Origin of the sequence: Novosphingobium meiothermophilum (genome assembly GCF_003171715.1) — a bacterium.
Taxonomy (GTDB): Bacteria; Pseudomonadota; Alphaproteobacteria; order Sphingomonadales; family Sphingomonadaceae; genus Novosphingobium; species Novosphingobium meiothermophilum.
This window is the reverse complement of record NZ_QGHL01000008.1, coordinates 339,311-394,636: the sequence shown is the minus strand read 5'-3', so window position 1 is coordinate 394,636 and position 55,326 is coordinate 339,311. Positions and strand designations below refer to the sequence as shown.

Genomic DNA, 55,326 nt, shown 5'->3' with positions numbered 1-55,326 from the left:
CGCCTGCGCAGGTTGCTCACCGCGTGCAGCCTCGGCTTCAAGCTCGGCAAGGATCGCCCGCCGGTTGAGCGATCCGGTCAGGGAATCGATCGTGGCCTGACGCAGGTTGCTTTGCGCCAGTTCCGCCGCCTCGCGCTCGCGCCGGGCCAGTTCCTGCCGGGACAGTTCAAGCCTCACGAAATCCCGATGATGCCCGTTCGTGACGAGCAGCAGCAGAACCGTGACCACGGCCTGTATCAGGATCACCGGAACGGCATTGGGATGGCCGCTGAACAGGATCTGGCCCGTTGTGGGAATGGTGATCGCAATAGCGATCCTCAGCGCGGTCAGGGGCGCATGGCCAAGGCCAAGGATGCCCGAAAACAGCGTGATCGCCATGATGTAGTGAATGAACGACTGTTCTGCCTGCGTGCCGTAGGGATAGAGCGCCATGCCCCAGAGCGCGAAAAGGAATCCCGCAATCGCGCCCAGCCAGCTCATGCGCCGCAGATCGCGGCGCTGCACGCTGACGGGCCGGGCAAGCACCGCCGCGGGCAACCAGTAGATGGCCCGCCACAGGGCGAAACTGCCAAGGACCAGCGGACCGAACAGCACCAGCGGAACCGGTGCATCGCTGTGGAAATGGGCGGCGACAAGACAGGAATTGACCACCACCACCAGATAGAGCAGCGGCAGTCGGTGCGAGAGGCTGGTGGCATAGGCGCGGGTGAAGCGGTCCCCTTCGTGCTGGATCCAGCCGCCACGAGGACGCAAGGCGCGCCAAAGGCTGAAGCCAATCAGCCTTTTCGCCGCAACAGGGTTTTGCGCTCCCGATACCATCGGGCCAGACGATAGCCCGGCGCGGTTAACAGCGCGTAAGGCGCAAAGGCCCCGGAAATCGGGATGATAGCGTAGCTTGCGGCAGGAAATGCCGCAGTTCAGCCGCGCAGCGCCGCCACCAGCGCCCTGACCTTTTTCTGACGCCATTGTGGCGGTGGTGCGACGAGCCAGTATCCCCGCCGCGAGACGACCGGTTCTCCGATCCGGATGATCCGCCCGGCCGCAATCGCGCTCTGCGCGAGTTGCAAGGGCACGTGCGCACGGCCAAGGCCGGCCGAAGCCGCGCTGATCGCCGTGCCCGCATCGCCCACCGAAAAGCCGACATCGCCGCCGCCGGGCGCAGGATCGCCCGGCCAGCCGATCCACGGGCAATCCGGCGCCGCATCCGGCGCGGCGACCGTGACCATCAGGGCCTCGCCCAGAGGGATGCCCTCCAGTTCGCCCGGCCCCTCGGCCCAGCGCACGGCAAGGTCAAGATTGGCCTCGGTAAAATCGATGTCGGCATCGCCGCCGACAAGCGAGAAACGCAGCTGCGGATTTTCGGCGCGGAAGCTGGCAAGGCGCGGCGAAAGCCATGCCGCGAAGAAATCGCGCGGGCAGGCAATGGTATAGACATGGCTCGACTGGCCGGCCTGCATCGCCTGCACACCTTCCTCGAAGCGCAGGAAACCTTCGCGGATCGCATCCAGCCCCGCGCTCGCCTCGTCTGTCAGCTCAAGGCCCTTGGGGGTGCGACGGAACAGCACGACGCCCAGCAGGTCTTCGAGCGCGCGGATCTGCTGGCCCACGGCCGCCGGAGTAACGGCCAGTTCGTCGGCCGCACGGGTAAATGACAGGTGCCGCGCGGCTGCATCAAGCACGCGCAGGCCGTTGAGGGGGAGATGGGTCCGCTTCATCGCGAAGCGGCCTTAATTGGCGGGAGCCGGTGCCGCCAGCGGAAAGAACGGGATCGCCACATCGAACAGCGAACCATCGGCGCGCTGCATGGTATAATGGCCTTCCATGCTGCCATGATGTGTGCCCAGCGGGCAGCCGGACACGTAATCATGCGCCTGTCCCGGTTGCAGCACGGGCTGTTCGCCAACCACGCCATCACCATCGACGAAGTTGACGAGGCCGCGCCCGTCGGTGATCCGCCAGTGGCGCGAGAGCAGCTGCACCGGCTGGTCCGATCCATTCTCGATCCGGATGTGATAGACCCAGAACCACTTGCCCGCCTCAACGCGGGACTGTTCGGGCAGGAAGTTGACGGCGACTCGCACCGTAACTCCTTCGGTCATCGCGGCGTGCTGGAAAAGCTGCTTCATGCCCTTCAAACTATCGCACAATGGCCAAGGTTCCAATGCGCTAATGCATCTGCAAACATGCCCTTTTTATGGCGCTTGCCCGAAAAGGCATTAGCGCGCAAAGCCGCGCCATGCTGATCCGCGCCTCGGCCATTCTCTGCGCGCTGCGCCCGCACGGCGAACATGGCGCGATCGTGCGCGTGATGACGGCAGACCACGGGCTTGCCGCTGCCTATGTGGCAGGCGCGCGAGGACGCGACCTGCGGCCCGTGCTGATCCCCGGCAATCTGGTGGCGGTGGAAGTGCGGGCGCGGGCAGGCACGCAGCTTCCGTCGGCGCGGGTGGAACTGGTGCGCAGCAGGGGACCATGGCTGACCGAGCCGCTGCCAAGCGCCGGTATCGGCTGGGCCTGTGCGCTGACCGCAGCCACCCTTCCCGAAGGTCATCCCTATCCGTTGCTGCATGATTCGCTGGCAGCCTTGCTCGATGCGATCTGCATGGCCCCTTCCGCTCGCGGCTGGGCGCGCGTTCTGGCGGGCTACGAGGCCCTGCTGCTGCGCGAGGTCGGCTATGGCGCGGCCGACGCCCCGCCGCCGGAGGAAGGCTGGACCGATCTTCTGGAAAGGCTCGACCGGCAGGGCAGGACCATTGCCAACCGCCTGCTTGCCGATCGGACCGGCGATGTTATGGGGGCGCGCACGATTCTGCTCGACCGGCTGCGCCGGATCGGAAGCGGATGAAGGGAACGCACGAAGGAATTGTTCATGAAGATTGCGGTTCTGCCGGGTGACGGCATCGGTCCCGAAGTAACGCGCGAGGCCGTGCGCGTGATCGAGGCGCTCGGCATCGAGGGCATCGAGATGACCGAGGCCCTTGTCGGCGGAGCGGCGTGGAAGGCCAGCGGCCATCCCCTCCCGCCGGAAACGCTGGCCGTAGCGGAGGCATCGGACGCGATTCTGTTCGGCGCGGTGGGCGATCCCGATTGCGACGCGCTGGAACGGCATCTGCGCCCGGAACAGGCGATCCTTGGCCTGCGCAAGGCGCTGACCCTGTTTGCCAACCTGCGTCCCGCCAGGGTCTTTGCCGGGCTTGAGGGCCATTCTGCGCTGCGCCCCGAAGTGGCGGGCGCGATCGACATGGTGATCGTGCGCGAACTGAACGGCGATGTCTATTTCGGAGAGAAGGGCTTCCGCACTGCCGCCAATGGCGACCGCGAAGGCTATGATGTCATGTCCTACAGCGAAAGCGAGGTGCGCCGCATTGCCCACGTCGGCTTCCGCACCGCCATGGGACGCAACCGTCGGCTGTGCTCGGTCGACAAGGCCAATGTGCTGGAAACCAGCCAGCTCTGGCGCGACGTCGTGATCGAGGTGGCGAAGGACTATCCCGAAGTCACACTCGAACACATGTATGTCGACAATGCCGCGATGCAGCTCGTGCGGGCGCCCGGCAAGTTCGACGTGGTGCTGACCGGCAACCTGTTCGGCGACATCCTGTCCGATCAGGCATCGATGTGCGTCGGCTCGATCGGGCTGCTGGCCTCGGCCTCGCTGGGCGAGCGGCAGACCGCCCACGGCACCTTCGGTCTTTACGAGCCGATCCACGGCTCGGCCCCCGACATTGCCGGGCAGGGTCTTGCCAATCCCATGGCCACGATCCTTTCGGCCGCCATGCTGCTACGCCATTCGCTGGGCCTTGCAGAGGCGGCAGACCGGGTTGAGGCCGCCGTGGCGAAGGCGCTGGCCGATGGCGTGGCGGGCCGCGATCTGGGGGGAACGGCGGGCACCACGGAAATTGGTGACGCAGTGCTTGCAAGGCTGTAAGGGCCGCCGCGCATATGCTTCAACTCGCCGTCATCCTTCCGACATACCGCGAACGCGCCAATATCGCGCCCATGGTCGCGCGCCTCGATGCTGCCCTTCAGGGCATTGCCTGGGAAGCGATCTTCGTTGACGACAACAGCCCCGATGGCACCGCCGACGAGGCCCGCCGCATCGCGCTTTCCGATCCGCGCATCCGCGTGATCGAACGCATCGGGCGGCGCGGCCTTGCCTCTGCCGCGATCGAGGGGATGTGCGCCACGGCAGCCCCGGTCGTTGCGGTCATGGACGCGGACCAGCAGCACGATCCCGCGCTGCTGCCGGGAATGCTGGCGGCCATCGAAAGCGGCGAATACGATCTGGCCTATGCCTCGCGCTTTGCCGAAGGGGCGAGCACCGAGGAATGGGGCCGGCCCGACCGGGTGAAGGCATCGGGCCTTGCCAACCGCATCGCCAACAAGGTGACAGGGGTTGAGCTGTCCGACCCGATGAGCGGCTATTTCATGCTGCGCGCCGAAACCCTGCGCGCTGATGCGCACCGCCTTTCCGGCGTCGGCTTCAAGATCCTGCTCGACATTCTGGCCACGGTGGACAAGCCGCTGCGGGTCAAGGAGTTCCCCCTCAACTTCGTCGCCCGTGTCGAAGGCGAAAGCAAACTGGACCAGACCGTGGTGTTCGAGTTTCTCGTTGGCCTTTACGACAAGTGGCTGGGCCGGATCATACCCACGCGCTTTGCCCTGTTCGGAACCGTGGGCGCCATGGGGGTTGCGGTGCAGCTTGGCGCGCTCTGGGTGCTGCTCAAGCTCGTTGCGGGTGAACGCTTCGTCTATGGCAACTGGTCGGAAAGCGCGACCTTCAACACCGCCAATGCACTGGCGGCAATCATCGCAATGACCTTCAACTTCGTGCTCAACAACGAGCTGACCTATTCCGACAAGCGCCTGCGCGGCTTTGGTCCGCTGCTGCGCGGCTGGGCGCAGTTCGCGCTCACCTGCTCGCTTGGGCTGCTCACCAATGTCGGTTCGGCCGCAGTGCTCAAGACCATCGGCTTCCACGATGTCATCGCGGTGGTCGTCGGGATCGTGCTTGGCTCGGTGTGGAACTTCGCGCTGTCATCGCGCTTCGTGTGGGGCAAATATTGAGGCTACTTCCAGCTATCGAGCCAGGTGTAGTCGAGATAGGAGTTCTTGCGCGGCAATTCGCCTGCCGAGATGATCGGATAGAAGCCGATGAACAGGCCGAATGAGAGGACCAGCGTGGCCCTGGCGGGCCAGCGCAGGCCCAGATCCCACCATTCGGCCAGCACCAGCGCCAGCGCGGCCAGCAGGAAGCAGCTCGCCAGCATGTAGTGATAGTAGAACTGCACCGGTTTGCCGTTCACTGCCCAGAAGCCGACCAGCACGACATAGGCCGCCACGATCAGCAGGCGCAGGCGCCCATTGCCCGTTTTCAGGCCCCTGAAGCCGTCCCACGCGCACAGCAACAGCGCAGGCAGGCCCGCCAGCATGGTGAACGGGTTGCCCAGCATGAGAACGCCGCGCTGCGCGCCATCGACGTTCTCGTAGAGAAACCAGATCGGCCGGATATTGGCCATCCATTGCCACCACACGCTCATGTAGGTGTGAGGCTTCTTCACGCTGTCCTGCAATTGCAGCATGTAGTGCTGCCATTCGATCAGGCGGCCCAGCGTCATCGGATCCCTGGCATAGAAGAAGGCTGGCAGGAACGTGGCGAAATAGACCGCGAGCGGCAGAACGCCGAGCCACAGCCCCGCCTCTACCAGCGACACCCCCGGAACCGGCCCCGCGCCCCGCGCCGCCCACAGCATGGCAATGCGGCGGCCTTTCAGCGCCTCCCACCGGTTCAGCGCGAACAGCAGGCCGGGCAAGGGCACCAGCAGCGCCCCGTTCCACTTGGCGCCCAGCGAAAGGCCCATGAACAGCCCCGTCAGCATCAGATGCAGACGCGCCCGGCCTGTCCGGCCCGAAGGATTGCGCCATGCCAGCGCCCATTGCCACATGGCAAGCGCCATGAACCCGCCCATCGCCATGTCGAGAATGGCAATGCGCGACATGATGAACCAGATGAAGCCCGTGCCCAGCAAGAGGCCGAACAGGATCGCGGCGCTGCGCGAAAGACTGGCCCACCACAGGCTGCGCATCATTGCCCAAAGCCCGATTGCCCCCATCACCGCCGAGGGGAATCGCCAGCCGAAGGGCGTATCGCCAATGAGCTGCATCGACCATGCGATCAATTGCTTGGCCAGCAGGGGATGTTCGGGGTTGAGCCGCTCCGTCAGGTCGATCAGCCGCCGGGCTGCGGGAAGGTAGTGCACCTCGTCGAACATGATCTGCGAGGGAATGCCGAGCCGGTGGAGAACCAGCAGAAAGAAGGCGGCAGCAATCGCTGCGCACCAGAGGGCGGGATCCTTGTCGCGCGGGCGGGCCATGGCAGCGGGTGTCATTTGCGGCGCTGGATAGGGCCGCAAGGACAAGTTCGCAATCCTGTCGCTTGCGCGCGGGGCCGCCCAAAACTAAGGCGTTGCCCATGAAACGCACGACAGGCCAGGACCGTTCGATCACCCAGAAGTGGCGCCCCGCAACGCAGGCTGTGCGTGGCGGCACATGGCGCTCGGAAATGGGCGAAACCTCCGAGGCACTGTTCCTGACTTCGGGCTTCACTTACGACGATGCCGCCACGGTTGCCGCGCGCTTTGCCGGCGAGGCCGAAGGCATGACCTATTCGCGCCTTCAGAATCCCACAGTGCAGATGCTGGAAGAACGCATCGCGCTGATGGAAGGGGCCGAAGCCTGCCGCACGCAGGCCACCGGCATGGCCGCGATGACCACCGCGCTGCTCTGCCAGCTTTCGGCGGGCGATCACATCGTTGCCGCCAAGGCTGCCTTCGGGTCATGCCGCTGGCTGGTCGACAATCTCCTGCCGCGCTTCGGCATCGAAGGCACCACGATCCACGCTGCCGACAACACCGCATGGGAAGCCGCGATCCGTCCGAACACGAAGGTGTTCTTCTTTGAAAGCCCGGCCAATCCGACGATGGATATCGTCGATCTGGAGTTCGTCTGCGCGCTGGCAAGGAAGCACGGTATCACCACCGTGGTGGACAACGCCTTTGCCACGGCCGCCTTGCAGCGCCCGATGGACTTTGGCGCGGATGTCGTCGCCTATTCGGCCACCAAGATGATGGACGGGCAGGGCCGCGTCATGGCGGGTGCGGTCTGCGGATCGGCCGAATGGATCAACAATGTCCTGCTGCCGTTCCAGCGCAACACTGGCCCCAATATCGCCGCGTTCAATGCATGGGTTGTGCACAAGGGGCTGGAAACGCTGGACCTTCGCATCCACCGGCAGAGCGAGAACGCGCTGAAGGTGGCCAGCTTCGTCGAAGGGCGCGTGCCGCGCCTGCTCTACCCTTTCCTGCCCAGCCACCCGCAGCACGCGCTGGCGAAAAAGCAGATGAAGGCCGGAGGGACGATCTTCTCGTTCCACCTCGATGGCGGGATGAAGCAGGCGCATGCCCTGCTCGATGCGCTGCAACTTATCGACATATCCAACAACATCGGCGATTCGCGCAGCCTGATGTGCCACCCGGCATCAACCACGCACTATGGCGTCGGCCCCGAAACGCGCGCCGACATGGGCGTGGGCGAGGGGATGTTGCGGCTCAATGTCGGGCTGGAAGACCCCGATGACCTGATCGAGGATCTCGATCAGGCGCTGCGCAAGGCGGGGCTTTAGGCGAAGACTGAAGCGGCCGGGGCGATCATTCGCCCTTGGCCGCGGCTTCAAGTTCGGCGATCCGCGCTTTCAGCGCTTCCACTTCCTCGCGCGCAGAGGCGGCCAGTTCCTTCACCGCGTCGAACTCCTCGCGGCTGACGAAATCCAGCCCGCCGAACAGTTCCTTCGCCTTTTCACGGGCATTTTCACTCGCCTCGCGGCTCATCCCCGCGATCGTTCCGGCAGCGCTGTTCAGCAGCTTGACGAAATCGGCGATGATCGGATTTTCACTTTGCATCGGGGATGGTCCTGACTGGCTGTGCACGCGCTATGTGGGCTGCAATCGCGATTGCGGCAAGGGGCCGAAAGTGTCCCTGAGACCAAAACCCGTGCAGCCAAGAGCGTAAAGGAAGAAAGGGCACCTTGCAGACCGGATCAGATTTCCACCCGCACCGTGCTGGCAGGCGCGAATGCGCCATCGGCGGCCGGGTTGAGTTGCAGGAACTGCCAGGTCAGCACAGCGGCAAAGCACACCCAGGCAAGGTATGGCAGCATCAGCGCCCCAGCCACCGGGCGGATGCGCCAGAACAGCGCAATCGTCACCACGATTGCCACCGCCATGGCCACGGTGATCCAGAACGCGCCCGTGATCTGGTGCAGCGCGAAGAAAGTGGGAGACCAGGAGAGGTTCAGCAGGAGCTGCACCACGAAGGCCGCTGCCGCCAGCCCCCGCCCCGCTGCGCCGCGGGCGGAAAGGACCATGGCAAGGGCAATGCCCATCAAGACGTAAAGGATTGACCAGACAATGCCGAAGGCGGCTGGCGGCGGATAGATCGTCGGCTTGACCAGGCCATCAAACCAAGGATTTCCCGGACCGCTTCCCGATGCCTGCCCCGCCAGAAAGCCCAGCGCGACGACGAGCGGAACCGTGAAGAGCGACCAGCGCAGAAGACTGGCACGAAGCTGGCCGGAAGAAGCGAGATAGTTCATGGCACCCATGGGCTGTGCGCTGCCGCGCGATTCGTGGGCGATATTGGCGGGCAGTTCGGGCTTGCGCAATGCGAACTCCATCCGCCGACCGTGCCGGAAGGATGGAAGTTCTCCGTCATGACTGCTTGCCGCCCTCGTTGGCACACCTACGGATGAAGCGCCGAGATCAGGAACTCGACATTGCCTTCAGGTCCGGTGATGGGGCTTTCGACAATTCCCTGCACCTGCCAGCCTTCGCCTTCCAGCCAGCCGCGCACTTCGTCGCACACACGCTGGTGCAGGGCCGGATCGCGCACCACGCCGCCCTTGCCCACTTCGGCCTTGCCCACCTCGAACTGGGGCTTGATGAGCGCGACCAGCCGCGTCGGCCGCGCAGCCAGCGCCAGCGGAACCTCCAGCACCTTTCTCAGGGAAATGAAGCTGGCATCGCACACCACCCATGTCGCGGGCCGGTCGATCTGGGAAGGCGTCAGGATGCGCGCGCTGGTCTGTTCCAGCACCGTCAGGCGCGGATCCTGCCGCAGCTTCCAGGCAAGCTGGTTCGTGCCCGAATCCACCGCGAAAACGTGCGCCGCCCCTTTTTGCAGGAGCACGTCGGTAAAGCCGCCGGTCGAACTGCCGATGTCCATGGCCGTCACGCCCGCAGGATCAAGGCCGAAATGATCGATCGCATGAGCCAGCTTGATCCCCCCGCGCGAAACCCATGGATGATCCCGGCCGCGCACCTCAAGCGCGGCATCCCCGGCAAGCGCCTGCCCCGCCTTGGCAATCTTCGTCTCGCCCGAAAACACCAGCCCGGCAAGGATCAGCGCCTGAGCGCGGGCGCGGCTTTCGGCAAGACCGCGCTCCACCAGCAACTGGTCGACGCGGATCTTGTTCTTGCCCGATGCGGATTGTGGCTGGCGGGTTGAGGTCACGGCGCGTTCCTTCCATAACCGGGGCATGAAGATCAACCGCACGGCGCACACGGCACGCGCTTTTTCGTCATCGCTGCTCCTGCTGCTGGGCGCCTGCGCGGCTCCTGATGCCGCTCCCCCACCCGCCGCACCGGCGTCTGCGCCGAAATCCGCCACTCCGTCTCCGCCTGTGGTCAGCGCGCCAGCCTTCAAGGACTGGCGTGATGCTCCGCAAACGTCTGGCGACTGGGTTTACGCAGGGCACACGGCCCGCTTCGTTTCGGCCGAGGGGACGCTGTTCGCAATGACGTGCAACCGCGCGGCAGGCAGCATGACCCTGTCGAGGGCCGGAAGTGCCAACGCCAGCCTGCCCATGACCATCGTGACAACCAGCGAAGTGCGCACGGTTGCCGTGGTTCAGGGCGCGGGCGGCGTTCAGGCCACATTGGCCGTGAACGATCCCCTGCTCGACGCCATGGCCTTCAGCCGTGGCCGCTTTGCCGTGGAAACGAGCGGCCTTTCCACGCTATACCTGCCTGCGTGGGCCGAAGTCGGCCGCGTGATCGAGGATTGCCGCCAAGGGGCCTGACTGCCTGGCCACCTGAATGGTTGCAGACGCACCTATTGTGCAGACGCGAAAGCCGGATTCTGACGACAAAATTATTTTGCGCAAGACTTGTTGTTTGCCGCCGAATGAATCACATTCGCCCCAAGGCCGGAAGAACTGCCGCTCATCCGGTCCAGCAGCCCGAAAAAGCTGCGACTTTGGCTCAACAGCGCGAAAGGAGGTGATCCGATGTCTCATGGTTCAGCAGAGAGGTCGGTACAGTCCTGCGCGAGGCATTATCGCTGAGTTTCGATTAGGCGATAAAGGCTTCGTGGGCGGCACTTCCGGCCGCTGACCATGCGAAGGGCCGCTCGGATTGACCGATGCGGCCCTTCACATTTATTACATTCCCCTTGCCTTTTGCGCAACAATAGTTCACGGCGCTGCATCTTCGATTCTAGCGCAAGGACTGCCCCGATGGCGACCACCGCCGCAACTTCCGGCCTCAGCTTCGCCCGCCACCCGCACCCGGCCCCGGTGTCGGCCGACGTGCGCGCGCAGGTGCTGGCCAACCCCGGCTTTGGCACCGCCTTCACCGACCACATGATCGAGATCGATTACGCCGAGGGGCAGGGTTGGCACGATGCGCGCATTGTCCCCTATGGCCCGATCGCGCTCGATCCGGCGGCGGCCGTTCTGCATTACGCTCAGGAAATCTTCGAGGGCCTGAAGGCTTATCGTCTGGCAGACGGGGGCATCGCGCTGTTCCGGCCAGAAGCGAATGCCGCGCGCTTCAATGCCTCGGCCCGTCGCCTCGCCATGCCGGAACTGCCCGAAGATCTGTTTGTCGAGGCCGTGCGCCAGCAGGTTCTGGTCGACCGCGACTGGTTCCCCACGGTCGAAGGCGGTTCGATGTATCTGCGCCCCTTCATGTTCGCCACGGAACCGTTCCTTGGCGTGCGCCCGGCGAAGCAGTATCGCTTCATGGTCATCGCCAGTCCCGCAGGCAATTACTTCAAATCAGGCGCGCCCGCCGTGTCCATCTGGGTTTCGGACTATACCCGCGCAGCCCCCGGCGGCACCGGCGCGGCCAAGTGTGGCGGCAACTATGCCGCAAGCCTGGTGCCCACCGCCGAAGCTTTTGCGCGCGGACACGATCAGGTCCTGTTCCTAGATGCCGCCGAGCATCGCTGGGTTGAGGAACTGGGCGGCATGAACCTGTTCTTCGTGTTCAGTGACGGCTCGATCCTTACCCCCGAACTGACCGGCACGATCCTGCCCGGCATCACCCGCTCAAGCCTGCTGAAGCTGGCCGGGGAAGAAGGGCTGACCGTGCGCGAAGGCCGTTACAGCCTTGAAGATTGGAAGGCCGATGCCGCATCCGGCCGGCTGGTGGAAACCTTTGCCTGCGGAACTGCGGCGGTAGTCACCCCGGTGGGCAAGGTTGCCAGCCATGACGGAGAATTCACCATCGGATCGGGCGGCCCCGGACAGCTTACGCAGAAGCTGCGCGCAAAGCTTGTCGGCATCCAGCGCGGCGAGATTGCCGATACGCACGGATGGGTGACGCGGATCGCGTGAACGCCCGCAAGGCCGCGCGTCCTCAGAAATCGAACTGGGCGCGCATCCCGATGACATCGGCGTTGTAGTTGCGGTCGGCACCGGCGGCGATGGCCGCATCCTTGAGCCAGAGGTGGCCATAGTCGACGATGAAGCGGACGTAGTCGGTCGGCACCCAGAGCAATGATGCGCCTGCAAGTTGCTGCCGGCCGCCGACCACGCCCTTGTCGTTGAGGTCTAGCCAGTCGTAACGCGCGTTGATCTGGATCGCACCGATGCCACCCTTGTCGAGGCCGCTTACGGGTTTGATCCGGGTCCATGTGCCCTCGCTCGCCTTGTAGGGCAGGGTGTCGCCTCTGGTCAGGAACACCCCCGCCTCGACATAGCCACCGTTGAAGGTGGGATCGGCAATCCCGGCCGGACGGTTGACCTTCATCCACTGCGATTCGGCGGTGAAATGGAGCGGTCCGCCAGTCCAGCCCAGTTCCAAGCCGTAGTTCATCTCCGACAAGGCGCTGATCGCCCGCGTATCGACCAGCCGCAGGTCGGTTGTGTGGGTGAACGGCCGCGCCCGGTAGCGAACGGTGGCATAGCCGTCGTTGAGATCATGGTAGTGCGCCGAACCGCCCAGATGGAGCTGGCCACCCAGTGCCTTCGGCTGAAGGGCAAGACGCCCATCGATCGAATAGCTGTTGTCGGTATCGGCGTTGAGATCGGTCACGTTGTCGCTGAACACTCCGAACTGGGCCAGCACCATGCCCTTCTGATATTGCGCCGACACGCCAAGACGCCGCTCGAAACCGAAGGCCGTGTTGAAGGAGGCGCGTTCCATGAAGCTGGTGAACAGGTCGGACTCGGTATCCTCCATGGATTCGAACGGTTTGTGCTGGCCGATCGTGATGACCAGATTCCGGATACCCGTATAATTCAGATAGATGTCGGTCGGGTCGATGCTGCTGTTGGCAATGTCGGCCTCGATCCGATAGCCGAAGTTGCCCGGAATCGTGCCGTCAAAGCCGAGGTAGGCCCGGCGGAACTCGGTCGCAAGGCCGAGGCTTTTGCTACCGATCGATGCGGGTGCCATGACCGAGGCGGTATCGATCTGCAACCGGCCGCGCGGCTTGAAACTCCATTTGCCCGCACCGGGTCGTTTCGGATCAACCGGCGCTTCGATCTTCGGCGCTCCGTCCCAGGTGATGCTGGCCGCGGGGCGCGCGGTCGCGGTCGGCGGGGCCGCCGCCGCGAGCGCCGTCGTCGCGGCATCGGCCGCCGACCGCGCTTCGGCCAGTTGTGTTTGCAGCGCGGCGATCTGCTGCTGCATCGCCTGCACCGCTTCCATCTGGCTGCGCATCTGCTCCTGCATCTGCTGCAACTGCGCCTGCAACGCGGCGAGGTCTGGTCCGGTTGTTGCGGCGCGCGCCGGCAGGATCCAGCCTGAGGCACAGGCAAGCGCAAGGATCGAAACGCGGACAACTGGCTTCACGGAAACACCTCAGGGGCCAAGCAGGAACGGTCGGCAGGACCAGCCCGGCGACTGCGGCCGAATATTTCTGCTTTGTTACATTTTATTGACGAGAATATCACTATTTTATCACGAATGCACAGGGCAGGCCGCCTGTTGCCTTGACTGCGCCGTCGTGGCATCGCTGCCTGCGTCTTAACCGCTCGATTAGGCGGCTGTTGGAGTGAAGCAGGCATGAGCATTTCGTTTGAGGGCCGCGTTGCCATCGTGACCGGCGCTGGCGGCGGGCTTGGTCGCGCCTATGCGCTGGAACTTGCCCGGCGCGGCGCGAAAGTCGTGGTCAATGATCTCGGCGGCGCACGCGATGGCACCGGCCATTCCGATGCCGCGCTGAAAGTGGTCGAAGAAATCGAGGCCGCTGGCGGCGAGGCCATGCCAAATGGTGGCTCCGTCAGCGAATACGAACAGATGGTCGAAATGGTGGCCAGGGCCAAGGAGCGCTGGGGCGGCGTCCACGTGCTCATCAACAACGCCGGTATCCTGCGCGACAAGAGCTTTACCAAGATGGACCCGGCCGATTTCGAAACGGTGGTCAAGGTCCACCTGATCGGTTCAGCCTTTGCCACCAAGGCGTGCTGGGACCTGATGCGCGAGCAGAACTATGGCCGCATCCTGATGACGGCGTCATCCTCCGGCCTGTTCGGCAACTTCGGGCAGGCAAACTACGGCGCGGCCAAGCTGGGTGTCGCAGGGCTGACCAAGACGCTCTACCTTGAAGGCGCAAAGAACAACATCAGGGTCAACACGCTGGCTCCCGTCGCCGCCACGCGCATGACCGAGGACATCTTCCCCGAAGAAGCCTTCAAGCTGTTCAACCCTGAATCTGTCGTCCCCGCCGCGCTGTTCCTTGTCTCGGACGATGCGCCCACCAATGCCATCGTCGGCGCGGGCGCAGGCGGATATCACTCGGCATGGGTGACGATGAACAAGGGCGTGCTCCTGCCTCCTGCCCAGCAGACCGTCGAAGGTTTTGCCGCAAACTGGGAGAAGATCAGCGACCGCACGGGCGATTTCGTGCCAAAGTCCGGCCCGGAACAGGCGCAGGTCATCATCGGCCAGTTGCAGGCGGCGATGAAGGGTTAGGCGCGTTTAAGCACCACCACGATTGCGCCCTGAGGCTCAACCCCTCCGGCAGGGACCCGCACCGCATCCGCCCGCGCCCGCGCAAGGATTTCCGGCGCCACGCCAGCCTCGTGCACCACCACATCCGCCTGTCCCAGCAGACGCGCGGCGCGCAAGGTCAGGTCTTCAGGGTCGTTCGAGGTCAGCACGATCTCGAAACGCCCTGACCGTCCTTCGGCGCCGGAAGCCAGCCAATCGCCCACCTTCGCCTCGCTCCCGGCGCGCATGAGGTCGAGCGCGCCGCCCTCGTCAAGCGCGGCATCGAGCGCCCGCCTGCGATCAGCCACCGAGGCCCAGCGCGCCCGCATCCCCTCGCGCGCGTCTTCCAGAGCGCGGGCCAGCGAGCCCAGTCCCTGCGGAAGCAGGCGTTCAAGGCGCAGACGCAGGATCTTGGCCAGCCCGGCCGAAGCACCGCCCGTGCCCACCGCAATCAGAACCGGATCACGATCAAGGATCGAAGGGGTTGTGAAATCGCACAGTTCGGGCCGGTCTACCACGTTGACCAGCAAGCCAGCACAGCGCAGCCGGATCGCATCGCCTTCGGCCATGGCGGGATTGTCGTGCGCAATGAACGCAATTCGCGCGCCATCGTCGATCCCGGCGTTGATATCGCGGTAGATCACCCCGCCCGCACGCTCGATCAGGCGCTGCTTGGCGGCAGCCGCATCCCCCTCGCCCAGCAGGATCACCGGCTGGCCCGCGATGCGGTGAAAGAGGGGGAGCGCCTTCATCCCTGCAAGCTCGGCCTACCTGAGGAACTCCGGCACGCGCTCTGCGGCAAGGATCGTGGCCGGATCGATGCGGTCGGCCACGATGGCCCACTTTTCGCCATCCACCATGACTTCGGGCACCAGGGGGCGCGAATTGTAGGTGTTGGCCATTGTCGCGCCATAGGCCCCGGCGGTGCGGAACACCGCCAGATCGCCGCGCTCCACCTTGTCGATGGTGCGGGCCATGGCGAAAGTGTCGGAACTTTCGCAGATCGGGCCGACGATGTTGGCAACGAACGTCTCGCCACTGGGCTGAACCGCCGCGAAATCATGCCATGCATCGTAGAGTGCAGGCCGCGCCAGATCGTTCATCGCGGCATCGACCACAACCCAGGGATGCGCCGCGCCTTCCTTTACACGGATCACCCGCGTCAGCAGGACGCCGGTGTTGCCGGTGATGACTCGCCCCGGCTCGAACATCAGCGTAACGCCCCAGTCCGCCGTGACCTTGGCCACCATCGCGGCGTATTCGGCCGGCTGCGGAAAGATTTCGCCGGCCTTGTAGGGCACACCCACGCCGCCGCCCAGATCCATGTGCGTCACCGCGTGGCCGCCCGCGCGGATCGCCTTCATCAGACTGCCAACCTTGGTGAAGGCGGCTTCAAGCGGATCGAGCCGGGCAAGCTGGCTGCCGATGTGCAGCGCAAGACCGCGCATGTGCAGACCCGGCGTTTCGGCAAGGCGGGCATAGATTGCCGCCGCCCGGTCAAACGGAACGCCGAACTTGTTTTCGGCCTTCCCGGTGGAAATCTTGCCGTGGGTTCCGGCATCGACATCAGGGTTCACTCGCAAGGCGGCCGACGCCACCGTGCCCATCGAGGCGGCAATCGCGGCCAGTTCCAGCCCTTCTTCCTCGCTTTCGAGGTTGAACTGGCCGATGCCGGCCTCGATCCCGCGGCGCATTTCGGTCTCGGTCTTGCCCACGCCCGAAAACACGATGCCCTGCGGGTCCATGCCCGCGGCAAGGGCGCGCTCCATTTCGCCGCCCGAAACCACATCGGCCCCGTAGCCCTCGGCCGCCAGCACTTTCAGCACGGCAAGGTTGGGATTGGACTTGACCGCAAAGGCGATCTTCACCGCTGGCAGGATCGAAAGCGCATCGCGGAACACGCGGGCATGGCGTGTCAGCGTGGCGCGGGAATAGACATAGACGGGGGTGCCGACCTCGGCCGCGATCAGCGGCAGGGGCACGTCCTCGGCGTGGAGCACGCCGCCCTTCAGTTCAAAATGGTCCATCGGAAACTCTCAGCCTTCTGGTGGCAGATCAAAAGGATCGTCCTCACGATCCTGCGAGCGGCGACGCGGCTCGACATTGCGCGCAGGGGCTGCCTGCGCGGGAGGTTTGAGCAGATCGTCCGCACCGGGCTGAACCTCGCGGCCATAAGGGATGGGCGGCGGCGTCTGATCGGGCGCCAGCTTCAGTTCGGCCCGGTTGCCGCACCCCGCCAGCGCAAGGGCGCCCACGATGCCGGGCAGAAAGGTGCGCAAGAGCTTCAAGCCGTTTCCTCCAGCCCCAGCGCTCTCTGCGCTTCGGCCACGCGCTTCCTTACCTCTTCAGGCGCGGTTCCGCCATGGCTGCAACGCGCCGCCACGCTCGCCTCGACCGAAAGCGCGGCATAGACGCGTTCGTCGATGCGCGGATCGATGGCTTGCAGGTCGTCCAGCGAAAGCTGGTCGAGCGCAACCCCGCGCGATTCGGCCAGCTTCACCGCGCTGCCGGTGATGTGGTGCGCTTCGCGGAACGGGATGTTCGCTTGCCGCACCAGCCAGTCAGCCAGATCGGTGGCGGTGGCATAGCCAAGTTCGGCCGCTGCGCGCATCCGTTCGGTGCGGAACTTGGCTTCGGCCACCATCCCGGTCATCGCCGCGATCGACAGCGCCAGCAGCGAGGCCGCCTCGAAGACCGGCGGTTTGTCGTCCTGCATGTCCTTCGAATAGGCCAGCGGCAGGCCCTTCATCGTGATCATCAGCGCGGTGAGGCAGCCCACGATCCGCCCCGAATGCCCGCGCACCAGTTCGGCCGCATCGGGGTTCTTCTTCTGCGGCATGATCGAACTGCCGGTTGAAAGGCTGTCGGGCAGGGTAACGAAACCGAAGGGCTGGCTGGCCCAGATGATGAACTCCTCTGCAAGGCGCGAGAGGTGCAGCGAGCATTGCGCGGCAGCCATCAGGTAATCGAGCGCGAAATCGCGATCGGATACCGAATCGAGGCTGTTGTCGGTCGGGCCGTCAAAGCCCAGCGCCGCCGCCGTGCGGAAGCGGTCGATGGGAAAACCCGTTCCGGCAAGCGCTGCCGAGCCAAGCGGGCTGCGGTTCATGCGGCGGCGCGCATCGGCAAAGCGCGAACGATCGCGCGCAATCATCTCGTAATAGGCCATCAGGTGATGGCCAAGCGTGACCGGCTGCGCGGTCTGCAAATGGGTGAAGCCGGGCATGATGCTGTCTGCATGTTCGCCCGCGCGCGCCACCAGCGCCACCTGCAGCTGCCTGAGACCAAGCTCTGCCTGATCGATCGCATCGCGCACCCACAGGCGAAAGTCGGTCGCCACCTGATCGTTGCGGCTGCGCGCGGTATGCAGGCGGCCAGCCGCCGGGCCGATCAGTTCGGCAAGGCGGCTTTCGGTGGTCATGTGGATGTCTTCAAGGTCCCAGTTTTCGGGGACCCCCTCCGCTTCGTATTCGGCGGCCACCTTGTCGAGACCATCGGAGATGAGTGCGGCATCCTCGGCCGAGACAATGCCCTGCGCGCCCAGCATGTCCACATGGGCCTTTGACGCGGCGATGTCTTGTCGCCACAGCGCCTTGTCGAAGGGAATCGAGGCGTTAATCTCGCGCATGATTGCCGAGGGACCGCCTGCGAAGCGCCCGCCCCACATCTGGTTGGAGCCTGAATTGCCGCTCATGTCCGTCCGCCCGCCCTCAATGTCGCTCGTGTTGGTTATGCTGATCCCGGCGCTCGCCGTCGCGGGGTGCGATAGGCAAGCCGCGCCCGACTCGCAACCGCAGACGAGCGCAGCATCTGCTGAATCTGCGGCACAGTCTGATGCGAAGGGCGAACTCAACGGCACGCTGGACATTGCCAGCCGCGGCAAGGCCATGCCCGATTTCACCGTGACCGACCCTTCGGGCAAGACGCTCAGGCTTTCGGACCTCAAAGGCACGCCGGTTCTCATCAATCTGTGGGCCACGTGGTGCGGCCCCTGCGTGCTGGAAATGCCGATGCTCGACAAGCTGGCCGCCCAGCACGCCGGAAAGCTGCGCGTGCTCACGGTCTCGCAGGATATCGACGGCGCGGCCAAGGTCGGCCAGCTTTTTGCCCAGCGCAAGTTTGCGCGGCTTGAACCGTGGCTCGACGGGGAAAACAACCTCGGCTTCTTCTACCAGACCGGAATGCTGCCCACGACCATTCTCTACGACCGCGAGGGCAAGGAAGTCTGGCGGATGATCGGCGCGCATGACTGGTCCGGACCGCGCACGGCCGCCATGCTGGCCGAGACTTTGGGCCAGTAGCCGCAAACTTCGTTTGACATATCGGCCCGCGCCACTAGAGCGGCGAGCGGGCCACGCGGTCCCAACGCCGCGCGTGCTCTCTGCAAGGAGAGACTACATGACTGTTGCTGTTCCGGCTCGCAAGCCTGCGCGCCCCTTCTTCTCGTCCGGCCCCTGCGCCAAGCCGCCCGGATATGCCCCCGAAAAGCTCGCCACCGAATCGCTGGGCCGCTCGCACCGCGCCAAGATCGGCAAGACGCGCCTGCAATACTGCATCGACCTGATGCGCGAGGTGCTCCAGCTTCCCGATACGCATCGCATCGGCATCGTTCCGGGGTCGGATACCGGCGCTTTCGAGATGGCAATGTGGACGATGCTGGGCGCACGCCCCGTGACCACGCTGGCCTGGGAATCGTTCGGTGAAGGTTGGGTCACCGATGCGGCCAAGCAATTGAAGCTCGATCCCACGATCCTGCGCGCCGATTACGGCCAGATCCCCGATCTCAGCGCAATCGACTGGAGCCACGACGTCCTGTTCACCTGGAACGGCACCACTTCGGGCGTGCGCGTTCCCAACGCCGATTTCATCCCGGCCGACCGCGAGGGCCTCTCGTTTGCCGATGCCACCTCGGCCGTCTTTGCCTATGACATCGACTGGGCGAAGATCGACGTCGCCACCTTCTCGTGGCAGAAGGTGCTGGGCGGCGAAGGCGGCCATGGCGTGCTGATCCTCGGTCCCCGCGCGGTCGAACGGCTTGAAACCTATACCCCTGCATGGCCGCTTCCCAAGGTGTTTCGCCTCGTGTCCAAGGGCAAGCTGGCCGAAGGCATTTTCAAGGGCGAGACGATCAACACCCCGTCGATGCTTGCAGTCGAAGACGCGATCTTCGCGCTTGAATGGGCAAAGGGTCTGGGCGGTCTCAAGGGCCTTCAGGCGCGCAGTAATGCCAATGCCGAAGCGCTGAACAGGATCGTCGAAGAGCGCCCGTGGCTCTCGCACCTGTGCGCCGACGAAGCGACGCGCTCGAAGACCTCGGTCTGCCTCTCGGTCGAAGGCGCGGATGCTGACTTCATCAAGAAGTTCGCCGGCCTTCTGGAAAAGCAGGGCGCAGCCTACGACATCGCCGGATACCGCGATGCGCCGGCTGGCCTGCGCATCTGGTGCGGGGCGACCGTGAATGCCGAAGACATCGAGGCGCTCGGCCCATGGCTCGACTGGGCATACGAAGCGACCAAGGCGGAACTCGCCGCAGCCTGATCCTTCTCGCACGCCTGGCGTCGCCATGGTTCTCCGGTGGCGCCAGCCCCTTACGCTTTGCATTCGTCACCCTGACTCTCAGTCAGCGGAACGATGTCAATTTTCTGATGGATTGGATCGAAACATGACCAAGCCCAAGGTTCTCATTTCCGACAAGATGGACCCCAACGCCGCCCGCATCTTCGCCGAGATGGGCTGCGACGTTGACGTGATCACCGGCGAAACCCCCGAACAGCTTATCGCGCGCATTGGCGAGTATGACGGCCTTGCCATCCGTTCCTCGACCAAGGTGACGAAGGCGATCCTCGATGCCGCAACCAACCTCAAGGTCATTGGCCGCGCTGGCATTGGCGTGGACAACGTCGACATCCCCTATGCCTCGTCGAAGGGCGTGGTGGTGATGAACACCCCGTTCGGCAATTCGATCACCACTGCCGAACACGCCATCGCCATGATGTTCGCGCTGGCCCGCCAGATTCCCGAAGCCAACGCCCAGACACAGGCGGGACTGTGGCCCAAGAACGGCTTCATGGGCGTTGAAGTGACGGGCAAGACGCTCGGCCTCATCGGCGCGGGCAATATCGGTTCGATCGTGGCCAGCCGCGCGCTGGGCCTCAAAATGAAGGTCATCGCCTTCGACCCGTTCCTGACGCCCGAACGCGCGGTGGAAATGGGCGTGGAAAAGGCCGATCTCGACACCCTGCTGGCACGCGCGGACTTCATCACTCTCCACACGCCGCTGACCGACCAGACTCGCAACATACTCAGCCGCGAGAACATCGCCAAGTGCAAGAAGGGCGTGCGCATCATCAACTGCGCGCGCGGCGGGCTGATCGATGAAGCCGCGCTCAAGGATGCGCTTGATTCCGGCCACGTGGCAGGCGCCGCGCTCGACGTGTTCGAAACCGAACCGGCCAAGGAATCCCCGCTGTTCGGCACGCCCAACTTCATCTGCACCCCGCATCTGGGCGCCAGCACAACCGAAGCGCAGGTCAACGTCGCGCTTCAAGTGGCCGAACAGATGGCCGATTATCTGGTGAGCGGCGGCGTGACCAACGCGCTCAACATGCCCTCGCTTTCGGCCGAGGAAGCGCCCAAGCTCAAGCCCTACATGGCCCTTGCCGAAAAGCTGGGCACGCTGGTGGGCCAGCTTGCGCACGACAACCTGACCAAGATCGCCATCGAGGTTGAAGGCGCGGCCGCGCAGCTCAACCAGAAGCCGATCACCGCCGCCGTGCTGGCTGGGCTGATGAAGCAGTATTCGCAGAGCGTGAACATGGTCAACGCGCCGTTCCTCGCCAAGGAGCGCGGGCTTGACGTGCGCGAAGTGCGCCATGACCGCGAAGGCGAATATCGCACGCTGGTGCGCGTCACCGTCAGCACCAGCCAGGGTGAGCGTTCGGTTGCCGGCACGCTGTTCGGCAATGGCCAGCCGCGGCTTGTCGAAATCTTCGGCATCGGGATCGAGGCCGATCTCGATGGCGACATGCTTTATATCGTCAACTCCGACGCGCCCGGCTTCATCGGCCGGATCGGCACCTTGCTTGGCGAAAACAGCATCAACATCGGCACCTTCCACCTTGGCCGCCGCGAAGCGGGCGGCGAGGCGGTGCTGCTGCTCTCGCTCGACAGCCCGGTGAGCGAGGAAGTGCTGGGCAAGGCCCGCGAGATTCAGGGCGTGCGCGTGGTCAAGGCGCTGAAGTTCGTCTGACCGGCAAACCCTGCGCGCAATCGGGGGCGGGTGCAGCAATGCGCCCGCCCCTCTTTGCTGGTGCCCTTTGCTTTTGGCCGCCCCAACCGCTAAGCGCGCTGGCCATGACCGACGTCGATTCCAGCCTTCTGCCCGAAGGGCTTGAGGACCGCCTGCCCGCAGAGGCCGCGACCACCACGCGCGTGATGCGCAGCATTCAGGACGTGATGCACGGCCACGGCTATGACCGCGTGCTGCCGCCGATGATCGAGTTCGAAAAGAGCCTCGCCGCGCGCATGGCGGGCATCCAGAGCCGCCGCATGTTCCGCTTTACCGATCCGTCTTCTCTACGGATGATGGGCCTGCGTTCGGACCATACCCCGCAGATTGGTCGCATCGCGCAGACCCGCCTTGCCGAAGCCCCGCGCCCCTTGCGGCTGATGTATGCCGGACAGGTGCTGACCATCAAGAGCGACGGGCTGAACCCCGCGCGCGAAAAGCTGCAATGCGGCGCGGAACTGATCGGCGCCGACAATCTGGCCGCGGCAACCGAGATCGTCTCGATCGCGGTGGAAGCCCTGCAAGCTGCGGGCGCGCGCGGCGTGAGCGTGGATTTCACCCTGCCCGATCTGGTCGATACACTCGCCGAAAAGGCGTTTCCGCTGGCTCCCGGCCAGATCGAGGCGGTGCGCCGCGAACTGGACACCAAGGATGCGGGCGGCCTGCGCGATGTGGGCGGAGCAGCCTATGTGCCCCTGCTCTACGCCACGGGCGAGTTTGACACCGCCATCGAGAAACTGGCCGCCATCGATGCCGCTATCGCCCCCGATGGCGGAGCCTTGGCCAGCCGCATTTCAGCCCTGCGCGAAATCGCGGCCAGTCTCAACGGCACCGCGCGCCTCACGCTCGATCCCAGCGAACGGCACGGTTTCGAATACCAGACATGGTTCGGCTTCACGCTCTACGCCGATGGTGTGCGCGGCCCGGTGGGGCGCGGCGGCACCTATCGCATCGCAGGCGGCGCGCACCACGAGGTGGCAACCGGCTTCTCGCTCTATCCTGACGGGCTGATCAACCTGCTGGTTGCCAGCGAGGCTGCGCAGGATTGCGTTTTCCTCCCGCTCGGCCATGACCGCGATCAGGCGGCCCGTCTGCGCTCGATCGGCTGGCGCACCCGCGCCGCGCTGAACGAAGCCGACAGCGCCAGCGCGCTGGGCTGCACGCATGTTCTGCGGGAAGGCGGGCCGGAGAAGCTCTAACCGGCAAACACGGCCTTCAGCCACCTGTCCATGACGGGGGTGGCGGCATAGTCCGGCTCGCCCAGTCGGCGGTTGATTTCGGCATGGCCCTGAAGGCCCGTGCCCGCGAAGCTGGCCACTTCCACGCTTGATCCACCGCGTTTCAGCGCGTCCGCCAGTGCGTTTGCCTGCGCCACGCCATCCTCGCGCTGAACGTGCAGCAGCAGGAAACGCGGCACATTGGGCGCGGCGGCATGGAATGTGGGCGAAAGCGCCTTCTGGCGGGCGGGATCGGTGCCGAACGCCTGCCGGTAGGTCTGGAGCATGAATGGGCCTGCCTGCGCCATCTGTCCGGGCACGTCATAGGCGGCGCCATCATTGGGCATCACCCCATCGATATCCGCGAAGGAAAGACCGGCCTTGCGCAGATATTGCTCGTCGGTTCCCACCAGCGCCACCAGATGCGCGCCCGCGCTGTGGCCGGTGATGACCACGCGGCTGCGGTCGATGCCCAGCTTGTCGGCTCGCGCCAGCACGAAGGCCAGCGCCTGCGCCACATCAGCCGCCTGCTGCTCCACCGTGGCGGCAGGCACCAGCCGGTAGTTGATCGAGGCAAAGGCATAGCCCTGTTCCAGCATGTGCCCCGGCAAGGCATGGCCCATGGCGCTGTCCTTGCTCCCGCGCTTCCACCCGCCGCCGTGGACATAGAGCACAAGCGGCGCAGCCTTCGCGCCATCCGGCACCCACAGGTCCATGATCTGCAACGGATCGCTGCCATAGGACAGCATCTGCGCGCCGGGCGTGCGCTTCTGCCTGCCAGCAGCTTCGGCACGCTCTTCCATGCGCTTGGCGATGCGTTCGCGCAGACGGTCGCCGGGCCGGGCCTCGGCTGCCCCGGACACCACCCCTGCCGCCACGATCGCTGCGCCAAGAGGCACAGCCAGCCAAGCCTTTCGCATACCGTTCACCTCACTACACCTGATCGGGCCGCAGCCTGCGGCGGGTCAGGTTTACGCGGCGTGAACTGGCAGACCCGGCCGACTCCGTCTCAGAAGCTGAAGCGAGCGCTCAGGCGGATGTCGCGGCCGAACAGAGGGGCCACATCCTTGAGGAAGCTGGTATGGCGGCGCGCCTCGACATCGAAGATGTTGTTGGCCTGAAGCATCAGCGTGGTGCCGGACGCCGCGCCGAAGGGCTTCCACGAAACGCTGGCGTTCACCATCGTCCAGCCGGGCGTTTCGGTTTCGAAGGCCGCGATGCGGCGTTGGGGGGCGGCATGCTCCACCTCGATGCGTCCGCCCAGCGTGCTGGCATTGGCTTCCACCCCGCCGATCAGGCGAAGCGGCGGGATGCGCGGCACCGCGCCGCCCCCGCCCAGCAATTCGGCGCGGGTGTAGTCGGCAAGGCCGGTCAGCTCCACCTGAGTCTGGCCGATCTGCGCCAGCCGCACCGCCCCTTCGGCTTCAAAGCCATAGAAGCGGGCATCGGCCTGACCATATCGGAACACCGGAAGCCCGGCCTGTTCAGCGCCGGTGGGATCAAGGAAGATGTAGTTGTCGAAGCGATTGATGAAGCCCGTCAGTTCGATCCGCCAGCCATCGCCCCGCCCGCGCAGCACGGCTTCTGCGCCAAGCTGGCGTTCCTTGCGGAAATCGGGATTACCGATCTCGTAGGCGCGTGTTGCGGCATGTGCGCCATTGGCAAAGAGTTCTTCCGCACCCGGCGCGCGTTCGCTGCGCGCTCCGCTGAGGGCAAAGCGGAAGCCTTTGCCCAGATCGACCGACCCGCCAAGCGAGAAGGATACGGCATCGAACGTGCGCGAGCGCCCCAGCGGGGCCGACTGCACGTTGGAATGTTCATACCGGGCGCCGCCTTCAAGGCGCAGCCCCCCAAGATCAAGCTCCTGCAGCGTGAACAGGCCGAACTGCCTCGTCTCGTTAGCCGGGATGTAGGCTTCTTCACCCACGGCGCGGAAATTGCGGCTGAAGTATTGCACCCCGCTTGCCCCGCGCCAGCCACCGCTTTCGGCCTGCACCAGTTCAAGCCGCGCTTCCCAGCTCCGGTTGAAGAAGCTGGTGCCGATCGCACCGGTATCCTCGATCTCGTCGTGGCGGTAGTCCGCCCAGCCGCCGCGCAGCTTCAGCTCCTTGAAGGCCCCGCCCAGAGGCACGCTGCCGCGCACGTCGACGCGGGTCTGGCGCATGTTGAGCGTGATGTCCTCGTGGCCGTGTCCATCTTCTTCATGCCCGTGGTCGTGGTCATGGTCATCATGGTCCGCGTCGTGATCATCGTGGTGGGCGATGTCGAGGCCGTTCGGGATGCCATAGCGGTTGCGCAGATGGCTGACGGCGAGGCCGAAACTGGCACCGCTCTGGCCCACCCATGCCAGCCCGCCGGCAATGTCCCACGTGCGCGCCGCCGTGTTCGGCACACGCCCGCGCGCCTGCGCCTCTTCAGCCACGGCGCCGCCTTCCCCGGCGGCTTCCTCGCGCAGCGGCTGGCTGAACACGAAGCCGCCCGTCCGGTAATTGCCGGATTCGAAGAAGCTGCCATCCAGATGCGCCACGAACCCGCCCCCCAGCGGCGCGTTCAGCGATGCGCCGATGTTGCGCTCTTCTGCAGCCGATGCCAGCCCTGCCACTGCATCGACATGAACCGCCGTATCGGGCACCTCGCGCGGGATGCGCAGATCGCGCATGTTGACCACGCCGCCGATCGCGCCCGAACCATAGAGCAGTGCTGCCGGGCCGCGCAGGATCTCGATCCGGTCAGCCAGCAGCGGGTTGATTGCCACGGCATGATCGACCGACGTGTTGGACACATCGAAGCTGCCGATCCCGTCGGTCAGAACGCGCACGCGCTCGGCATCAAGGCCGCGCAGGATCGGACGCGAGGCATTGGGGCCAAAGAAGGTGGAAGACACGCCAGGCTGGCGCGCAAGGGTTTCACCGATGGTGGAGCGCTGCTGCAACTGAAGGTCTGCGCCCTGCAGAACGGTAACGGCCGTTGCCACCAGTTCCCGGTCGCGTTCAAAGGGGGCCGAGACCACGATTTCGGACGAAGGCTGATTGTGCCCGCCGCCATTGTCCTGCGGCGCGGCGGCACTGCCTTCGGGTGCAGGCAGATCTGCGGCGGCATCGACCGGAGCGGCATGGGCTGAAACGGCAAGGAGGGGCGAGGCACTGGTGCTGACGATCGCCGTTGCAGCCAGGAGCGCGTTCAAACGCATGTTCGTGTCCTTTTGCGGATTGACCCGGCCCGGTCACACAGGTGCCGGGCTTTCCCTGCCCCCTACAGCGTCGCCACGGATGTTACAAGATAACATTACACCAGCCGATCACTTTGCCGGATCTGGCGTCAATGCTGCCCGGAAACCGGGGTTCAGGCGCTCTGTGCCCCCCGGACGAGCAGGCACGAAGCCCCCTCGTCCAGCGAGAACGGGCCACCTGCCGCCAGAAATCCCGCAGATCCCGGCTCCAGCGGTTCATCGCCCGCCATCACGCGGCCGGAAAGCGGCAGGATGATGCAGGGTGCATCGCAGCCCAGCGATCCTTCCATGGCAAACGGGCCGCCAAGCAGGTGGACCGCAAAGTGCCTGCTGCAGATCAGTTCCTGCGCCTTCCCGGCATGGGGCGCGAAATGGCGGCGCATGGCAGGATCATGGGGCAGCCCCTTCGCAACGGCCAGACCTTCATCGAGATGCAGGGGCCGGTCCCGGCCGTAATCGTAGAGCCGGTAGGTGATGTCGCTGTTCTGCTGAACCTCGATCAGGCTGACACCGGCTCCGATCGCATGGACCGTTCCCGCCGGGATGAAGAAGAAATCGCCCTGCTTCACCGGATGCCATGCGAGGAGATGCTCGATGCTGCCGTCCAGCGCCGCCTGCCGGATCGTTGCATCATCGACCGGCCTGACGAAGCCGATGCCAAGCATGGCTCCCGGCCGTGCATCCGTGACGAGCCAGCATTCGTCCTTGCCGCCGCCCGCCTGACCCATGGCAGCCGCTTGCGCATCATCGGGGTGAACCTGCACCGACAGGCTCTCGCTGGTGAAGATATGCTTGACGAGGATCGAGGCGAGGGCAGCCGGGCTATCGAACCATACCTCGCCGATGCGGCCATCGGCAGGCGCGGGGAACGGTGCGGGCAGGCGCTCAACCCCCCACGGTTTTTCCACCATCCGCCGCGCCAGACGGATCACTGGTTCACCGCTCCGGACAGCTTGCCCACGGACTGTGCGCCCTCTGGCGTGCAGACCAGCACTTCATCGCCGTCCACCACGACGATGAGATCATGCGCGCCCACGACCGAAACGCGCGGCCCATCGCTCATGACCATCACATTGCGGCAATCGCGCAGTTCCGCCCGCCCGGCAATGACATTGCCATCGCCGTCGCGGTCAAGCGCCTCGTGCAGCGCCTGCCAGTTGCCAATGTCGGACCATGCCATGTCGGCAAGCACCATCGCGGCACGGCCGGTGTTTTCCATCACGGCATAGTCGACCGATTCGCCCGGCACGGCGGCAAAGGCCGCGGCATCGGGATAGAAGCACTGGCCCTCGGCATGTCCGGCCGAAACGGCCGCGCGCACCGCGGCGGCAATCTGCGGGCGATGCTTTTCCAGTTCATCAAGGAAGGCGCCCGCACGAAATGCGAAAATGCCCCCATTCCAGGCATATCCGCCGCTTGCCAGAAAGCCCTTCGCGCGCTCCAGATCGGGTTTTTCGACAAAGCGATCCACTTTGCGGCCAGCCGTGCCGGGAATAGCGTCGCCTTGCCTGAGATAGCCGTAGCCGGTTTCCGGCGCGGTTGGCGCAATTCCCAGCGAGACGAGCCAGTCATCCCCCGCCAGCCGCGCGGCTTCCCTTGCCGCCGCGCGAAAGGCCGCCACATTGCCGATATGATGATCGCTGGGGCAGACCAGCATGATCGCATCGGCTGGCAAGCGCAGTGCGGCAAGGGCAATCGCTGCGGCAGTATTGCGGCCTTCAGGCTCGACAATGATCTGCGTGCGCCCGGCGTCCGGAAGCTGTTCGACCACGAAACCGAGATGCGCCGCGCCCGTCACCACCATGGGATCGGCGAAGCCTTCCTCGGCAGGGCAGCGCAGCACGGTTGCGGAAAACAGCGTGGTTTCTCCAACCAGCGGAAGAAACGGCTTGGGCTTGTGCCTGCGCGAACGCGGCCACAGCCGGGTTCCCCCTCCGCCGCACAGAATGACGGGCACTATCACGACAGGCGCTATCTCGTTCATCGTATGCCTTGTGGCATGGTTGCAACCGTGACCTTATCCCGACCCCTGGCATCGCTCCCGGCAGTTCTGCTCCCTAGAGAGAAATCCCGCCAATTGCCAACAAATCGAATAGACATTTATCCGCAGATCAGCGCGCGATTGCCCCATCATGGCGCAAACCACCGCTGTTCCCAGCCATATTCGGACACCACGGGATTGCCTTCGCTGTCGGTCGCGGGGCGGAACCTGAAGCGTTCCTGCGCCAGGCGGCAGGTAACGGCATCGGCATCGGGAACACCGCTCGGCCGCCAGACGCGGCACTTGCTCACGCGGCCATCGGTGCCCACAGTCAGGACGATGACAACGCGTTTGCCGATGCGGTCGTCGCGGCTGGCGGCCGGATAATCCCGTGCCGACTTGATATCGCCGGCAATCTTTTCGGCCTTTCTCGCCAGACCGCCGCCAGTGCCGCTGCCGCTTGCTCCGCTGCCCGTGCCGGAACCTTGCCCGCCCGCGCCGGTGCCCTCTCCCTGTGCCGCTGCGCCAGAGCGCACGTCCTCGCCCTTGGCGGCAACCGGCGGGGCGGGGCTGGGCGGGGCAGGCACGCGGGCCTTGGCCACAACCGGACGCGCCACCGCCTTCTTTCCTTCCTCGCCCGATGCCCCCGCAGGATCGGGAGCCGTAGGGCTGGGGGAGGGACTGGGCCGTTCAAGCGGCACGTCGAAAGTCTGCACGGTAAATCGCCGCTCTCCTGCAGGGTCGCCAATCGGCACGCCGCCGAATCCGTGGATCACCGCCCACAGGACGCCGAGATGCAGCGCGATGGCAAGGACGATCGCGGCAAGGCGCTGCCCCCTGCCGTCTGCACGCTCGGCATAGCGTTGTGACGAAGAAGGCGGCGCAGCGCTCATCCGCGCAGCATAGGCTGCCTTGATGCCGGGGTGTAGAGCGTAATGCTGCTCAGCCTTCGAGGAAGCTGTCGTGACGCGCAAGGCTGACAAGCCGCAGTCCGTGCGCTGCGGCCTGTTCCACCGCCAGCGTCGATGCAGCAGAAACCGTAGCCAGCAGGGGCACGCCTGCAATGATGGCCTTCTGCACCAGTTCGAAGCTGCACCGGGCGGTCAGCACCACGAAATGCTGCGCCATGTCCAGCCCTTCGCGCGCCGCACCGCCGATCAGCTTGTCGAAGGCGTTATGCCGCCCCACGTCCTCGCGCAGGAGGTGGATCGCACCATCGGGTGTGCACAGCGCGGCCGCATGGGCTGCGCGCGTGGCCCGGCCCAGCACCTGATGATCGCCCAGCGCCCGTGTGGCGCGGAAGATGGCAGCCTGCTCCACCGCTATGCCGGCCGAAATCTTCGGCAAGGGGCGCATGACCTGTTCAAGACTTTCGATCCCGCACAACCCGCAGCTTCCTTCGGCAAGGCGCAGCCGGGCGCGCTCCAGCAGCGGCCCGGCGTCATCCTGCGCAAGCTGCACGCGCAGCATCCACCCGCCCGCATCCACCGGCGCAGCGTGAACCGAAACCAGTGCATCGGGCGAAGCGATCAGCCGTTCGGACAGGCAGAAGCCCAGCGCATAGTCATCAAGGTCGGCAGGCGTTGCCATCATCACCGCATAGCCGATGCCGTTGATCTCGATGGCAACCGGGGCTTCCTCGATCAGGAGCCGTTCGATCTGCGCATTCGGACGGCCATCGGCGAAGTGTTCGGCAAAGGTGTGCGAGCGCGCACCTTCGACCAGCGCACCCTCAACGTGCTCACCCTCAAGCGCCATGGGCCGCCCGCGCCGCCTTCACGCGGGCCATGGCATCGGCGGCCAATGGCAGCAACGATGACGCGGCATCGTCATCGGTCAGCAGGGTATCGATCATGCGCGAGGTCCAGAAAGCGATAACATGATCGGCCATGGCCCTGGCAGGTTCCGGCTCAAGCGCCAGATTGCGCGCAATCTGGTTGGCCATCATGGCCAGCTTGGCCGCGGTATGCCCGCTCATTCGGCAGGCTCCATTGCTGATCCGGCAATGCGGCGCGAGCGCGCGGAAAGGGCCTGATAGTCCTCCTGCCATTCGCTGGGACCATTGCTGGGCGTGACCTGCACTGCCGTAACCTTGTATTCGGGGCAGTTCGTGGCCCAGTCGGAATAGTCGGTGGTGACGACATTGGCCTGCGTGGCGGGATGGTGGAAGGTAGTATAGACCACGCCGGGTGCCACGCGGTCTGTCACCAGCGCGCGCAGGGTGGTCTCGCCCGAACGGCTGGCCAGCTTCACCCAGTCGCCGCTCTTGACGCCGCGGTTCTCGGCATCGGTCGGGTGGATTTCCAGCAGGTCCTCGGCATGCCACACGGTATTGGCGGTGCGCCGGGTCTGTGCGCCCACATTGTATTGCGACAGGATGCGCCCCGTTGTCAGCAGCAGGGGGAAGCGCGGCCCGGTGCGCTCGTCGGTCGGCACATAGTCCGTGACGACGAACTTGCCCTTGCCGCGCACGAAGCCATCGACGTGCATGATTGGCGATCCATCGGGCGCCGCCGCATTGACCGGCCACTGGAGCGAGCCTTCCTCGTCGAGCCGCCGGTAGTTCACCCCCGCAAAGGTCGGGGTCAGCCGCGCGATCTCGTCCATGATCTGGGACGGATGGGTATAGTTCCAGTCCAGCCCGATGGCGCGGGCCAGTTCCTGCGTGACCTGCCAGTCCTCGTAACCGTTCAGCGGTTCCATCACCTTGCGCACCGGCTGGATGCGGCGCTCGGCATTGGTGAAGGTGCCGTTCTTTTCAAGGAAGGTGGAGCCGGGCAGGAACACGTGCGCGTAATTGGCGGTCTCGTTCAGGAACAGGTCGTGGACGATCACGCATTCCATCGCAGCAAGACCGGCCGCCACGTGCTTCGTATCGGGATCGGACTGGAGTATGTCCTCGCCCTGGATGTAGATCGCCTTGAACTGCCCATCGGTCGCCGCATCCAGCATGTTGGGAATGCGCAGGCCCGGTTCGGGATCGATGGCGACACCCCATTCTGCCTCGAACAGGGCGCGCGTGGCGGCATCCGACACGTGCCGGTATCCCGAAAGCTCGTGCGGGAAAGATCCCATGTCGCAGGCGCCCTGCACGTTGTTCTGCCCGCGCAATGGGTTCACCCCCACCCCTCGCCGCCCGATGTTGCCGGTGGCCATGGCAAGGTTGGCAATGGCCATGACCGTGGACGAGCCCTGACTGTGCTCGGTCACGCCAAGGCCGTAATAGATCGCGGCGTTGCCGCCGGTAGCATAGAGCCGGGCCGCGCCGCGAATTGCTTCCGGATCGACCCCGGTCACGGGCGCGAGGAACTCAGGACTGTTGCGCTCGGCCGAAACGAACTCTGCCCAGTGCCGGTATTCATCCCAGTCGCAGCGTTCGCGGATGAACGCCTCGTTGGCCAGCCCTTCGGTCACGATGACGTGCGCCATAGCGGTGAGGACGGCAACATTGGTGCCGGGGCGCAGCGGCAGGTGAAAGTCCGCCTCGATATGCGGCGAGCGCACGAGGTCTGTGCGGCGCGGATCGATCACGATGAGCTTTGCCCCCGCTTTGGAACCATTGGGCCGGAGACGGCGCTTCATCCGGCTGGCAAAGACCGGGTGCCCGTCGGTCGGGTTCGCGCCGATCACGAGGATGACGTCGCTGTCCTCGACGCTGTCGAAGTCCTGCGTTCCGGCCGAAGTGCCGAACGTGGTCTTCAGCCCGTAGCCGGTGGGCGAATGGCAGACCCGCGCACAGGTATCGACATTGTTCGTGCCGAAGCCCGCCCGGACCAGCTTCTGGACGAGGAACGTCTCCTCGTTGGTGCAGCGGCTGGAGGTGATCCCGCCCAGCGCATTGCGGCCATAGGTCTCGCGGATGCGGCCGATCTGCCCCGCAGCATAGGACAGCGCCTCTTCCCACGAGACTTCGCGCCAGGGCTGGTCGATCGACTCGCGGATCATGGGCGAGAGGATGCGGTCCTGATGCTGGGCATAGCCCCATGCGAAGCGGCCTTTCACGCAGGAATGCCCGCGATTGGCCTTGCCGTCCTTCCACGGCACCATGCGCACCACCTGCTCCCCGCGCATCTCGGCGCGGAAAGTGCAGCCAACGCCGCAATAGGCGCAGGTCGTCACCACCGTGCGTTCGGGCTTGCCGATCTCCTTGACCGCCTTTTCCTGCAAGGTTGCCGTGGGGCATGCCTGCACGCAGGCCCCGCACGAAACACATTCGGAAGAAAGGAAGCTGTCCGAAGCAAGGCCAGCCGAAACCTTTGATTCGAACCCGCGCCCCTCGATGGTCAGCGCCAGCGTGCCCTGCACTTCATCGCAGGCGCGCACGCAGCGCGAGCAGACGATGCACTTGGACGGATCGAAATCGAAGTAGGGGTTCGACAGGTCGGGCGCCGCGCCCAGATGGTTCTCGCCCGCATAGCCATAGCGCACATCGCGCAGGCCCACGGCGGCGGCCTGATCCTGCAACTCGCAATCGTTGTTTGCGCTGCATGTAAGGCAATCGAGCGGATGATCGGAGATGTAAAGCTCCATCACCCCCCGGCGCAGCTTCTGCAGCCGGGGCGTCTGGGTGTGAACCTTCATCCCTTCGGCAACGGGCGTGGTGCAACTTGCGGGCGTGCCGCGCATCCCGTCGATCTCGACAAGGCAAAGGCGGCATGAACCGAACTGCTTCAGGCTGTCGGTTGCGCACAGCTTCGGGATCGATCCGCCGGAAAGCGCGGCTGCACGCATGACGGTCGTGCCTTCGGGCACCGTCACTTCGCGCCCGTCGATGAAGCAGGTTACATGCCTTTCGCTGCGCACCTCAGGGGTGCCGAAATCTGGCTGCCTGCGATAGTCATGATGCTCATAACCCATGGGATCGCCTCTCCGCAGACTCAAGGTCTGCCGGTGTGTTGATATTAGCAGGTTCTTGCGAAAGCGGCACCGCCCGCGCCCCGATCCGCCCGGCAAAGGCGCGCAGCGAATGGCACGCGTCGCTTCGCAGCAGGGCTTCCAGTTCGGCAAGAGCCGAAACGGGCCACAGTCCGATCACAGGCTGGCTTTCGCAATAGGCCGGGGCAGGACGCAACTGGGCGGGAAGGTCCGCCGCCAGCCCCACGCTATCGACCGGACAGGTCAGCACTTCGCCATAGCCTGCCTCCTGCGCATGGCGCAGCGCCGCCGCGATCCCGCCCAGTGGCCCCATGCCGGGCCGGGGCCAGTCCGGCAGCGTTGGCACGGGCGCATCTTCGCGCCCGGCGACGACCACGGCATCACACATGATCCCAAGCCCTTCGACCGCCCGTTCCAGAAGGGTGCGTCCGCCCAGCCGCGCAAAGGCCTTGTCGCTGCCGAAACGGGTGGAACGGCCACCGGCAAGAACCGCGCCCAGAAGGGGCCTGTGCATCACTCCGCCGCTTCCCGTGCGCCATCCGCGCCGAAATCCTGCGGGAAGTTGCGCAAGGCAGAAAGCACCGGATAGGGCGTGAAGCCGCCCAGCGCGCAGAGCGAGCCGAACTTCATCGTCTCGCACAGGTCTTCCAGCAAGGCGATCTCTTCGGCCAGCGAACGCTCCGTCTTGCGGGCATTGTGCATCTGCGGCAGCACTTCGACCCGGTCCGGCGCGCGGCCAGAACGGGCGCGGATGCGGTCGATCAGCTCCACCCCGCGCGTGGAGCCGATGCGGCAGGGGGTGCACTTGCCGCAGCTTTCCGCCGCGCAGAACGCCATGGCAAAGCGGGCCTGCGCGCTCATGTCGGCAGTATCGTCGAACACGGTGATCCCGGCATGGCCGATCAGCCCGTCCGCTGCGGCAAACGCTTCGTAGTCGAACGGCAGGTGGAAATCGGCCGGCGTGTGATAGGCGCCCAGCGGCCCGCCCACCTGCACCGCCCGCACCGGACGGCCCGATGCCGTGCCCCCGCCGACATCGTTCACCAGTTCGCCCAGCGTGATCCCGAAGCCCACTTCGAACAGCCCGCCATGCTTCACATTGCCCGCAAGCTGGATCGGCATGGTGCCCTTCGAGCGGCCAAAACCGACATTGGCATAGGCATCGCCGCCATGGGCCAGAATCCACGGCACCGAGGCAAGGGTCAGCACGTTGTTGACGACGGTCGGCCTGCCGAACAACCCTTCGAGCGCGGGCAGCGGCGGCTTGGCCCGCACTTCGCCGCGCCTGCCTTCAAGGCTGTTGAGCAGCGAGGTCTCCTCGCCGCAGACATAGGCCCCCGCGCCCACGCGCACTTCAAGTTCGAACGGAGCCACCAGATGGGCGCTGGCCCGCACCGCCGCCGCCATCTTCGTGATGGCATGGGGGTATTCGCTGCGGATATAGACAAAGCCCTTCTGCGCCCCCACCGCATGAGCGGCAATCGCCATGCCCTCGATAAGGAGGAAGGGATCGCCTTCCATCACCATGCGGTCGGCAAAGGTGGCGCTGTCGCCCTCATCGGCATTGCAGACAATGTATTTGCGGCTTGCGGCTGCTCGCGCGACCGTGGTCCACTTGATCCCGGCCGGGAAGCCCGCACCGCCGCGCCCACGCAGGCCCGACTGCACGACCTCATCGATCGTTGCTTCCGGCCCGATCTCGCGCGCCCTGGCCAGTCCCTGCCAGCCGCCATGCGCGGCATAATCCTCAAGGCTGAGGGGGCGCGTTTTCCCGGCACGGGCAAAGATGAAGCGCTGCTGGCGGGCGATGAAGGGGTGATCCTCGATCCGCCCGACGGCCTTGGACGAAGTTCCGCCCAGCACCGCCGCCACGTCTTCCGGCTCCAGCGGGCCGAAACCCTCTCCGCCGATCTCGGCCAGTGGCTCCAGCCAGTGCATTCCCCACGATGACACGCGCTCAACCGTGCATCCCGCTGCGGCAAATGCCGCCGCAACCTCGTCTGCCCCGCAGGCCAGAGCCAGCGCATCTTCGCTGATCCGCACGAGCGTCATGCCGCCACCTCAGCCGCCAGTGCATCAACCAGCGCCGCCAGCTTAGCCGCATCAAGCCGCGCGTGAACCTTGGCTCCGGCAAGCGCATTCGGCCCGACCGAGCACAGGCCAAGGCAATAGACCGTCTCCACTTTCACACGGGGGTGTTCGGCAATGCCTTGCGCCAGTGCTTCAACCCCGCGCGCCTGGCAGGCTTCCGCCCGGCACAGCTTCAGCACCGCGCGACCATCAGGCTCGTCGCGGAAATCATGGTAGAAGCTGACGACACCGTGCACTTCGGCGCGGCTGAGGTTCAGCGCCGCGGCAATCATGCGAACCGCCTCCTCGCTCACATGCCCATATTCGGCCTGAACGTCATGCAGGATCGGCAACAGCGGCCCTTCCTGCCCGGCATGGGCCGCGATGATTTCCTTCAACCTCTCCATGGCATCAGATTACCCCTGCACCCTATTGTATGCAACACATACAATAGGGTGTTTCACTCCCGGCAGCACAGAAGACACACCTAACAGCCCGGCAGCCAGACGCGCAAACATGCCCGGCGCAACACAGCGTATCCGCTGTGGCACCAATCGGGCCGCAACGGGCGCTGCGCGCGCCATGCCCGAAGCGGGAAAATGTCCGGGACAAAGAAAAGAGCGGACCCGTTGCCGGGCCCGCTCCAGTTTCCTGCTTCGCTTGCGGAAGGATCAGAACTTGATGCTGGCACCCACGCCCGCACCGAAGGCATCCTTCGAGAAGCCGACATTCGCGCCGATGCCGAACCCGCTGGAAGTGACGGCCTGTGCGCGGATTGCGGCAGCCCATTCGCCCTCGAACGTGCCGACGCCGCCCGCAAGACCCGATTCGCCGTTGGCAAGGTTCAGCGGGGCTGCCGTCGAAGCGAAGCCCATGGCCACACCCTGGAAGGCCTTGCGGTTGTTTACCACAAGCTGGCCGAAGGTGGTTTCCAGCGTGCTGACGCGGCCCTGAAGCGTGGTCAGCGCACTGTTGGTGGCAAAGAGCTGCTGCCCGGTGACAGCCTCGGTCGAGGTGGCCGAAAGCGTGGCGTTGGAAAGCCCCGCGATCTTGCCGCCATTGCCGGCATTGATCGTCACCGCGCCTGCGGCAATCTGGCCCGAACCGGTGGTGATGTTACCCGCCGTGCTGACATAGTTGCCCGTGACGGTGAAGTTGCCGCCAACCGAGGCATTGCCCGCAACCGAAGCCGTTCCGCCAACAGTGAGGTTGGTGCCGACGCTGGTCGCGCCGGTCGAGACGAGCGTGGCGCCCGTGATCGTGCCGGAGCTGGTCGAGATATCACCCGCAACGGTGAAGCTTCCGCCTACCGAAGCGTTGCCCGATGTCGAAAGCGTGCCGGTGGTCAGCGCGCCGGTATTGGTGATACCGTTGGTGGTCGTCGCACCCGTCACCGCCAGCGAGCCACCGATGGAGGCATTGCCGCCATTGGTGAACGTGCCGGAGTTGCTGAGGTTGCCGGTATTGGTGATGCCGTTGGTCGTGGTGGCTCCCGTCACCGCCAACGCACCGCCGACCGATGCATTGCCCGTGGTTGCCAGCGTTGCGGTGTTGACTGCACCCGAATTGTTGATGTTGCCGGTGTTGGTGATGCCTGCCGTGGTCGTTGCACCCGTCACGTTGAGGGTGTTGTTGACCGTGGTTGCACCGTTCAGCGTGGCAGCACCATTGGCGGTCAGCGTGGTGGTGGTGGTGGCACCCGTGTTCGACGTGCCCGAAGTCAGCGTCGTGGTGCTGATCGCGCCGGTATTGGTGATACCGTTGGTGGTCGTGGCGCCCGTCACCGCCAGGTTTCCGCCGATGGAGGCGTTGCCGCCATTGGTCAGGTTGCCCGTGTTGCTGATGTTGCCGGTGTTGCTGATACCCGCCGTGGTTGTCGCACCGGTCACGTTCAGGGTGTTGTTGACCGTGGTCGCGCCGTTCAGCGTTGCGGTGCCGTTCAGCGTCGTCGCCCCGTTCGAGGTAAGGCCACCGGCCCCGGCCACGATCGTGTTGCCGGAAATCGCGCCCGAAGCATTCACGTTCTGCGCGTTCACCGTGGTGGAGTTGACCGTGGTGATGTTGCCGGATCCGGCGTTCACCGTGCCGAAGTTGCCGCTTGCGCCATAGACGGTGCCCGTGGTGGTGCCGACATTGCCGGAGAAGGTGGTGATATCACCGGATTGCGAGCTGATGTTGCCCTGCTGCGTGCTGATCGAACCCGTTGTGGTCGAGATCGAACCGGCTGCCGTGGCGATATTGCCACCGCTGGTGGAGATGTTCGCGCCATTGGTTTCGACGCCGCCATTGAGCGAGGCGAGACCCGACGAGGTCAGCGTGGTGGTCGTGGTTGCACCGGTGCTCGACGTGGTCGAGGTCAGCGAATCCGTGGTGATGGAACCGGTATTGGTAATGCCGTTGGTGGTGGTGGCACCCGTCACCGCCAGCGCACCGCCGACCGAAGCATTGCCCGTGGTTGCCAGCGTTGCGGTGTTCACCGCGCCGCTGTTGTTCACCGTGGTGGAGTTCACTGTGGTCGAGTTCACCGTGGCGATGTTGCCGGTGGCTGCGTTGATCGTGCCGACATTGTTGATGTCATTGCCACCCATGTCGAGATCGCCGCTCGACACGATGCCGGCCGCAGTCACCGTGCCGGTGAAGGTGCCGTTGCCGCTGTCATCCAGCACAAAGGTCGTGCCGTTGTTCGTGTCGGTGATCGTCACGCCGCTGTCGTTGATGAGGACAGTGGTCGATGCCGTGCCGCCATGCAGCGTGATGTCGGTATCCGTGATCGCCACATAGCTGCCGCCAGGGGCATTGTCGGAATCAAGCGTAAGCGTGCCGCCCGTGCCTGAGACCGATCCCGTCTGGATGTTGCCGGTGTTGGTGATGCCTGCGGTCGTGGTCGCGCCGGAAACGTCAAGCGTGCTGGCCGTCACGCTGCCGCCGGTCACGTTGCCCGTCAGGTTACCCGTCACATCACCCGTCAGGTTCCCCGTCACGTCGCCCGTGACATTGCCCGTCAGGTTGCCGGTCACATCGCCGGTGACATTGCCCGTCAGGTTGCCGGTCACGTCCCCGGTCACGTTGCCCGTCACATCACCCGTCAGGTTCCCCGTCACGTCGCCCGTGACATTGCCCGTCAGGTTGCCGGTCACATCGCCGGTGACATTGCCCGTGAGATTGCCGGTCACGTCCCCGGTCACGTTGCCCGTCACATCACCCGTCAGGTTCCCCGTCACGTCACCCGTGACATTGCCTGTCAGGTTGCCGGTCACATCGCCGGTGACATTGCCCGTGAGATTGCCGGTCACGTTGCCGGTGACATTACCCGTAAGATTGCCGGTAACGTTGCCAGTCAGCGTGGTGGTGGTGATGTTTCCGGTGTTGGTAATGCCGTTGGTGTTGGTTGTGCCGTTCAGGTTGGTTGTGCCGTTCAGGTTGGTGGTTCCGCCGACGGTCAGCGACCCGCCACCCGTGTTCACTGCACCGCCGTTGGTGGAGACACCGCCACCGTTGGTGTTGATCGAACCGCCGTTCGTATTCAGCGTGCCGCCGTTGTTTGCGGTGTAGCCTCCAACCCCATCATCCACGAGCACATCGTCACCACCGATCGTGACCGTTTGCGCCATTGCCGGCGCAGCCAGCACGACCGCGATGGGCAGCGTGGTGCTCCGCAACAGTTTCGACCTCATATTCGCCATGTAATCCTCCTGGATTTTGCGCACAAAAAAGGGTTTCGTGAAATCACGAAGAAAGTATCGGCATGCTTCCCGAAAAATGGATTGATTTTTATGAAGATCAGGGATCAATTCCCTGCATCAACGCAATTCATCCTATGATTATCGATGATCAGTTTAATGACGAAAATCACAGATCATAATCGTTCAATGATCTGCATTGGATGAATATCCATCGAAAATGGAACCCCTCATTCCCTATAACATTCGATAAGGTGGCAGAGTGAGTTCGCAAGTCAATTGAAGGACCATCGGTAATGGATGGTGATTGATCGGTTCCGGAGTTTTATTGAAGAGGGCACTGCCTTCAAAACCGTGCCGACCTGCAGCATTCTCTGCCTCGGCAGGCACGCCTCGGCCGCCACGGCCTGCAACTTCGGCCAAAGCGGAGGCTTTGACCGCTTCGGGCCGATCGCATCAGGCTTAGAATGAACAGGCAGTATTTCCATTCCGGGCCTTTGTGCCCGGCCATTGTCAGGAACCGCATATGAGCACCGCATCGCGCCGTCACCGCCCATCGCTGCGCCGCAGCGCGCCGCACCGCCGCGCATCCCTCCGCTTCCCGTGGATCAGCGGCACCTTGAAGGCTGGCACCATCGCCCTTGCAATGGCGGCTTCCTCGGCGGCGATGGCAGCTGGCTACGTCAACGATCGCAAGCAGTGGCTCTCGATGAAGCCCGAAGCGCGCGCCGCTTATGCGCAAGGCATGAATGACAGCCAGAACTTCATCTATGCCGACGACACGCTCGCCGAGGCCATGGTCAAGCGCGGACGCACCAAGTGCCTGCTCGAACTCAAGACCGGGGCCGATACCCTGGCCGAGAACATCACCTTCATGTACAAGAACAACGATTACATGAACCTGCCGCCATCGGCGATGTACATCATCACCATGGCGAAGATCTGCAAGGTTTACATAGATCTGGAGCGCGCAGCCTTCGGCCTTGGCCCGTCCTGACAGTTGGTCCGCGCCGACCGTCAGACTGGCGTGACACGCGCGGCGCGGGCCGCTGCACCGATCGGCAAGGCGGTAACCGCACAAAGTTGCACCCCGTGCAGCCCCAAGGTTTTCTGCCGCGCGCCTTCCTCCATTCCGGTGTAAAGCGCCTGCCGCGGCGCAGCCATCCGCTGCGCCGCGGCACTTCGTCGCCCGCACCGCAGGGCAGTTCCGCAAAACCGGAGGTTTCCTTCGGGAATGGAATCGCTCTAAGGGGCGGCGCAAGCCCATTCACTGGAAGGACGCAAACGTGCCCGAAATCGCAGTCGTCGAGCGAACCGCCAACCCCGCCCCCGTCGCGGGCGATGCCACGGGCCATTCGGGTCCGCGCACCGACTGGACGCGCGAGGAAATCGCCGCCCTGTTCGATCTGCCGTTCACCGAACTGGTGTTCCGCGCCGCCGAGGTTCACCGCGCCCACCACCGCGCGGGCGAAGTGCAGCTTTGCACCCTGCTTTCGATCAAGACCGGCGGCTGCCCGGAAGACTGCGGTTACTGCTCGCAATCGGTCAAGGCCGACAGCGGAGTCGAGGCCACCAAGCTCATGGAAGTGCAGAAGGTGCTGCAAAGTGCCGCGCAGGCACGGGACGCCGGATCGAAGCGCTTCTGCATGGGTGCGGCATGGCGCAATCCAAAGGACCGCGACATGCCCGCGATCATCGCCATGATAAAGGGCGTGCGCGAAATGGGCCTCGAAACCTGCATGACGCTGGGGATGCTCACCCCCGGTCAGGCTGCCCAGCTCGCCGAAGCCGGGCTTGATTACTACAACCACAATATCGACACATCGCCCGAACGCTATGGCGAAGTCATCACCACGCGCACCTTTGCCGACCGGCTGCAAACGCTGGAGAACGTGCGCAATGCCGGGATCAACGTCTGTTCGGGCGGGATTGTCGGCATGGGCGAGACCCGCGCCGATCGTGTCGGCTTCATCCATGCGCTGGCCACGCTGGAACAGCACCCCGAAAGCGTGCCCGTTAACGCGCTCGTGCCGATCAAGGGCACGGTTCTGGGCAACATGCTGGCCGATACGCCGCTGGCGAAGATCGACGATATCGAGTTTGTTCGCACGGTGGCCGTGGCGCGCATCACCATGCCCCTGTCGATGGTGCGCCTTTCGGCCGGGCGCGAATCGATGTCGGAGGCCACGCAGGCGCTTTGCTTCATGGCGGGGGCAAACTCGATCTTCACCGGCGACAAGCTGCTGACCGCCGCCAATGCCGGAGACGATGCCGACGCGGCCATGTTCGCCCGCCTCGGTCTGAAGCCGATGGAAGGCGAAGAGCCGATGAGGGCGCGCAAGGCCGTCGGCGGCTGTTCGGGTGGCTGCGCGGCCTGATGGCGGGAAGCATCACCCGCACCGGCAGCCTGTGGTCGGCCCATACCGCCGACCTCGCATCGCTGGGGGAAAAGGCGCGGCTGCGCAGCCTTGCCCCCCGGCGCGGCGCGGATTTCTCCTCGAACGATTACCTCGCCATGTCCTCCAGCCCGCGCCTTGCCGCGGCATTGCAGGATGCCATCGCGCGCGGGGTGCCGCTCGGTTCGGGCGGATCGCGCCTGCTGCGCGGCAACGATCCTGAGCATGAGCGGCTGGAAGAGGAAGCCGCGCGCTTCTTCGGCGCAGAATCCGCGCTGTTCTTTTCGGCAGGCTATGCCGCCAACGTGGCACTGCTTTCCACCCTCCCCCAGCGCGGCGATCTCATCATTCATGACGAACTCGTCCACGCCTCGATGCACGAGGGCCTGCGGCTGAGCCGTGCCGCATCGGTGGCGGCTGCGCACAACGATCCGCAATGCTTCGATGACGCCGCCCGCCAATGGCGCGCCAAGGGCAACCGGGGCCGCATCTGGCTGGCCTTCGAAACCCTCTATTCGATGGACGGCGACATGGCCGACGTGGCCGCCATGGCAAGGATTGCCGAGCGCCATGATGCGATCATGCTTATCGACGAGGCCCACGCTACGGGCGTTTTCGGACCCGATGGGCGGGGCCTTGCGGCCGATTTTGACGGGCGGCCCGACACGATCGTGCTGCGCACGTGCGGCAAGGCGCTGGGCTGCGAGGGCGCGCTCGTGCTGGCCCCGCGCATCGTGCGCGATTTTCTGGTCAACCGGGGACGCCCGTTCATCTTCTCGACCGCGCCGTCGCCGCTCATCGCCGCTGCCGTTCGTGAAGCGCTGCGAATGCTGGCCGACGAGCCGGACCGGCGCGAGCGGCTCCATGCACTGGTCCGCCATGCCGAAGCGACGCTTTCGCCACTGGGGGTTGTGGCCACCGGATCGCAGATCCTGCCGCTGATCCTGCACGAGGACGCGCGCACCATGGCCGTGGCCAGCGGGCTGCATGCGGCCGGGTTCGACGTGCGCGGCATTCGCCCGCCCACCGTGCCGCAGGGCACCAGCCGCCTGCGCATTTCGCTCACCCTCAACACCGCGCGCGATGATGTCGATGCCTTGCGCGCCGCGCTGGAGAATGCTCTGGGATGACCGCCTTCATCGTGACCGGCACCGATACCGGTGTCGGCAAGACGATCTTCTCGGCCGCGTTGACCGGCGCAATGCGGGCGCATTACTGGAAGCCGGTGCAGGCAGGGCTTGATGATGGGGCAGACCGCGACCATGTGGCCCGTCTCGCCGATGTGCCCGAAGACCATATCCTGCCCGAAGCCTATCGGCTGGGCACCCCTTGCTCCCCCCATCGCGCCGCGGAGATTGACGGGGTGGAGATCGATCTCGCGCGCCTTGCCCTGCCTGCACAGCGGCCGCTCGTCGTCGAAGGGGCTGGCGGCGCGCTGGTCCCGGTCACGCGGCAGGTGACTTATGCCGATGTCTTCGCGCGCTGGGGGCTGCCGGTCATCATCGTGGCGCGCACCGCTCTTGGCACGATCAACCATTCCCTGCTCACGATCGAGGCGTTGCGCGCCCGCGGCGTGCCCATCCATGGCATGGCCTTCGTGGGCGATGCGGTTGAAGACAGCGAGACCACGATCTGCGCGATGGGGGGCGTCAGGCGGCTTGGCCGTCTGCCGATGCTGCAACGGCTTGATGCGCAAAGCCTGTCCATCGCCTTTGCGCAGGGCTTTTCGCTGGCGGACTTCCGCTAGGCTGCCGTTGCGTTATCGGCGCCGGGCTGCGGTCTGCCTGTCAGCCACCAGCTTCTCAGCCTCGGCAATCGCTGCCTTCGCGATCGGCTCCATCACGGCATAGCCCCGCGCATTGGGATGGATGCCATCGGGTGCAAGATCCGGGTTCATGCCGCCTTCGGCATTGACCAGTGCGGAATGGTAATCGGCATAGACCGCGCCGCGCGCCTTGGCGAAATCCCTTAGCCAGGCATTGAGCGATGCAACCTGCCGCGCGGGCGAAAGCTGCGGCCTCCACGGAAACTTTGCCGCCGGAAGAATGCTGCCCAGCACCACGGCAATGCCATTGGCCCGCGCCAGATCGACCATGGCCGCCACGTGGTTGGCAAACATTTCCGGGCTGTTCGGGCCAGTGTTGCCGGCAATGTCATTGGTGCCGATCATGATGTGCACCACCTTGGGGCGCAGACGCACGACATCCTGATAGAAGCGCACCAGCGCCTGCGGGCTGGTCTGGCCGCTGATCCCGCGCCCTACCGCACCGCTGACGAACAGCGACGGGGCAAGAGCCACCCAGTTCTCGGTGATCGAATCGCCGATGAAGACCACGCGCGGCGCCTGCGCCACCTGCTTGTCCGCCTCGGCATAGCGGCACAGCCACGCCCAGTCATACTGGCGGACATAGGGATGGGCGAAGGTCCAGCCCCGCTGATCGGGTGGGCAGGGCTTGTCGATCATGCCTTCGCCTGGCGGCGAAACCGCAGCAGTCGCCCCGCCAGCGCGGTTCTGGGCCAGAGCCGGTTCTGCCGCCAGCGCCAGCGCGATAAGCAACGCCCGCCGCAGCATCAGATGATCCCCACGGCCTTTCCGGCGCGCTCGAACATGCCCAGAATCGTTTCGACCTGATCGGCGGAATGCTCGGCGCAAAGCGAGCAGCGCAGCAGGGTCATCCCCGCCGGCGTTGCGGGCGGGCGCGCAAGGTTCACGTAAAGCCCTTCCTTGAGCAGGGCCTCCCACATCATCGCGCCGCGTTCAAGATCGGGCATGATGACGGCGATGATCGCGCTTTGCGGTTCCTGCGTGCCGAGCTGGAAGCCGCGATCGCGCAGACCCTTGTGCAGCGTGCGCGAGTTCTCCCACAGGTGGGCGCGCTTGTTCCCGGCGTGCATCAGCTTGCGGATCGAGGTCGCGGCGGTATGCACCACGCTCGGCGGAAGCGAGGCCGTGAACACATAGGGGCGGCATACCAGCCGCAGGATTTCGAACTTGGGGTGGTTGGAAACGCAGAAACCGCCCACCGTGCCAACCGATTTGGAAAAGGTGCCGATCACGAAATCGACCTGATCGAGCACACCCTGATCCTCGGCCACGCCGCGCCCGTTCGGACCGATGAAGCCCATGGAATGCGCCTCGTCCACCAGCACCATAGCGCCATTGTCCTTGGCGATGCGGATCATCTCCTTGAGCGGAGCGATATCGCCCAGCATCGAATAGACGCCTTCCAGCACTACCAGCTTGCCCGCGCCTTCGGGAATGCGCTTGAGCCGCTTTTCCATTGCCTCGATGTCGTTGTGCTTGAAAGGCACGACTTCGGCATCGCCCATCTTGCAGCCATCCCAGATCGAGGCGTGGCTGTCGATGTCGAGCACGATGTAATCGCCCTTGCCCGCCATCGTGCTGATGATGCCGAGGTTGGCCTGATAGCCCGTGGAAAAGACCATCGCGTGGTCCATTCCATAGAACTCCTTGAGCGCTTCCTCGCAGGCCCGGTGCCCGGCATAGGTGCCGTTAAGCACGCGGCTTCCGGTCGTGCCCGAACCGTAATCGTCAAGCGCCTGCTTGCCCGCCGCGATCACGTCGGGATCGAAGGTCATGCCCATGTAGTTGTAGGTGCCGAGCAAAATCGTCTCGCGCCCGTTGCAAACCGCCACGGTGGGGCTGATGACGCGCTCCATCACCAGATTGAATGGGTCTTCCACCCCGCCCGCCAGCAGCGCGCGGCGCTGTTCGATCAGCGGGTCGAACTTGCTGAAAAGATCCGCCATGGTCCTGTCCCTGCCGCCCGTCAGCCCTGAAGCCTTGTCACCGCGTCGATCAGCTGGCCGTAAGTCTCGATCTCGGCCTGCTGGTTCATGCTGATGATGATGTCGAACTCGTCCTCTATCGCGGCCACGAAGTCCATCACCGTCAGGCTGTCCCATTCGAGATCGCCGGCAAAAGTGCTCGCCTCGGTGATCGTGATGCCCTTCTTGTTGAAGGGAGCGATCAGTTCGGCGATTTTCTCGGCGGTTGCGGCGCGATCCATCGGTCTTGTTCTCCAGTTTGCAGTGGCCGTGCCCCTGCCAGACGATTGCGGCGGAAAAGCGGCCTTTGACGCCGCTTGTCAAGCGCGCCGCCCCTGTGCCATCCCCTTTTGCGCGGCTGGCACCGCAATTGGCAAGCGGGGGAAGCGTGGCAGACGATCAGGACCGGCGTGAAACGGACGGACCGCAGCAGGCCGATGCCGCGCCTGTGCCGCCTTCCGGCGAAAGCTACTCGAACCAGGCCATCCACCTCGTCCGCACGGTCCAGCAGATCAACCTGTCGCTCAGCCAGATGGCGGACTCCAAGGCGTCGATCCTCATGGGCGCCACTTTCGTGGTGTTCACCATCGCGGTAGGTCAGGCCCGCAGCGGCACCCTGCCGTGGTCGCTTGGCGTGCTTGCGGTCTTTGCCTTCGTTTCGGCCATGTGCGCGGTGTTCACAGTCCTGCCATCGGTCAGCAAACCTGGGGCTGCAAAGCTGAACGACGGCAAATCGAACAAGCTGTTCTTCGGCTTCTTCACCCACATGGACGAGGAGGAATGGACCGAAGCCGTGCTTGCCGACCTGCGCACCGACGAAGCCATCTTCCGCGCCATGCTGCACGACATCTACCAGAACGGGCAGGTTCTCCAGCGCAAGAAATACCGCTTCCTGTCCTATGCCTATCGCAGCTTCATGTTTGGCCTGTGCCTGACTGCCATCACCTTCGTGGCGGAATATGTGCTGCGCTATTCCTGAATCAGCGCGGTGACGGCAGCCATGAACGGACCGATCGAGACCGGCTTGGCCAGATAGCCTTCCGCCCCCGCCTCGCGGATCGCTTCCTCGTCGCCCTTTCCGGCATAGGCCGTGACCGCCAGCACGGGAATGGCCTTGAGCTCGGCATCGGCCTTGATCGCGCCGATCAGGTCCATTCCCGAAACATTGGGCAACTGGATATCCATCACGACCAGATGGGGCATGAAGATGCGCGTTTTCTCAATGGCTTCCCGGCCATCGGCGACGGGCTCCACGGCAAATCCCTTGGCCCGCAGCAGATCGCAGAACAGTTTGCGGTTGAGGTCGTTGTCCTCGACAACAAGGATTCTTTTTGTCACTGAAAAGCCGTTTCCAAGCTGCACTTGCACCGACCCTTATTGCCCGCGAAAGGCCCTGACAATCATCCGGGATCGACAACCTGCCCCCGACGCTCGTTCCGATGCCGGCGCCATCGCGCTTCGGGCGCTCGGCTGGATCCTTGCGGACACCGAACGCGCCGCGCGATTCCTTGGCCTTACCGGGCTGACCCCGGACAGCTTGCGCCTCGGCCTTGGGGATCCGGCCGTGCTGGGTGCGGTCATCGATTTTCTCGCCAATCATGAGGCAGATCTTGTCAACGCGGCCTTCGCGCTCGACATGTCGCCCGAAACCATCATCGCCGCCCGGAAGGAACTGTCATGACCCGCCCCTTGATCGTCAGCGACTGCGACGAGGTGCTGCTGCACATGGTCGCCCCGTTCCGCGACTGGCTGGGGGAAAAGGAAGGCGTCTCGTTCAGGATGGACAGCGCCGACTTTTCCAAGGCCCTGCGCTACATCGACAGCGGCGATCTGGTGCCGCCGGAGGAAATCTGGAACCTTCTGAACCGCTTCTTCGATACCGAGATGCACCGCCAGCAGGCAATCGCAGGGGCCGTGGCAGGCATCAACACATTGGGCGAGAATGCCGACGTCGTAATCCTAACCAACCTCAACGATCACCGCCGCGAAACGCGCGCGCGCCAGCTTGCCGATGTGGGCATCAAGGCGCGCGTCTTTACCAATCAGGGACCGAAAGGACCGGCACTGAAGGCTATCCTCGATGAATACCGCCCCAACCGCGCGCTGTTCATCGATGATCTGCCGCAGCACCACGATTCGGTTTCGCAACTGACGCCGGAAGTGCTGCGCCTGCACCTGTGCGGCGAACCGCTGCTGGCCCCGCACATCGATTGCGCGCATCAGGCAGGCCATGCCCATGCCCGGATCGACCAGTGGGAAGCAGCCCTGCCGTGGATTATCGAACAGCTTCATGGAGAAGATGCGTGACCGACAGCGTTGAAGCCAGACTGGCCGCCCTTGGCCTTGAACTGCCGCAGGCCGCAGCGCCCGTGGCAGCCTATGTGCCGACAGTGGAGGCAGGCGGGCTGCTGCACGTTTCGGGGCAATTGCCCTTCATCGATGGCAATCTGGCCACAGGCCGTCTGGGCGAGGATGTCAGCCTTGAACGGGGCACCGCTGCCGCGCAGGCCTGCGCACTGATGATTCTGGCGCAGGTCAAGGCCGCGCTTGGCGGATTTGACCGGGTGGAACGCGTGGTGAAGCTGGGCGTATTCATCAATTCTGCGGCAAGCTTTACCGATCAGCCCAAAGTGGCAAATGGCGCATCCGAACTGATGGTTGCCGCATTTGGCGATGCCGGAAAGCACGCCCGCAGCGCGGTGGGGGTGCCCGTGCTGCCTCTGGGCGCAGCGGTTGAAGTTGATGCCGTTCTTGCCGTTCGCCCTGCTTGACCGGTTGCTGGTGCCCGCGCCGCCACCGGCGCGGGTGGGCTGGCTGCGCGGGGTGACTTATGCCCACAGGGGCCTGCACGGCGCGTTTCAGGGGCGCACCGTCCCGGAAAACGCGCCATCGGCCTTCGCCCTTGCCATCGAACGGGGGCTTGGCATCGAATGCGACGTGCAGCGCACCGCCGACGGGCAGGCCGTGGTCTTCCACGACTGGGAGCTTGACCGACTGACCGACGAGCACGGCCCGGTGATCGAACGCCGCGCGGCCGATCTGGCGCGCATTGCCCTGCATGGCAGCGGCGACTGCATTCCCACCCTTTGCGCCTTTCTGGAACAGGTGGCGGGGCGTGTGCCGGTTCTGATCGAACTGAAATCACGGCGCGATGTGCGCCCTGCCCCCTTGTGCCTTGCGGTGCGCCGCGCGCTGGAAGGCTATCGCGGCCCCGTGGCGGTGATGAGTTTTGATCCGCGCGTCAGCCGCTGGTTTGCGCGCCATTCGCCGCGCGTGGTCCGTGGGCTTGTCGTCACCGAGAACGGCGATCGCACCCTGCCTGCACGCATCCGCCAGCGCATCGTCTTCTGGAAGGCCCGCCCGCAGTTCCTTGCATGGGACGTTCGCGACCTGCCAAGCAGGTTTGCCGCAGCCCAGCGCAGGCGCGGCCTGCCCGTGCTGACATGGACCGTGCGCTCTGCCGAACACCGGGCAAGGGCGGCAGACTGTGCCGATGGACCTATTGCCGAGGGTGCGGGCGTGGAGGCATGACGGCGGCGTGACTCACACCGCGCGCATTCACAAGGCCGTGTCGGAAATCGCCGCCGACGACTGGGACCGGCTGGCGCGCGATGACAACCCGTTCGTATCTCACGCGTTCCTTAAATTGCTCGAAGATTCCGGCTCTGTCGGCGCACGTTCGGGCTGGTCGCCGCTGCCCATCGTCATCGAGGGCGCGGATGGCAGACCGGCCGCGGCCCTGCCCGCCTATCTCAAGAGCCATAGCCAGGGGGAATATGTTTTCGACCATTCCTGGGCGGATGCATGGCACCGCGCGGGCGGCAGCTATTACCCCAAGCTCCAGATCGCCGTCCCCTTCACCCCTGCCACCGGCCCGCGCCTGCTGCTGGGAGAAAGGCCCGATCTGGCCGCGCCGCTGCTGCGCGCGGCAGAGCAGCTTTGCGAGAGCAACGGCCTGTCATCGGCCCATGCAACATTCATCGATCCGGCACAGATACCCCTGTTCGAGGCTGCCGGGTGGCTGGTGCGCGCCGATATCCAGTTCCACTGGGAGAACCGGGGCTACGCCAGCTTTGCCGATTTCCTTGCCCGGCTCAGTTCGGACAAGCGCAAGAACCTTCGCAAGGAGCGCGCCCGCGCGGCCGAAGGGGTGGAAATCCGCCAGCTGACCGGCGATGCCATCCGCCCCGAACACTGGGATGCCTTCTGGCTGTTCTATCAGGATACCGGAATGCGCAAGTGGGGCCGCCCCTATCTCACCCGCGCCGCCTTCGACCTCATCGGAGAACGCATGGCCGACAAGGTGCTGCTGGTCATGGCATTCATCGACGGGCAGCCCGTGGCGGGCGCGCTCAACTTCATCGGCCGGGATGCGCTTTATGGCCGCTATTGGGGCGCGCTGGTGGACAAGCCCTTCCTGCATTTCGAACTGTGCTATTATCAGGCAATCGATGCCGCCATCGCGCTGGGTCTTGCGCGCGTGGAGGCAGGCGCACAGGGCGGACACAAGCTGGCGCGCGGCTATGAACCGGTGCAGACGCTTTCGGCGCACTACATCGTCGATCCGGGCTTTCGGCATGCGGTGGCCGATTTTCTGGAGCGCGAGCGTGCCGGCGTGGCGCAGGACCAGATGATCCTTGATCGGCGCACGCCCTTCCGGCGCGGATAGATCAGCCCGCCAGACGCAGCCCTTCGATCACGTTCGGCATGGCAGGCTGATCGGACCAGATGCCGCGCGTGTCGTAAACCACCTTGCCCTGACGTTCGGCCAGCGGCACCACCTTGAACACATCGTGATCGACCAGAACGATCAGCACGCCGCAATCCTCAAGCGCGGAATCGAGATCGATCCGCACCGCGCCCGTGCCCTCGAACTCGCGCGGGAGCTGTGCCGCGTAAGGCTCGACCACATGGATGCGGCTGCCGAACTGGCGAGCGAGGCTGGCGGCGACATAGCGCGCCGGGCTTTCGCGGAAATCGTCGATATTGGCCTTGAAGGCGAGGCCCAGGCAGGCAACCTTTTCATGCGGGTGCGCCGCAACCAGTTCCGCGGCCTTCTTCACCACGTGGTGCATCTTGCCATCGTTGACATTGCGGGCCGTGCGGATCAGCGGGGTTTCATCCGGCGCGCCTGCCACGATGAACCACGGGTCCACCGCGATGCAGTGCCCGCCAACGCCGGGGCCGGGTTGCAGGATATTCACGCGCGGGTGGCGATTGGCCAGCCGGATCACTTCCCACACGTCAAGGCCCATGCGGTCCGCAACGATCGACAGTTCGTTGGCAAAGGCGATGTTCACATCGCGATAGGCGTTCTCGACCAGCTTGGTCATTTCCGCGCTACGGGCATCGGTCGTCACGCAGGTGCCGCGCACGAAGCGCTTGTAGAAGGCCAGCGCCTTGCGGGCGCAGCGCGGCGTGATGCCGCCGATGGAGCGATCGTTGTTGGTCAGCTCCTCAAGGATGCGCCCCGGCAGAACGCGTTCGGGGCAATAGGCGATCGCCACATCAGGCGTTTCGCGCATGGTGCCGGGAAACTTCAGGTCGGGGCGCAGACCCGCCATCAGATCGCGCATCTGTTCGGTCGTTCCCACCGGCGAGGTGGATTCAAGGATCACGGTATCGCCCGCCTTGAGCACGGCGGCGACCTGCGTTGCCGCAGCCAGCACATAGGAAATGTCGGGCGTGTGGTGCCCGTCCTTCTCGAACGGGGTGGGCACCGCGATCACGAAGACATCGGCCGGTTCGATCTGGGTTGAAGCACGAAGCAGTCCGCGCTGGACGACGCCATGCACCAGACCATCGAGATCGACTTCCTCGATGTGGATTTCACCGCGGTTGATCGTATCGACCACGTCCTGCGAAACATCGAGGCCAAGCACCTTGCAGCCCGCACGTGCAATGATGGCGGCGGTCGGAAGTCCGATATAGCCAAGACCGACAACACAGACGTCCGGCTTCACATCACCCATCATTCGCCAGCAACTCCACGATACGGCGCGATGATTGCCCATCCCCGAACGGGTTGTGCGCGCGCGCCATGGCCGAATAGGCAGCCTTATCGTCGAGCAGGGTGAAGATTTCGGAAACGATGCGGTCGACATCGGTGCCGACCAGCCTTGCAGTGCCCGCGCTCACGCCTTCGGGCCGTTCGGTCGTCTCGCGCATGACCAGCACCGGCTTGCCCAATGCGGGCGCCTCTTCTTGCACCCCGCCCGAATCGGTGAGCATGATTTCGGCAATGGAGAGCAGGCGCGCGAAGTGCGGATAGTCGAGCGGTTCGATCATGGCCACATTGGCAAGGCCGGATAGTGCCGCATCCATTACCTTGCGCACGTTGGGATTGGGGTGGACGGGAAAGACCACGGCCACATCATCGCGCGCCGCGATCCTGCGCACGGCTTCGGCGATGTTCTCAAGCCCTCCGCCAAAGTTCTCGCGGCGGTGGCTGGTCACGCCGATGATCCGTTTGCCGGAAAAGCGCGCCTCGATTTCGGCAAGGCCCGATGCGAGCGCGGGTTCCGCGGCAATCCGCGCCGTGACCCAGTGCAGCGCATCGATCACGGTGTTGCCCGTGACGTGGACGGTTGCGGGATCGGCATTCTCGGCCACGAGGGCGGCAGCGGAAACGTCGGTCGGTGCAAAATGGAGCCTTGCAATCGTCCCGATGATCTTGCGGTTCACCTCTTCGGGCCAGGGGTGATAGATGTTGTGGCTGCGCAGCCCTGCCTCGACATGCGCCACCGGCAGCTTGCGGTAATAGGCCGCCAGCGCGCCCGCCATGGCGGTGGCGGTATCGCCCTGCACCACCACCCAATCGGGGCGCACTTCATCCATCACCTTGCCCAACTCGGTAAGCAGGGCGGCGGTCAACCCATCAAGCGTCTGGTCGGGCTTCATCAGGTCCAGATCGAAGTCGGGCACGATTCCGGCTATTTCCAGCACCTGATCAAGCATCGCGCGGTGCTGCGCCGAGACGCAGGTGACAACGCGGCACCGCGGATCGTCCTGAAGGGCATGAACCACGGGGAACATCTTGATCGCTTCGGGCCGGGTGCCGAACACCGCAAGGATGGTCTTTGTCGTCATGGCGCGTTCAATAATCGCGGAGTGTTAACCGTGAAATAAGAGCCGCGAATTAAGCAAGGTCGGGTTCGGACGCGAAGCTGCGTCAACCATGAAAGGCCCGTTGCCCCGTGACCGTCCAGTTCCCGCCGCTTGCTCCTGCCGCCCTGCACGGTTCTGATCCGCTGGTTCCGACCACCACCCGCGTGACCGTGCTGGGCCTTGGCTATGTCGGTCTGCCGCTGGCGGTCGCGCTCGCAAAGCGGTTCTACGTGACCGGGTTCGACATCGATGCGCAGCGTATCGCCGAGCTGGCCGACGGGCACGACCGCACGCGCGAAATCGACGCCGAAAGGCTTGCCCAGTCGAGCCTCGGTCTCACCAGCGATGCCGCCGTCTGCCCGCCAAGCGACTTCTACATCGTGACCGTGCCCACGCCCATCGATGCGGCGAACCGCCCGGACCTCAGGCTGGTGGAAGCGGCCTCGCGCACCGTGGGGCGAATGCTGCCCGATGCGGTGGCCGAAGGGCGCAGCCCCGTGGTCGTCTATGAAAGCACGGTCTATCCCGGCGTTACCGAGGAAATCTGCGGACCGCTGCTGGAGGAGATTTCGGGCCTGAAATGCGGCACCGATTTCTTCCTCGGCTACAGCCCGGAACGCATCAATCCGGGCGATCGCGAACATACCATCGAGCGGATCACCAAGGTCGTCTCCGGCCAGACGCCTGCGGTGCTTGACCGCGTGGCCGATCTTTATGGCGCAATCACCAGCGGCGGGGTGTTCCGCGCGGCCTCGATCAAGGCGGCAGAAGCGGCCAAGGTGATCGAAAACGCCCAGCGCGACATCAACATCGCCTTCATGAACGAGATCACGCAGATCTTCTCGAAGATGGACCTTTCGGTCTGGGACGTGCTGGCGGCAGCGGGCACGAAATGGAACTTCCTGCCCTTCACGCCCGGCCTGGTCGGCGGGCACTGCATCGGGGTTGATCCCTATTACCTTTCGGCCCGCGCCGAGGCGCTGGGTCACGATCCGCAGGTGATTCTGGCCGGACGCGGCGTGAACGACGGCATGGCGCAATGGGTTGCGCGCCAGCTTCATGCCAAGCGCGGCGGCAAGGCCGGGTCAGTTCTGGTGCTGGGTCTGACCTTCAAGGAAAACGTGCCCGATCTGCGCAATTCCAAGGTCGCCGACGTGATCGTTGAACTCAAAGCCCTGGGCCATGATGTGACGGTGCACGATCCCCATGCCGATCCTGCCGAAGCGCTCCACGAATACGGGCTGGAACTGGCGAGCCATGCCTTCGCCCAAACCTTCGATCTGGTGTTCCTTGCCGTTCCGCACCGCCATTACCTTGAGGCCGGTGCAGAGCGTATCGCAGCCCTCGTGGCGCCGGGCGGCACGCTCGCCGATCTCAAGGGCGTGCTTGGTGAAAAGGCTGACTGGAAACTTTGATCGCCAGCGCCTAACCGGGCCTCAGGCATCACGCCCCTAGCACTCAGGAATTACCATGCGCGTCCTCGTCACCGGTGCGGCCGGATTCATCGGCTACTCGCTCATCACACGTCTGCTGGCGCGCGGCGACGAGGTGATCGGCATCGACGTGGTCAATGATTACTACGACCCGGCGCTCAAGGAAGCGCGCCTTGCCCGGCTGGTGGAAGAGGGCGGCGCGCGCTTCACCTTCTGCCGCACCGATTTTGCCGATTATCCGGCACTCACGGCCGCGCTGCAAGGCAAGGCGTTTGAACGGATCGTGCATCTGGGAGCACAGGCTGGCGTGCGCTATTCGATCGAGAACCCCCATGCCTATGTGCAGTCGAACCTCGTCGGCCACCTGAACCTGCTGGAAGTGGCGCGCCATCGCGGGGCCGAGCATATGGTCTATGCCTCGTCCTCGTCGGTCTATGGCGGGAACACCAAGCTGCCGTTTTCGGTGGAAGACCGGGTCGATCATCCGCTTTCGCTCTATGCCGCCACCAAGAAGGCGGATGAGCTGATGAGCGAGACTTACGCGCATCTCTATCGCCTGCCGCTGACGGGCCTCAGGTTCTTCACCGTCTATGGCCCGTGGGGGCGGCCCGACATGATGATGTGGCTGTTCACCAAGGCAATTCTGGCCGGAGAGCCGATCAAGGTGTTCAACCACGGCGACATGTATCGCGATTTCACCTATATCGACGACATCGTTTCGGGCGTGATCGCCTGTCTCGACAATCCCCCGCCAGACGACGGCACGGTAAAGGCCGGCGGCAGCGAAAAGCCGCACCGGCTCTACAATATCGGCAACCACAAGTCCGAACACCTGATGAGGGTGATCGGCATTCTTGAGGATGAACTGGGCCGCAAGGCGCAGATGGAAATGCTGCCCATGCAACCGGGCGACGTGCGCCAGTCGTTTGCCGATATCGACGCGATTTCGGGCGATCTGGGGTATCGGCCGACGACCAGCATCGACGTGGGCGTGCCCAGCTTCGTGCGCTGGTACAAGGATTACCACGGGGCCTGAACCGGCCGCGCGGGCGCAGCCTTTCTTCCCTTCCTTCTGGCAAGCGAAAAGCCCCGATCCTTTCGGACCGGGGCTTCCGTTCAGGCAGGCGGGTGGGAGGGAGAGGAGGACCGCCTGCCCTTCTGTGGTTCAGGCATGGATCAGAAACGCACACCCACCGTAACGTTCCACGTGCGCGGATCGCCGTAATAGACGGTCTGTATGTTCCCGACCGAGCTGAACTCCTGACCGTCGGTCTTGTAGAGCGTGTTGCCCACGTTGCGCACGGTGCCGCGCAGGTAGAACTTGTCGAAATCGACCTGCGCATAGAGGTTGCCGATGAGGTAGCCATCCTCGGTCAGTCCGGGGCGGTTATCCACCGAGAGGAAGTGCTTGTCGACAAAGCGGGCATCGCCGCCCAGCGTGAGCGAGGCATCGCCAAGCGCGACGCGATATTCACCGCCCGCCCGCAGGGTCAGCGGCGGCGCGAAAGCCGGGCGGCAGGTGATGGCGGCCCCGGTGGGGTTGCAGCTGAACGCGGCCCCGCCCAGCGGCGGCAGGCGGCGCGGATCATCGAAGCGCTTGTAATCGGCATCGAGATAACCGACCGAGGTGAACAGCGTGAGCGCCTTGACCGGGCGGACCGAGAGATCGAACTCCAGCCCCTGAATGCGCAGCTTGCCGGCGTTGAGCACGGGGAAGCTGCCGCCAAGGCCAACGTTCGTGCCATTGCCGACACGTGCCTGGAAGTTGTTGTAATCGGAATAGAACGCCGCAGCCGAAATCAGCACCCTGCCACCAAGGAAGCTGCCCTTGGCGCCTGCTTCATAGGTCCAGACGGTTTCGGGATCGAAGTTGGGGACCACCGTGGTCACACCGTTCAGCGTGACCGAGATATCGCCGTTGGAGTTGACGCGTCCGTTGAAGCCGCCCGCCTTGAAGCCGCGGCTGGCCGAGGCATAGATCAGCG

General features: G+C 64.7%; 56 protein-coding genes (2 of these 56 only partly in view). 24 read left to right on the top strand and 32 right to left on the bottom strand.

The features are described 5' to 3' along the window. The 3 genes from DKM43_RS16790 to apaG form a co-directional block, all read right to left on the bottom strand. Positions 1–753 carry the 5' portion of a putative bifunctional diguanylate cyclase/phosphodiesterase gene (locus tag DKM43_RS16790; protein WP_161554073.1) on the bottom strand. 1,194 nt of this gene lie to the left of the window's left edge, so 753 of the gene's 1,947 nt are visible here — the first part of the coding sequence; its start codon is at positions 751–753; the stop codon falls past the left edge of the window. A gap of 164 nt (positions 754–917) precedes the next feature. Further along, on the bottom strand, positions 918–1,715 hold the full coding sequence (locus DKM43_RS10430; RefSeq protein WP_109798407.1) for a LysR substrate-binding domain-containing protein: 798 nt from the start codon (positions 1,713–1,715) through the stop codon (positions 918–920). Positions 1,716–1,727: 12 nt separating this feature from the next. Next, positions 1,728–2,126, bottom strand: a complete 399-nt coding sequence (gene apaG, locus DKM43_RS10425) for a Co2+/Mg2+ efflux protein ApaG (protein WP_109798406.1) — start codon at positions 2,124–2,126, stop codon at positions 1,728–1,730. Positions 2,127–2,236: 110 nt separating this feature from the next. On the opposite strand from apaG, the gene recO reads away from it, so the two are divergent. From recO to DKM43_RS10410, 3 genes are read left to right on the top strand one after another with little or no spacing between them, the layout of a single operon-like run. Next, positions 2,237–2,845 (top strand): DNA repair protein RecO, encoded by a 609-nt coding sequence (gene recO, locus DKM43_RS10420; RefSeq protein WP_109798405.1) that lies wholly within the window; start codon positions 2,237–2,239, stop codon positions 2,843–2,845. Between the two features lie 24 nt (positions 2,846–2,869). After that, the gene (gene leuB / locus DKM43_RS10415) at positions 2,870–3,928 is read left to right on the top strand and encodes a 3-isopropylmalate dehydrogenase (protein ID WP_109798404.1); all 1,059 of its coding nucleotides are present in this window, start codon (positions 2,870–2,872) and stop codon (positions 3,926–3,928) included. 14 nt (positions 3,929–3,942) lie between these two features. Beyond that, positions 3,943–5,067 (top strand): glycosyltransferase, encoded by a 1,125-nt coding sequence (locus DKM43_RS10410; protein WP_109798403.1) that lies wholly within the window; start codon positions 3,943–3,945, stop codon positions 5,065–5,067. A gap of 2 nt (positions 5,068–5,069) precedes the next feature. Here DKM43_RS10410 and DKM43_RS10405 read toward each other — a convergent pair whose 3' ends face one another. Further along, the gene (locus DKM43_RS10405) at positions 5,070–6,389 is read right to left on the bottom strand and encodes a phospholipid carrier-dependent glycosyltransferase (protein WP_109798402.1); all 1,320 of its coding nucleotides are present in this window, start codon (positions 6,387–6,389) and stop codon (positions 5,070–5,072) included. 83 nt (positions 6,390–6,472) lie between these two features. Between DKM43_RS10405 and DKM43_RS10400 the strand changes: the two genes are divergently transcribed. Beyond that, positions 6,473–7,681: a trans-sulfuration enzyme family protein gene (locus DKM43_RS10400; RefSeq protein ID WP_109798401.1), complete on the top strand. Its 1,209-nt coding sequence runs from the start codon at positions 6,473–6,475 to the stop codon at positions 7,679–7,681. A 25-nt stretch (positions 7,682–7,706) separates the two neighbouring features. Here the strand turns inward: DKM43_RS10400 and DKM43_RS10395 are convergent, their stop codons facing one another. The 3 genes from DKM43_RS10395 to DKM43_RS10385 form a co-directional block, all read right to left on the bottom strand. Beyond that, the gene (locus DKM43_RS10395; RefSeq protein ID WP_109798400.1) at positions 7,707–7,958 is read right to left on the bottom strand and encodes an accessory factor UbiK family protein; all 252 of its coding nucleotides are present in this window, start codon (positions 7,956–7,958) and stop codon (positions 7,707–7,709) included. Between the two features lie 137 nt (positions 7,959–8,095). Then, on the bottom strand, positions 8,096–8,650 hold the full coding sequence (locus tag DKM43_RS10390) for a TspO/MBR family protein (RefSeq protein WP_109798495.1): 555 nt from the start codon (positions 8,648–8,650) through the stop codon (positions 8,096–8,098). 146 nt (positions 8,651–8,796) lie between these two features. Continuing rightward, complete coding sequence (locus DKM43_RS10385) at positions 8,797–9,567, bottom strand: TlyA family RNA methyltransferase (protein ID WP_236632502.1); 771 nt, start codon at positions 9,565–9,567, stop codon at positions 8,797–8,799. A gap of 25 nt (positions 9,568–9,592) precedes the next feature. Here DKM43_RS10385 and DKM43_RS10380 point away from each other — a divergent pair, with 25 nt between their 5' ends. Together DKM43_RS10380 and DKM43_RS10375 are read left to right on the top strand one after the other, a co-directional pair. Further along, positions 9,593–10,135, top strand: a complete 543-nt coding sequence (locus DKM43_RS10380; protein WP_236632501.1) for a hypothetical protein — start codon at positions 9,593–9,595, stop codon at positions 10,133–10,135. A gap of 435 nt (positions 10,136–10,570) precedes the next feature. Beyond that, entirely contained in the window at positions 10,571–11,674 is a 1,104-nt protein-coding gene (locus DKM43_RS10375) for a branched-chain amino acid aminotransferase (RefSeq protein ID WP_109798399.1), read from the top strand. Positions 11,675–11,696: 22 nt separating this feature from the next. On the opposite strand, the gene DKM43_RS10370 is transcribed toward DKM43_RS10375, so the two are convergent. After that, positions 11,697–13,136 (bottom strand): OprO/OprP family phosphate-selective porin, encoded by a 1,440-nt coding sequence (locus DKM43_RS10370; protein WP_109798398.1) that lies wholly within the window; start codon positions 13,134–13,136, stop codon positions 11,697–11,699. Between the two features lie 213 nt (positions 13,137–13,349). Here DKM43_RS10370 and DKM43_RS10365 point away from each other — a divergent pair, with 213 nt between their 5' ends. Next, positions 13,350–14,258, top strand: a complete 909-nt coding sequence (locus DKM43_RS10365; RefSeq protein ID WP_109798397.1) for an SDR family NAD(P)-dependent oxidoreductase — start codon at positions 13,350–13,352, stop codon at positions 14,256–14,258. Here DKM43_RS10365 and DKM43_RS10360 read toward each other — a convergent pair. The 4 genes from DKM43_RS10360 to argH are packed head-to-tail and all read right to left on the bottom strand — an operon-like array spanning position 14,255 to position 17,943. Then, a complete protein-coding gene (locus DKM43_RS10360; protein ID WP_109798396.1) occupies positions 14,255–15,028 on the bottom strand; it encodes a precorrin-2 dehydrogenase/sirohydrochlorin ferrochelatase family protein in 774 nt (257 codons plus the stop codon). The two genes, DKM43_RS10365 and DKM43_RS10360, sit on opposite strands and share 4 nt — an antisense overlap. A gap of 15 nt (positions 15,029–15,043) precedes the next feature. Beyond that, entirely contained in the window at positions 15,044–16,303 is a 1,260-nt protein-coding gene (gene lysA, locus DKM43_RS10355; RefSeq protein WP_109798395.1) for a diaminopimelate decarboxylase, read from the bottom strand. A gap of 9 nt (positions 16,304–16,312) precedes the next feature. Next, complete coding sequence (locus DKM43_RS10350; RefSeq protein ID WP_109798394.1) at positions 16,313–16,564, bottom strand: hypothetical protein; 252 nt, start codon at positions 16,562–16,564, stop codon at positions 16,313–16,315. Continuing rightward, on the bottom strand, positions 16,561–17,943 hold the full coding sequence (gene argH / locus DKM43_RS10345; RefSeq protein WP_109798492.1) for an argininosuccinate lyase: 1,383 nt from the start codon (positions 17,941–17,943) through the stop codon (positions 16,561–16,563). The genes DKM43_RS10350 and argH overlap by 4 nt, the downstream gene beginning before the upstream one ends. Before the next feature lie 46 nt (positions 17,944–17,989). On the opposite strand from argH, the gene DKM43_RS10340 reads away from it, so the two are divergent. The 4 genes from DKM43_RS10340 (at position 17,990) to DKM43_RS10325 (ending at position 22,763) form a co-directional block, all read left to right on the top strand. Then, complete coding sequence (locus DKM43_RS10340; RefSeq protein ID WP_236632500.1) at positions 17,990–18,577, top strand: TlpA family protein disulfide reductase; 588 nt, start codon at positions 17,990–17,992, stop codon at positions 18,575–18,577. Between the two features lie 97 nt (positions 18,578–18,674). Then, positions 18,675–19,814: a phosphoserine transaminase gene (locus tag DKM43_RS10335; protein WP_109798393.1), complete on the top strand. Its 1,140-nt coding sequence runs from the start codon at positions 18,675–18,677 to the stop codon at positions 19,812–19,814. A 124-nt stretch (positions 19,815–19,938) separates the two neighbouring features. After that, positions 19,939–21,525 (top strand): phosphoglycerate dehydrogenase, encoded by a 1,587-nt coding sequence (gene serA, locus DKM43_RS10330; protein WP_109798392.1) that lies wholly within the window; start codon positions 19,939–19,941, stop codon positions 21,523–21,525. Positions 21,526–21,629: 104 nt separating this feature from the next. Next, entirely contained in the window at positions 21,630–22,763 is a 1,134-nt protein-coding gene (locus tag DKM43_RS10325; RefSeq protein WP_109798391.1) for an ATP phosphoribosyltransferase regulatory subunit, read from the top strand. Here DKM43_RS10325 and DKM43_RS10320 read toward each other — a convergent pair. From DKM43_RS10320 to DKM43_RS16500, 12 genes are all read right to left on the bottom strand, one after another. Then, positions 22,760–23,701: an alpha/beta hydrolase gene (locus tag DKM43_RS10320; protein WP_109798390.1), complete on the bottom strand. Its 942-nt coding sequence runs from the start codon at positions 23,699–23,701 to the stop codon at positions 22,760–22,762. The genes DKM43_RS10325 and DKM43_RS10320 overlap by 4 nt on opposite strands. Before the next feature lie 89 nt (positions 23,702–23,790). Beyond that, positions 23,791–25,971 (bottom strand): TonB-dependent receptor, encoded by a 2,181-nt coding sequence (locus DKM43_RS10315; RefSeq protein WP_109798389.1) that lies wholly within the window; start codon positions 25,969–25,971, stop codon positions 23,791–23,793. A gap of 152 nt (positions 25,972–26,123) precedes the next feature. Further along, a complete protein-coding gene (locus DKM43_RS10310; RefSeq protein WP_109798388.1) occupies positions 26,124–26,942 on the bottom strand; it encodes a class I mannose-6-phosphate isomerase in 819 nt (272 codons plus the stop codon). Next, complete coding sequence (locus tag DKM43_RS10305) at positions 26,939–27,994, bottom strand: mannose-1-phosphate guanylyltransferase (protein ID WP_109798387.1); 1,056 nt, start codon at positions 27,992–27,994, stop codon at positions 26,939–26,941. The genes DKM43_RS10310 and DKM43_RS10305 overlap by 4 nt, the downstream gene beginning before the upstream one ends. Before the next feature lie 146 nt (positions 27,995–28,140). Continuing rightward, entirely contained in the window at positions 28,141–28,884 is a 744-nt protein-coding gene (locus DKM43_RS10300; protein ID WP_109798386.1) for a TonB family protein, read from the bottom strand. A 49-nt stretch (positions 28,885–28,933) separates the two neighbouring features. Further along, positions 28,934–29,749: a formate dehydrogenase accessory sulfurtransferase FdhD gene (fdhD, locus tag DKM43_RS10295; RefSeq protein ID WP_109798385.1), complete on the bottom strand. Its 816-nt coding sequence runs from the start codon at positions 29,747–29,749 to the stop codon at positions 28,934–28,936. After that, positions 29,739–29,969: a formate dehydrogenase subunit delta gene (locus DKM43_RS10290; protein WP_161554072.1), complete on the bottom strand. Its 231-nt coding sequence runs from the start codon at positions 29,967–29,969 to the stop codon at positions 29,739–29,741. Before DKM43_RS10290 ends, fdhD begins: the two co-directional genes overlap by 11 nt. Then, positions 29,966–32,848 carry a formate dehydrogenase subunit alpha gene (fdhF, locus tag DKM43_RS10285; protein ID WP_109798383.1) on the bottom strand — a complete coding sequence of 961 codons (2,883 nt, stop codon included), beginning with the start codon at positions 32,846–32,848 and terminating at the stop codon, positions 29,966–29,968. Before fdhF ends, DKM43_RS10290 begins: the two co-directional genes overlap by 4 nt. Then, positions 32,838–33,380 (bottom strand): molybdenum cofactor guanylyltransferase, encoded by a 543-nt coding sequence (gene mobA, locus DKM43_RS10280; protein ID WP_109798382.1) that lies wholly within the window; start codon positions 33,378–33,380, stop codon positions 32,838–32,840. Before mobA ends, fdhF begins: the two co-directional genes overlap by 11 nt. Further along, positions 33,380–34,918: an NADH-ubiquinone oxidoreductase-F iron-sulfur binding region domain-containing protein gene (locus DKM43_RS10275; RefSeq protein WP_109798381.1), complete on the bottom strand. Its 1,539-nt coding sequence runs from the start codon at positions 34,916–34,918 to the stop codon at positions 33,380–33,382. The genes mobA and DKM43_RS10275 overlap by 1 nt, the downstream gene beginning before the upstream one ends. Then, on the bottom strand, positions 34,915–35,343 hold the full coding sequence (locus tag DKM43_RS10270) for an NAD(P)H-dependent oxidoreductase subunit E (protein WP_109798380.1): 429 nt from the start codon (positions 35,341–35,343) through the stop codon (positions 34,915–34,917). Before DKM43_RS10270 ends, DKM43_RS10275 begins: the two co-directional genes overlap by 4 nt. 264 nt (positions 35,344–35,607) lie before the next feature. After that, positions 35,608–38,619, bottom strand: coding sequence for a beta strand repeat-containing protein (locus DKM43_RS16500; protein ID WP_161554071.1), 3,012 nt, complete (start codon positions 38,617–38,619; stop codon positions 35,608–35,610). Positions 38,620–38,916: 297 nt separating this feature from the next. Between DKM43_RS16500 and DKM43_RS16495 the strand changes: the two genes are divergently transcribed. Together DKM43_RS16495 and DKM43_RS10255 are read left to right on the top strand one after the other, a co-directional pair. Continuing rightward, positions 38,917–39,087 carry a hypothetical protein gene (locus DKM43_RS16495; protein WP_161554070.1) on the top strand — a complete coding sequence of 57 codons (171 nt, stop codon included), beginning with the start codon at positions 38,917–38,919 and terminating at the stop codon, positions 39,085–39,087. A 55-nt stretch (positions 39,088–39,142) separates the two neighbouring features. After that, positions 39,143–39,613 (top strand): hypothetical protein, encoded by a 471-nt coding sequence (locus DKM43_RS10255; protein ID WP_109798378.1) that lies wholly within the window; start codon positions 39,143–39,145, stop codon positions 39,611–39,613. A 20-nt stretch (positions 39,614–39,633) separates the two neighbouring features. Here DKM43_RS10255 and DKM43_RS16490 read toward each other — a convergent pair whose 3' ends face one another. Continuing rightward, positions 39,634–39,780 carry a hypothetical protein gene (locus DKM43_RS16490; RefSeq protein ID WP_161554069.1) on the bottom strand — a complete coding sequence of 49 codons (147 nt, stop codon included), beginning with the start codon at positions 39,778–39,780 and terminating at the stop codon, positions 39,634–39,636. A gap of 122 nt (positions 39,781–39,902) precedes the next feature. Between DKM43_RS16490 and bioB the strand changes: the two genes are divergently transcribed. Genes bioB through bioD form a run of 3 tightly spaced genes read left to right on the top strand, consistent with a single transcriptional unit; the run spans position 39,903 to position 42,759 of the window. Beyond that, positions 39,903–40,994 carry a biotin synthase BioB gene (gene bioB / locus DKM43_RS10250; RefSeq protein ID WP_109798377.1) on the top strand — a complete coding sequence of 364 codons (1,092 nt, stop codon included), beginning with the start codon at positions 39,903–39,905 and terminating at the stop codon, positions 40,992–40,994. Then, positions 40,994–42,142: an 8-amino-7-oxononanoate synthase gene (locus DKM43_RS10245; RefSeq protein WP_109798376.1), complete on the top strand. Its 1,149-nt coding sequence runs from the start codon at positions 40,994–40,996 to the stop codon at positions 42,140–42,142. The genes bioB and DKM43_RS10245 overlap by 1 nt, the downstream gene beginning before the upstream one ends. Further along, entirely contained in the window at positions 42,139–42,759 is a 621-nt protein-coding gene (gene bioD / locus DKM43_RS10240) for a dethiobiotin synthase (RefSeq protein ID WP_109798375.1), read from the top strand. The genes DKM43_RS10245 and bioD overlap by 4 nt, the downstream gene beginning before the upstream one ends. Positions 42,760–42,771: 12 nt before the next feature. Here bioD and DKM43_RS10235 read toward each other — a convergent pair whose 3' ends face one another. From DKM43_RS10235 to DKM43_RS10225, 3 genes are read right to left on the bottom strand one after another with little or no spacing between them, the layout of a single operon-like run. Further along, positions 42,772–43,584, bottom strand: coding sequence for an SGNH/GDSL hydrolase family protein (locus DKM43_RS10235; protein ID WP_109798374.1), 813 nt, complete (start codon positions 43,582–43,584; stop codon positions 42,772–42,774). Further along, positions 43,584–44,783, bottom strand: coding sequence for a serine palmitoyltransferase (gene spt, locus DKM43_RS10230; protein WP_109798373.1), 1,200 nt, complete (start codon positions 44,781–44,783; stop codon positions 43,584–43,586). The genes DKM43_RS10235 and spt overlap by 1 nt, the downstream gene beginning before the upstream one ends. Positions 44,784–44,803: 20 nt before the next feature. Next, entirely contained in the window at positions 44,804–45,043 is a 240-nt protein-coding gene (locus tag DKM43_RS10225; RefSeq protein ID WP_109798372.1) for an acyl carrier protein, read from the bottom strand. Between the two features lie 146 nt (positions 45,044–45,189). Here DKM43_RS10225 and DKM43_RS10220 point away from each other — a divergent pair, with 146 nt between their 5' ends. Further along, entirely contained in the window at positions 45,190–45,780 is a 591-nt protein-coding gene (locus DKM43_RS10220; protein WP_330857632.1) for a Pycsar system effector family protein, read from the top strand. On the opposite strand, the gene DKM43_RS10215 is transcribed toward DKM43_RS10220, so the two are convergent. Then, positions 45,771–46,139, bottom strand: a complete 369-nt coding sequence (locus tag DKM43_RS10215) for a response regulator (protein ID WP_109798489.1) — start codon at positions 46,137–46,139, stop codon at positions 45,771–45,773. The genes DKM43_RS10220 and DKM43_RS10215 overlap by 10 nt on opposite strands. Between DKM43_RS10215 and DKM43_RS16785 the strand changes: the two genes are divergently transcribed. From DKM43_RS16785 to DKM43_RS10190, 5 genes are read left to right on the top strand one after another with little or no spacing between them, the layout of a single operon-like run. Beyond that, a complete protein-coding gene (locus DKM43_RS16785) occupies positions 46,024–46,482 on the top strand; it encodes a DUF3572 domain-containing protein (protein ID WP_330857631.1) in 459 nt (152 codons plus the stop codon). The genes DKM43_RS10215 and DKM43_RS16785 overlap by 116 nt on opposite strands. Beyond that, positions 46,479–47,108, top strand: a complete 630-nt coding sequence (locus DKM43_RS10205) for a hypothetical protein (protein ID WP_109798371.1) — start codon at positions 46,479–46,481, stop codon at positions 47,106–47,108. Before DKM43_RS16785 ends, DKM43_RS10205 begins: the two co-directional genes overlap by 4 nt. Next, positions 47,105–47,572, top strand: a complete 468-nt coding sequence (locus tag DKM43_RS10200) for a RidA family protein (RefSeq protein ID WP_109798370.1) — start codon at positions 47,105–47,107, stop codon at positions 47,570–47,572. Before DKM43_RS10205 ends, DKM43_RS10200 begins: the two co-directional genes overlap by 4 nt. Continuing rightward, the gene (locus DKM43_RS10195; protein ID WP_201739833.1) at positions 47,544–48,332 is read left to right on the top strand and encodes a glycerophosphodiester phosphodiesterase family protein; all 789 of its coding nucleotides are present in this window, start codon (positions 47,544–47,546) and stop codon (positions 48,330–48,332) included. The genes DKM43_RS10200 and DKM43_RS10195 overlap by 29 nt, the downstream gene beginning before the upstream one ends. A gap of 7 nt (positions 48,333–48,339) precedes the next feature. Next, positions 48,340–49,470, top strand: coding sequence for a GNAT family N-acetyltransferase (locus DKM43_RS10190; RefSeq protein ID WP_109798369.1), 1,131 nt, complete (start codon positions 48,340–48,342; stop codon positions 49,468–49,470). A 1-nt stretch (position 49,471) separates the two neighbouring features. Here DKM43_RS10190 and wecC read toward each other — a convergent pair whose 3' ends face one another. Continuing rightward, entirely contained in the window at positions 49,472–50,776 is a 1,305-nt protein-coding gene (gene wecC / locus DKM43_RS10185) for a UDP-N-acetyl-D-mannosamine dehydrogenase (RefSeq protein ID WP_109798368.1), read from the bottom strand. Then, positions 50,766–51,890 (bottom strand): non-hydrolyzing UDP-N-acetylglucosamine 2-epimerase, encoded by a 1,125-nt coding sequence (gene wecB / locus DKM43_RS10180; protein WP_109798367.1) that lies wholly within the window; start codon positions 51,888–51,890, stop codon positions 50,766–50,768. Before wecB ends, wecC begins: the two co-directional genes overlap by 11 nt. Before the next feature lie 161 nt (positions 51,891–52,051). On the opposite strand from wecB, the gene DKM43_RS10175 reads away from it, so the two are divergent. Together DKM43_RS10175 and DKM43_RS10170 are read left to right on the top strand one after the other, a co-directional pair. Then, positions 52,052–53,323 carry a nucleotide sugar dehydrogenase gene (locus DKM43_RS10175; RefSeq protein ID WP_236632516.1) on the top strand — a complete coding sequence of 424 codons (1,272 nt, stop codon included), beginning with the start codon at positions 52,052–52,054 and terminating at the stop codon, positions 53,321–53,323. Between the two features lie 55 nt (positions 53,324–53,378). After that, positions 53,379–54,377, top strand: coding sequence for an NAD-dependent epimerase/dehydratase family protein (locus DKM43_RS10170; protein ID WP_109798365.1), 999 nt, complete (start codon positions 53,379–53,381; stop codon positions 54,375–54,377). A gap of 140 nt (positions 54,378–54,517) precedes the next feature. Here DKM43_RS10170 and DKM43_RS10165 read toward each other — a convergent pair whose 3' ends face one another. Continuing rightward, positions 54,518–55,326 carry the final stretch of a TonB-dependent receptor gene (locus tag DKM43_RS10165; protein ID WP_109798486.1) on the bottom strand. Its footprint extends 1,519 nt past the window's final position, so 809 of the gene's 2,328 nt are visible here — the last part of the coding sequence; its start codon lies off the right edge, out of view; its stop codon occupies positions 54,518–54,520.

What these genes read in the sequence shown, in the direction of transcription:
- DKM43_RS10430 (WP_109798407.1), bottom strand. Translation starts at nt 1,715, where the DNA reads ATGAAGCGGACCCATCTCCCCCTCAACGGCCTGCGCGTGCTTGATGCA.
- apaG (WP_109798406.1), bottom strand. Translation starts at nt 2,126, where the DNA reads ATGAAGCAGCTTTTCCAGCACGCCGCGATGACCGAAGGAGTTACGGTG.
- recO (WP_109798405.1), top strand. Translation starts at nt 2,237, where the DNA reads ATGCTGATCCGCGCCTCGGCCATTCTCTGCGCGCTGCGCCCGCACGGC.
- leuB (WP_109798404.1), top strand. Translation starts at nt 2,870, where the DNA reads ATGAAGATTGCGGTTCTGCCGGGTGACGGCATCGGTCCCGAAGTAACG.
- DKM43_RS10410 (WP_109798403.1), top strand. Translation starts at nt 3,943, where the DNA reads ATGCTTCAACTCGCCGTCATCCTTCCGACATACCGCGAACGCGCCAAT.
- DKM43_RS10405 (WP_109798402.1), bottom strand. Translation starts at nt 6,389, where the DNA reads ATGACACCCGCTGCCATGGCCCGCCCGCGCGACAAGGATCCCGCCCTC.
- DKM43_RS10400 (WP_109798401.1), top strand. Translation starts at nt 6,473, where the DNA reads ATGAAACGCACGACAGGCCAGGACCGTTCGATCACCCAGAAGTGGCGC.
- DKM43_RS10395 (WP_109798400.1), bottom strand. Translation starts at nt 7,958, where the DNA reads ATGCAAAGTGAAAATCCGATCATCGCCGATTTCGTCAAGCTGCTGAAC.
- DKM43_RS10390 (WP_109798495.1), bottom strand. Translation starts at nt 8,650, where the DNA reads ATGAACTATCTCGCTTCTTCCGGCCAGCTTCGTGCCAGTCTTCTGCGC.
- DKM43_RS10380 (WP_236632501.1), top strand. Translation starts at nt 9,593, where the DNA reads ATGAAGATCAACCGCACGGCGCACACGGCACGCGCTTTTTCGTCATCG.
- DKM43_RS10375 (WP_109798399.1), top strand. Translation starts at nt 10,571, where the DNA reads ATGGCGACCACCGCCGCAACTTCCGGCCTCAGCTTCGCCCGCCACCCG.
- DKM43_RS10365 (WP_109798397.1), top strand. Translation starts at nt 13,350, where the DNA reads ATGAGCATTTCGTTTGAGGGCCGCGTTGCCATCGTGACCGGCGCTGGC.
- DKM43_RS10360 (WP_109798396.1), bottom strand. Translation starts at nt 15,028, where the DNA reads ATGAAGGCGCTCCCCCTCTTTCACCGCATCGCGGGCCAGCCGGTGATC.
- lysA (WP_109798395.1), bottom strand. Translation starts at nt 16,303, where the DNA reads ATGGACCATTTTGAACTGAAGGGCGGCGTGCTCCACGCCGAGGACGTG.
- argH (WP_109798492.1), bottom strand. Translation starts at nt 17,943, where the DNA reads ATGTGGGGCGGGCGCTTCGCAGGCGGTCCCTCGGCAATCATGCGCGAG.
- DKM43_RS10340 (WP_236632500.1), top strand. Translation starts at nt 17,990, where the DNA reads ATGTCGCTCGTGTTGGTTATGCTGATCCCGGCGCTCGCCGTCGCGGGG.
- DKM43_RS10335 (WP_109798393.1), top strand. Translation starts at nt 18,675, where the DNA reads ATGACTGTTGCTGTTCCGGCTCGCAAGCCTGCGCGCCCCTTCTTCTCG.
- serA (WP_109798392.1), top strand. Translation starts at nt 19,939, where the DNA reads ATGACCAAGCCCAAGGTTCTCATTTCCGACAAGATGGACCCCAACGCC.
- DKM43_RS10325 (WP_109798391.1), top strand. Translation starts at nt 21,630, where the DNA reads ATGACCGACGTCGATTCCAGCCTTCTGCCCGAAGGGCTTGAGGACCGC.
- DKM43_RS10320 (WP_109798390.1), bottom strand. Translation starts at nt 23,701, where the DNA reads ATGCGAAAGGCTTGGCTGGCTGTGCCTCTTGGCGCAGCGATCGTGGCG.
- DKM43_RS10315 (WP_109798389.1), bottom strand. Translation starts at nt 25,971, where the DNA reads ATGCGTTTGAACGCGCTCCTGGCTGCAACGGCGATCGTCAGCACCAGT.
- DKM43_RS10305 (WP_109798387.1), bottom strand. Translation starts at nt 27,994, where the DNA reads ATGAACGAGATAGCGCCTGTCGTGATAGTGCCCGTCATTCTGTGCGGC.
- DKM43_RS10300 (WP_109798386.1), bottom strand. Translation starts at nt 28,884, where the DNA reads ATGAGCGCTGCGCCGCCTTCTTCGTCACAACGCTATGCCGAGCGTGCA.
- fdhD (WP_109798385.1), bottom strand. Translation starts at nt 29,749, where the DNA reads ATGGCGCTTGAGGGTGAGCACGTTGAGGGTGCGCTGGTCGAAGGTGCG.
- DKM43_RS10290 (WP_161554072.1), bottom strand. Translation starts at nt 29,969, where the DNA reads ATGAGCGGGCATACCGCGGCCAAGCTGGCCATGATGGCCAACCAGATT.
- fdhF (WP_109798383.1), bottom strand. Translation starts at nt 32,848, where the DNA reads ATGGGTTATGAGCATCATGACTATCGCAGGCAGCCAGATTTCGGCACC.
- mobA (WP_109798382.1), bottom strand. Translation starts at nt 33,380, where the DNA reads ATGCACAGGCCCCTTCTGGGCGCGGTTCTTGCCGGTGGCCGTTCCACC.
- DKM43_RS10275 (WP_109798381.1), bottom strand. Translation starts at nt 34,918, where the DNA reads ATGACGCTCGTGCGGATCAGCGAAGATGCGCTGGCTCTGGCCTGCGGG.
- DKM43_RS10270 (WP_109798380.1), bottom strand. Translation starts at nt 35,343, where the DNA reads ATGGAGAGGTTGAAGGAAATCATCGCGGCCCATGCCGGGCAGGAAGGG.
- DKM43_RS16500 (WP_161554071.1), bottom strand. Translation starts at nt 38,619, where the DNA reads ATGGCGAATATGAGGTCGAAACTGTTGCGGAGCACCACGCTGCCCATC.
- DKM43_RS16495 (WP_161554070.1), top strand. Translation starts at nt 38,917, where the DNA reads ATGGTGATTGATCGGTTCCGGAGTTTTATTGAAGAGGGCACTGCCTTC.
- DKM43_RS10255 (WP_109798378.1), top strand. Translation starts at nt 39,143, where the DNA reads ATGAGCACCGCATCGCGCCGTCACCGCCCATCGCTGCGCCGCAGCGCG.
- DKM43_RS16490 (WP_161554069.1), bottom strand. Translation starts at nt 39,780, where the DNA reads ATGGCTGCGCCGCGGCAGGCGCTTTACACCGGAATGGAGGAAGGCGCG.
- DKM43_RS10245 (WP_109798376.1), top strand. Translation starts at nt 40,994, where the DNA reads ATGGCGGGAAGCATCACCCGCACCGGCAGCCTGTGGTCGGCCCATACC.
- bioD (WP_109798375.1), top strand. Translation starts at nt 42,139, where the DNA reads ATGACCGCCTTCATCGTGACCGGCACCGATACCGGTGTCGGCAAGACG.
- DKM43_RS10235 (WP_109798374.1), bottom strand. Translation starts at nt 43,584, where the DNA reads ATGCTGCGGCGGGCGTTGCTTATCGCGCTGGCGCTGGCGGCAGAACCG.
- spt (WP_109798373.1), bottom strand. Translation starts at nt 44,783, where the DNA reads ATGGCGGATCTTTTCAGCAAGTTCGACCCGCTGATCGAACAGCGCCGC.
- DKM43_RS10225 (WP_109798372.1), bottom strand. Translation starts at nt 45,043, where the DNA reads ATGGATCGCGCCGCAACCGCCGAGAAAATCGCCGAACTGATCGCTCCC.
- DKM43_RS16785 (WP_330857631.1), top strand. Translation starts at nt 46,024, where the DNA reads ATGGCTTCCCGGCCATCGGCGACGGGCTCCACGGCAAATCCCTTGGCC.
- DKM43_RS10205 (WP_109798371.1), top strand. Translation starts at nt 46,479, where the DNA reads ATGACCCGCCCCTTGATCGTCAGCGACTGCGACGAGGTGCTGCTGCAC.
- DKM43_RS10195 (WP_201739833.1), top strand. Translation starts at nt 47,544, where the DNA reads ATGCCGTTCTTGCCGTTCGCCCTGCTTGACCGGTTGCTGGTGCCCGCG.
- wecC (WP_109798368.1), bottom strand. Translation starts at nt 50,776, where the DNA reads ATGATGGGTGATGTGAAGCCGGACGTCTGTGTTGTCGGTCTTGGCTAT.
- wecB (WP_109798367.1), bottom strand. Translation starts at nt 51,890, where the DNA reads ATGACGACAAAGACCATCCTTGCGGTGTTCGGCACCCGGCCCGAAGCG.
- DKM43_RS10170 (WP_109798365.1), top strand. Translation starts at nt 53,379, where the DNA reads ATGCGCGTCCTCGTCACCGGTGCGGCCGGATTCATCGGCTACTCGCTC.